At 41.6% G+C, this 57,671-nt stretch carries 45 protein-coding genes (2 of these 45 running past the window's edge); 24 read left to right on the forward strand and 21 right to left on the reverse strand.

Annotated features, from left to right (window positions below):
• A protein-coding gene (locus tag LZG71_RS22810) for a DNA-3-methyladenine glycosylase (protein ID WP_233824318.1) crosses the window boundary here: on the reverse strand, positions 1-357 show its 5' portion. Its footprint begins 582 nt before the window's first position; the window shows 357 of its 939 coding nt (coding positions 1-357); its start codon is at positions 355-357; its stop codon lies off the left edge, out of view.
• A gap of 382 nt (positions 358-739) precedes the next feature.
• On the opposite strand from LZG71_RS22810, the gene LZG71_RS22815 reads away from it, so the two are divergent.
• The 16 genes from LZG71_RS22815 (at position 740) to LZG71_RS22890 (ending at position 16,818) form a co-directional block, all read left to right on the forward strand.
• Positions 740-1,354, forward strand: a complete 615-nt coding sequence (locus LZG71_RS22815) for a TetR/AcrR family transcriptional regulator (protein WP_233824320.1) — start codon at positions 740-742, stop codon at positions 1,352-1,354.
• 119 nt (positions 1,355-1,473) lie between these two features.
• On the forward strand, positions 1,474-2,679 hold the full coding sequence (gene spt, locus LZG71_RS22820; protein WP_233824321.1) for a serine palmitoyltransferase: 1,206 nt from the start codon (positions 1,474-1,476) through the stop codon (positions 2,677-2,679).
• Positions 2,676-3,800: a hypothetical protein gene (locus LZG71_RS22825; protein WP_233824323.1), complete on the forward strand. Its 1,125-nt coding sequence runs from the start codon at positions 2,676-2,678 to the stop codon at positions 3,798-3,800. Before spt ends, LZG71_RS22825 begins: the two co-directional genes overlap by 4 nt.
• Positions 3,797-4,822 carry an NAD(P)-dependent oxidoreductase gene (locus tag LZG71_RS22830; RefSeq protein ID WP_233824324.1) on the forward strand — a complete coding sequence of 342 codons (1,026 nt, stop codon included), beginning with the start codon at positions 3,797-3,799 and terminating at the stop codon, positions 4,820-4,822. The genes LZG71_RS22825 and LZG71_RS22830 overlap by 4 nt, the downstream gene beginning before the upstream one ends.
• A gap of 104 nt (positions 4,823-4,926) precedes the next feature.
• The gene (locus LZG71_RS22835) at positions 4,927-7,485 is read left to right on the forward strand and encodes a DUF5686 and carboxypeptidase-like regulatory domain-containing protein (RefSeq protein ID WP_233824326.1); all 2,559 of its coding nucleotides are present in this window, start codon (positions 4,927-4,929) and stop codon (positions 7,483-7,485) included.
• A gap of 125 nt (positions 7,486-7,610) precedes the next feature.
• Entirely contained in the window at positions 7,611-8,342 is a 732-nt protein-coding gene (locus LZG71_RS22840; RefSeq protein ID WP_233824327.1) for a sugar phosphate nucleotidyltransferase, read from the forward strand.
• A gap of 96 nt (positions 8,343-8,438) precedes the next feature.
• A complete protein-coding gene (locus LZG71_RS22845) occupies positions 8,439-9,308 on the forward strand; it encodes a hypothetical protein (protein WP_233824328.1) in 870 nt (289 codons plus the stop codon).
• A gap of 113 nt (positions 9,309-9,421) precedes the next feature.
• Positions 9,422-10,396, forward strand: a complete 975-nt coding sequence (locus LZG71_RS22850; protein WP_233824329.1) for a CDP-alcohol phosphatidyltransferase family protein — start codon at positions 9,422-9,424, stop codon at positions 10,394-10,396.
• Entirely contained in the window at positions 10,377-11,429 is a 1,053-nt protein-coding gene (locus LZG71_RS22855; protein WP_233824330.1) for a lysylphosphatidylglycerol synthase transmembrane domain-containing protein, read from the forward strand. Before LZG71_RS22850 ends, LZG71_RS22855 begins: the two co-directional genes overlap by 20 nt.
• A gap of 6 nt (positions 11,430-11,435) precedes the next feature.
• Positions 11,436-12,152, forward strand: coding sequence for an HAD family hydrolase (locus tag LZG71_RS22860; RefSeq protein ID WP_233824331.1), 717 nt, complete (start codon positions 11,436-11,438; stop codon positions 12,150-12,152).
• A gap of 46 nt (positions 12,153-12,198) precedes the next feature.
• On the forward strand, positions 12,199-13,110 hold the full coding sequence (locus LZG71_RS22865) for a PfkB family carbohydrate kinase (protein WP_233824333.1): 912 nt from the start codon (positions 12,199-12,201) through the stop codon (positions 13,108-13,110).
• A gap of 13 nt (positions 13,111-13,123) precedes the next feature.
• On the forward strand, positions 13,124-13,702 hold the full coding sequence (locus LZG71_RS22870; RefSeq protein WP_233824334.1) for a DUF4833 domain-containing protein: 579 nt from the start codon (positions 13,124-13,126) through the stop codon (positions 13,700-13,702).
• A gap of 1 nt (position 13,703) precedes the next feature.
• Positions 13,704-14,315, forward strand: a complete 612-nt coding sequence (locus LZG71_RS22875) for a sterol desaturase family protein (protein WP_233824336.1) — start codon at positions 13,704-13,706, stop codon at positions 14,313-14,315.
• Positions 14,316-14,763: 448 nt separating this feature from the next.
• Complete coding sequence (gene cmoA, locus LZG71_RS22880) at positions 14,764-15,519, forward strand: carboxy-S-adenosyl-L-methionine synthase CmoA (protein WP_233824338.1); 756 nt, start codon at positions 14,764-14,766, stop codon at positions 15,517-15,519.
• A complete protein-coding gene (locus LZG71_RS22885; protein ID WP_233824340.1) occupies positions 15,516-16,235 on the forward strand; it encodes an isoprenylcysteine carboxylmethyltransferase family protein in 720 nt (239 codons plus the stop codon). Before cmoA ends, LZG71_RS22885 begins: the two co-directional genes overlap by 4 nt.
• 196 nt (positions 16,236-16,431) lie before the next feature.
• Positions 16,432-16,818: a hypothetical protein gene (locus tag LZG71_RS22890; protein ID WP_233824342.1), complete on the forward strand. Its 387-nt coding sequence runs from the start codon at positions 16,432-16,434 to the stop codon at positions 16,816-16,818.
• A 58-nt stretch (positions 16,819-16,876) separates the two neighbouring features.
• Here LZG71_RS22890 and LZG71_RS22895 read toward each other — a convergent pair whose 3' ends face one another.
• The 4 genes from LZG71_RS22895 to LZG71_RS22910 all read right to left on the reverse strand — a co-directional run bounded on the left by LZG71_RS22895 (position 16,877) and on the right by LZG71_RS22910 (position 21,032).
• Complete coding sequence (locus LZG71_RS22895; RefSeq protein WP_233824344.1) at positions 16,877-17,998, reverse strand: DNA alkylation repair protein; 1,122 nt, start codon at positions 17,996-17,998, stop codon at positions 16,877-16,879.
• 277 nt (positions 17,999-18,275) lie between these two features.
• Positions 18,276-18,698 carry a VOC family protein gene (locus LZG71_RS22900; protein ID WP_233824346.1) on the reverse strand — a complete coding sequence of 141 codons (423 nt, stop codon included), beginning with the start codon at positions 18,696-18,698 and terminating at the stop codon, positions 18,276-18,278.
• A 262-nt stretch (positions 18,699-18,960) separates the two neighbouring features.
• The gene (locus LZG71_RS22905) at positions 18,961-19,500 is read right to left on the reverse strand and encodes a pyridoxamine 5'-phosphate oxidase family protein (protein WP_233824348.1); all 540 of its coding nucleotides are present in this window, start codon (positions 19,498-19,500) and stop codon (positions 18,961-18,963) included.
• A gap of 173 nt (positions 19,501-19,673) precedes the next feature.
• On the reverse strand, positions 19,674-21,032 hold the full coding sequence (locus LZG71_RS22910) for a hypothetical protein (RefSeq protein ID WP_233824350.1): 1,359 nt from the start codon (positions 21,030-21,032) through the stop codon (positions 19,674-19,676).
• Between the two features lie 532 nt (positions 21,033-21,564).
• Here LZG71_RS22910 and LZG71_RS22915 point away from each other — a divergent pair.
• From LZG71_RS22915 to LZG71_RS22930, 4 genes are all read left to right on the forward strand, one after another.
• Positions 21,565-22,146, forward strand: coding sequence for an RNA polymerase sigma factor (locus tag LZG71_RS22915; protein ID WP_233824352.1), 582 nt, complete (start codon positions 21,565-21,567; stop codon positions 22,144-22,146).
• Between the two features lie 140 nt (positions 22,147-22,286).
• A complete protein-coding gene (locus LZG71_RS22920) occupies positions 22,287-23,486 on the forward strand; it encodes a FecR family protein (RefSeq protein WP_233824353.1) in 1,200 nt (399 codons plus the stop codon).
• Positions 23,487-23,681: 195 nt separating this feature from the next.
• On the forward strand, positions 23,682-27,209 hold the full coding sequence (locus tag LZG71_RS22925; RefSeq protein ID WP_233824354.1) for a SusC/RagA family TonB-linked outer membrane protein: 3,528 nt from the start codon (positions 23,682-23,684) through the stop codon (positions 27,207-27,209).
• Positions 27,210-27,243: 34 nt separating this feature from the next.
• The gene (locus LZG71_RS22930; RefSeq protein ID WP_233824355.1) at positions 27,244-29,082 is read left to right on the forward strand and encodes a RagB/SusD family nutrient uptake outer membrane protein; all 1,839 of its coding nucleotides are present in this window, start codon (positions 27,244-27,246) and stop codon (positions 29,080-29,082) included.
• Between the two features lie 278 nt (positions 29,083-29,360).
• Here the strand turns inward: LZG71_RS22930 and LZG71_RS22935 are convergent, their stop codons facing one another.
• Positions 29,361-32,663, reverse strand: a complete 3,303-nt coding sequence (locus LZG71_RS22935) for an ExeM/NucH family extracellular endonuclease (protein WP_233824356.1) — start codon at positions 32,661-32,663, stop codon at positions 29,361-29,363.
• A 786-nt stretch (positions 32,664-33,449) separates the two neighbouring features.
• On the reverse strand, positions 33,450-34,808 hold the full coding sequence (locus tag LZG71_RS22940) for an acyl-CoA dehydrogenase family protein (RefSeq protein WP_233824357.1): 1,359 nt from the start codon (positions 34,806-34,808) through the stop codon (positions 33,450-33,452).
• Between the two features lie 804 nt (positions 34,809-35,612).
• Between LZG71_RS22940 and LZG71_RS22945 the strand changes: the two genes are divergently transcribed.
• Together LZG71_RS22945 and LZG71_RS22950 are read left to right on the forward strand one after the other, a co-directional pair.
• A complete protein-coding gene (locus tag LZG71_RS22945; RefSeq protein ID WP_409013654.1) occupies positions 35,613-37,052 on the forward strand; it encodes a sulfatase in 1,440 nt (479 codons plus the stop codon).
• Positions 37,053-37,104: 52 nt separating this feature from the next.
• Positions 37,105-38,049, forward strand: coding sequence for a DUF6454 family protein (locus LZG71_RS22950; protein ID WP_255713156.1), 945 nt, complete (start codon positions 37,105-37,107; stop codon positions 38,047-38,049).
• 411 nt (positions 38,050-38,460) lie between these two features.
• On the opposite strand, the gene LZG71_RS22955 is transcribed toward LZG71_RS22950, so the two are convergent.
• The 14 genes from LZG71_RS22955 to LZG71_RS23020 all read right to left on the reverse strand — a co-directional run bounded on the left by LZG71_RS22955 (position 38,461) and on the right by LZG71_RS23020 (position 54,293).
• Positions 38,461-40,863 (reverse strand): serine hydrolase, encoded by a 2,403-nt coding sequence (locus LZG71_RS22955; protein WP_233824359.1) that lies wholly within the window; start codon positions 40,861-40,863, stop codon positions 38,461-38,463.
• 101 nt (positions 40,864-40,964) lie between these two features.
• The gene (locus LZG71_RS22960; RefSeq protein ID WP_233824360.1) at positions 40,965-41,990 is read right to left on the reverse strand and encodes an AraC family transcriptional regulator; all 1,026 of its coding nucleotides are present in this window, start codon (positions 41,988-41,990) and stop codon (positions 40,965-40,967) included.
• Positions 41,991-42,450: 460 nt separating this feature from the next.
• Positions 42,451-42,792, reverse strand: a complete 342-nt coding sequence (locus LZG71_RS22965; protein ID WP_233824361.1) for a hypothetical protein — start codon at positions 42,790-42,792, stop codon at positions 42,451-42,453.
• A gap of 164 nt (positions 42,793-42,956) precedes the next feature.
• A complete protein-coding gene (locus LZG71_RS22970; RefSeq protein WP_233824362.1) occupies positions 42,957-45,236 on the reverse strand; it encodes a TonB-dependent receptor in 2,280 nt (759 codons plus the stop codon).
• A 221-nt stretch (positions 45,237-45,457) separates the two neighbouring features.
• Positions 45,458-46,045 carry a Crp/Fnr family transcriptional regulator gene (locus LZG71_RS22975; RefSeq protein WP_233824363.1) on the reverse strand — a complete coding sequence of 196 codons (588 nt, stop codon included), beginning with the start codon at positions 46,043-46,045 and terminating at the stop codon, positions 45,458-45,460.
• 108 nt (positions 46,046-46,153) lie between these two features.
• Positions 46,154-47,170: a hypothetical protein gene (locus LZG71_RS22980; RefSeq protein WP_233824364.1), complete on the reverse strand. Its 1,017-nt coding sequence runs from the start codon at positions 47,168-47,170 to the stop codon at positions 46,154-46,156.
• Between the two features lie 157 nt (positions 47,171-47,327).
• Positions 47,328-47,771: a DinB family protein gene (locus LZG71_RS22985; protein WP_233824365.1), complete on the reverse strand. Its 444-nt coding sequence runs from the start codon at positions 47,769-47,771 to the stop codon at positions 47,328-47,330.
• 10 nt (positions 47,772-47,781) lie between these two features.
• Positions 47,782-48,102, reverse strand: coding sequence for a helix-turn-helix transcriptional regulator (locus LZG71_RS22990; RefSeq protein ID WP_233824366.1), 321 nt, complete (start codon positions 48,100-48,102; stop codon positions 47,782-47,784).
• Positions 48,083-48,532 (reverse strand): SRPBCC domain-containing protein, encoded by a 450-nt coding sequence (locus tag LZG71_RS22995; RefSeq protein ID WP_233824367.1) that lies wholly within the window; start codon positions 48,530-48,532, stop codon positions 48,083-48,085. The genes LZG71_RS22990 and LZG71_RS22995 overlap by 20 nt, the downstream gene beginning before the upstream one ends.
• Before the next feature lie 302 nt (positions 48,533-48,834).
• A complete protein-coding gene (locus LZG71_RS23000) occupies positions 48,835-49,479 on the reverse strand; it encodes a DNA alkylation repair protein (protein ID WP_233824368.1) in 645 nt (214 codons plus the stop codon).
• An 88-nt stretch (positions 49,480-49,567) separates the two neighbouring features.
• On the reverse strand, positions 49,568-50,128 hold the full coding sequence (locus LZG71_RS23005; RefSeq protein WP_233824369.1) for a hypothetical protein: 561 nt from the start codon (positions 50,126-50,128) through the stop codon (positions 49,568-49,570).
• Between the two features lie 119 nt (positions 50,129-50,247).
• On the reverse strand, positions 50,248-51,186 hold the full coding sequence (locus tag LZG71_RS23010) for a S9 family peptidase (protein ID WP_233824371.1): 939 nt from the start codon (positions 51,184-51,186) through the stop codon (positions 50,248-50,250).
• Positions 51,187-51,445: 259 nt separating this feature from the next.
• Positions 51,446-53,542: an ATP-binding protein gene (locus LZG71_RS23015; protein ID WP_233824372.1), complete on the reverse strand. Its 2,097-nt coding sequence runs from the start codon at positions 53,540-53,542 to the stop codon at positions 51,446-51,448.
• A 31-nt stretch (positions 53,543-53,573) separates the two neighbouring features.
• Positions 53,574-54,293, reverse strand: a complete 720-nt coding sequence (locus LZG71_RS23020; protein WP_233824374.1) for a LytTR family DNA-binding domain-containing protein — start codon at positions 54,291-54,293, stop codon at positions 53,574-53,576.
• 262 nt (positions 54,294-54,555) lie between these two features.
• Between LZG71_RS23020 and LZG71_RS23025 the strand changes: the two genes are divergently transcribed.
• Both LZG71_RS23025 and LZG71_RS23030 read left to right on the forward strand, forming a co-directional pair.
• Positions 54,556-56,247 (forward strand): hypothetical protein, encoded by a 1,692-nt coding sequence (locus tag LZG71_RS23025; protein WP_233824376.1) that lies wholly within the window; start codon positions 54,556-54,558, stop codon positions 56,245-56,247.
• Positions 56,231-57,671 carry the 5' portion of a hypothetical protein gene (locus LZG71_RS23030; RefSeq protein ID WP_233824378.1) on the forward strand. It continues 6,536 nt past the right edge of the window, so the window shows 1,441 of its 7,977 coding nt (coding positions 1-1,441); its start codon is at positions 56,231-56,233; its stop codon lies beyond the right edge, outside the window. The genes LZG71_RS23025 and LZG71_RS23030 overlap by 17 nt, the downstream gene beginning before the upstream one ends.

Consider the following 57,671-nt stretch of genomic DNA (forward strand, 5'->3'; position numbering starts at 1 on the left):
TCCTATCAGTCTCAAACCGGCATAACGGCTGGTCATGTAAGATAGTTTTGGTTCGTTTTGAAGCAGTTCGTAAAACGGTTTCAGGTCATGTGTTGGTTCAAGCCAATCCTTCACGAATTGTATAATGCCATGCTCTGCCAGTGCGTCAATTGCTCCGCTCAGTATTTTTATCTGTAACAGATGTCCTTCATGTCTGATCTCAAAAAGGAATGGCTCGTTGCTAATGAGGAGTGCTTTTCGGATGAAGTCGGTGCCTGTTACATGCATACAGTCATCAAAATTTCTGTTTAAAAACCAGAGACACTCATCAAAACTGAAATCATCTGCGGTGGAAATACTAAGTACAGGTCTGTTCATTATATAAAATTCTAGGTTTTTCTTGTGTTATCCAACCCGTATCTTGCTATAACACCAAACCTCCCGCACCAGTTGGATTATATGAATTTCCGCGCAATGCAAGCTTTCGGGCAGGGAGAAGCTACCTGTTTGAAAATCAGCGCAGGAGGGATGGAAATATCAGATTTGGTTTTTTGATTATTTCTCAGGGAATATTTTTTATGCACATTTTAGAAAAATAATATACCTTTTGGGAATTATTATTTTGTTAAGAATGTAACTATTTTGATATGAAATCATTTTAAATTAAGATTTTAAATGTTTGTTTAAAATTTGTGTTTGATTTCGTTGGAGAATCCAGATTCGTATGCGACCTTTGCAATGAACAACAACAGTTAGAATTGTGAAGTGTATCAACTTATCCAGTGAAGAAAAATTAAAGGAGGCGGCGAAATCTGTCTTTTTGAGAAAAGGTTTTGCGGGAACCACGGCAAGGGATATTGCAGATGCGGCGGGAATGAATATAGCATTGACAAACTATTATTTCCGCAGTAAGGAGAAGCTTTTTGTTGAAATTTTCAAAGATTTATTTTCTTTGTATTGTACCAATACGGTTAAGATACTTGAAAAGCCGATAGGTCTTAAAGAGAAGATCATTGAGATCATTGAAGAGGATTACAGAATGATGAAGGAGGAGCCAACGCTGGTGCTGTTTATAATGACAGAAATTCACCGGGATTGCGAGAATCTTTTACCAGAATTGTCAAAGTATAAGGAGTTGTTGAAAGGGATGTTTATCGATCAGATAGCTGAGGAGGTTCGGAAGGGGAGTATGAGAGATATTGAAGTTGAGCACCTTATGCCGATTATAATAGGAAGTTTGCAGTTCGTTTTTGTGGGCAAAAACATGCACATGAAGATGTATAGTATGAGCGAAGGGCAGTTTGACAATTATACCGAAACGCATAAAAATCATGTGATAGGTATGGTGACTAATTACCTTTTTCAAAGTGCCTGATGGCGAAAGAATTAACCGAGAGGAAATAGTTTGATAAAAATATAAGTCAGGAACGAATATTTTAGGAATTTAGAGAGCCGCAAAACAGTTTTCTAAACTTTAAGACACCAGTAAATAATATGAGAAGTAGACTACATAAAAGAGTCGCAGATTTCAAAGATGCGGCACAAGCGAGAGCAACAGGCGCTTATCCATATTTTCGGCCGATTGAATCGGCTCAGGATACCGAGGTGATTATTGGAGGTAAGCCCGTATTGATGTTTGGATCCAACTCTTATCTTGGATTAACTACTCACCCTTATATTATAGAATCGGCACAGAAGGCGGTCGAAAAATACGGTAGCGGATGTGCGGGTTCAAGGTTCCTGAACGGAACACTGGATATTCATGAACAATTGGAAAACAGGCTTGCCAAATTTACCGGTAAAGAGTCGGCAGTTTTGTTCAGCACTGGTTATCAGGCCAATCTTGGAGCTATTTCTTGTCTGACAGGCAGAAACGATTACCTTATATTAGACGAAAGAGATCACGCATCGATTATTGACGGTAGTCGTTTGTCGTTTTCGAAGGTGATCAAATATGCACACAACGACATGGGGGATCTTCGCAAGAAGCTCAACCTGCTTCCGGAAGATGCTGTGAAACTGATCGTAACGGACGGTATATTTAGTATGGAAGGCGATATTGTGAAACTTCCTGAGCTTAACGAAGTGGCCATTGAATTTGGTGCTTCGGTTCTGGTTGACGACGCACATGGCCTGGGTGTTATCGGAAAGTCGGGTGCGGGAACAGCTTCTCATTTCGGTCTTACGGATTCCGTAGATCTTATCATGGGAACTTTCAGCAAGTCTTTTGCTTCACTTGGAGGTTTTATCGCAAGTGATTATGCAACGATTGATTACATCAAACACCGTGCAAGAGCACTTATTTTCAGCGCAAGTATGACGCCCGCAAGCGTGGGAAGTACATTGGCTGCTTTGGAAATTATAGAAACGGAGCCATATCACATGGAACGCCTCTGGGCGAATACGCGCTATGCCAAAGAGTTACTTTTGGTAAATGGTTTTGACCTCGGTGCTACCGAAAGTCCGATCTTGCCGATTTACATACGTAACAATGAGAAGACTTTCATGATGACCAAACTTTTGCTTGAAGACGGAGTTTTTGTAAACCCGGTTGTATCGCCTGCGGTGCCAGCTGATGAAACACTGATCAGGTTCTCATTAATGGCAACGCATACATTTAGCCAGATTGAAGAAGCAGTTGATAAAATGGCCCGTATTTACCGTGAACTATTCCCGGAAGCTATAACCGCCAGACTATGATCCGCATTGAGGCCATATCACCGAAAGGTAAGGAACTGGGCCGGTTTATTGATTTTCCTCATGACCTGTATGCAAATGACGGGAATTACGTTCCCGAGCTTTTTATAGCACAAAAGGACATGCTTACGCCAGGAAAGCACCCGTTTTACGAGCATTCCAAAGCTCAGCTTTTTCTGACGTATAATGGGGATCGGGTTACCGGACGCATTGCTGCGATATGGAATCGGAATCACAATGAGTTTACAAATAGAAAGGACGGTTTTTTCGGTTTTTTTGATTGTATCGATGACCAACCCACAGCTGATCTGTTGATTAAAACAGCATGCGACTGGGTTAAGGAACAAGGTGCAGATACGGTTGTAGGACCGGTTAATTTGTCGACCAATGATACCTGCGGGCTTTTGGTTGACGGATTTGACAGGCCACCTATGGCGATGATGCCATACAATGCGCCCTACTACGAGAAGCTTTTGTTGGCGAATAAGCTGGTCAAAAAAACAGACCTTTTGGCTTATGAAATCAACGTGAGTGATTCTAACGACCGTTCGGTGAGGTTGTTGGAGGTTTTGCAAAACAGACTGAAACGGAGTGGAATCACAATCCGTCAGGTCAACATGAAGGATTTTAAGAACGAAGTGAGAAAAATTCGCGAGGTATATAATGCCGCCTGGGATAAGAACCTGGGGTTTGTTCCGGCAACCGACAGCGAGTTTGAGTATCTTGGTAAAGATCTTAAAATGATTGTGGATCCTAAATTTTGCCTTGTTGCAGAAAAGGATGGTGAGGTGATTGGCTGGACGTTGGGAGTACCCGACATCAACCAGATTCAGATTAAAATAAAAAGAGGACGTTTGCTGCCAACCGGGATTTTTAAGCTTCTTTTCGGAAAGAAGAACATCACGAGAATTAGGGTGCTTACACTTGGAGTGATGGAAGAATACCGGAAACTGGGGATAGAAGCCTGTCTTTACGGAAGTATTATCCAAAATACTTACGGTACCAAAGTTACTGGTGGAGAATGTTCGTGGATGCTTGAAGATAACTACCTCATGAACCACGCAATTGAACAGATCAACGGGAAACTATACAAACGTTACAGGTTGTACGAGAAGGCGTTATGAGTGAAAGAGTACTGATAACAGGAGCGAGTGGTTTCATTGGTTATCATTTGGTACAAGCAGCTTTGCAGCAGGGATTTGAGGTGCACGCAGCTGTGAGGCCGTCGAGTGAAACAAGCGAACTGAAACAGCTGGGAATTGAGGCAGAGGTTAATAAAAGAGGTAAATTACTTTTTGTTTTTCCTGATTTCACATCCGCCGAAACGCTGCTTCCGCTCATGGATAAAGGGGCATATAGCTATGTGATCCACGCTGCGGGAGTGACAAGAGCCAAAAGTACAGAAGCTTATAATGAGGTGAATGCGAATTACACACTTCGCCTTGCACAAGCTTCACTGGCATGCGGCTTACCTTTGAAACGATTTGTTTTTTTGAGTAGTCTGGCAGCTGTGGGATCAGAGGGATATCATGCAACGTCACCGATTAGCGAAGATACAGTTCCAAAGCCGCTGACATCGTATGGTAAAAGCAAAATGTTGGCAGAAAGCTACCTGGTTGATTTAAAGGATCTTCCGCTTACGACAATCCGACCAACGGCGGTTTACGGACCAAGAGAAAAGGATATTCTCATTTTGTTTCAAACGTTGAATAAAGGCCTGGATCTTTACATAGGACGAAAGCCGCAGTGGCTGAGTTTTGTTCATGTGACGGATCTGGTGGCAGCAACACTGGCTGCGTTTAAAGAGGACAGCAAGCTTCATACAGCTTATAATATATCAGATGGCAACAAGTACGACAGATACAAACTTGCCGATTTGTTCAGAAAATTTAGTAAAAAAAGCCCTAACAGGCTCCATGTGCCACTTGGCGTCATCAAACTAATAGCTGCAATGCTGGAAGCGGTGTCGGTGTTCTCGAAGAATGCTCCGGTGCTGAATCAAGAAAAAATAGCCGAATTGACGGCTGAGAACTGGTATTGCTCCATTGATAAAGCGCAGAAGAATCTTGGATACGAGCCGAAATTTGGTCTGGAAGACGGATTGAAACAAACGCTGACCTGGTACAAAGAAAATAAGTGGTTGTAATAGCCGGGTAAACGCCGGATAAAAAGTGAAACGGAAGGACAGCGGTTGTTGTCCAGACGGGAAGTGCATTGAAAAATAAAATCAGAATTTATTAAGCTTACACTATGTTGAAGCCAGCATACATAAAGTTTGTGCTTTTAATCGGTATCCTGCTTGCGGGTTATACTGAGAGCCGGGCACAAGCTACGACAGTAAAAGGAACAATAACGGATGAAAAAACGGGGGAAACACTTCCTTACGTCAACATCGTTATTCCCGGGACTACTATGGGTACCACCTCCGATGTGGATGGAAAGTATTCGATGACATTGACCGCGCCTAACTTCAAAATCAAATTCACTTATGTAGGTTACTTAAGTGTTGAAAAAACGATACCTCAGGGAACCAGCCAGACCATCAACATCAAGATGAGCGTGGATGCTTCTATGTTGAAGGAAATTACGGTAAAAGGGAAAGCCAAATATCGTAACAAGGACAATCCGGCTGTACAGCTTATTCGCCAGGTAATTGCCAACAAGGATAAGAACCAGATGGCGAGCTACGATTTTGTTGAGTACGAGCAGTACGAAAAAATGTCTTTCGCTCTGAGTAATCTGTCCGACAAGTTTAAGGATAGAAAGGTTTTCCGCAACTACCAGTTCTTGTTTAATGATCAGGATTCGGCAGCCATTGGTGGTAAAAACATGTTGCCCGCTTACATGGAAGAGAAACTGTCACAGGTTTATTTCCGCAAAAGCCCTTACACTAAAAAACAATGGATTAAAGGAAATCGCCGTGCCGAATTTGATAGCAAATTTGTAGACAACGATGGTTTGAGTGCCTACTTTAACAGACTTTATGAAGATATAGATATTTACAAAAACGATGTATCAATTGCGACGAACCTGTTGCTGAGCCCTATTGCAAACACTTCACCAACATTCTATAAATTTTTCATCCGGGATACTGTAAAAACACAGGAGCCATGGTTAATCGAGCTTGGTTTTGTGCCCCGTAATAAAACAGATATGCTTTTCGAGGGCAAACTGTTTATTACCCTTGATGGAAACTATGCAGTTCAAAATGCTTTCCTGACGGTGAACAAGGATATCAATCTCAACTTTATGAGAGACCTTGAAGCACGTCTCGAATTCGAGAAAAGCAATGATGGTCGTTACCATTTGAGTAAAACGACACTGGGAATGGAATTTGCCCTGGGAGAAAAGGGAGCAGGCTTGTATGGACAGCGTACGGTCAATTTTAAAAATTACGAGATCAATCAGGAGCGGGCGGATAGCCTGTACAGAGGACCCGGCCAACAGGCAATATATAATCCTTTGGAAAGAAAAGGCGAGAATTACTGGGCACAGGTAAGGCACCTTCCACTCGACAGAGCTGAAAAGGACATTTACAGGAATGTAGATACCTTGCAAACCATCCCGTCTTTCCGTCGTACGATGGACATCACCACTCTTTTTCTGGCTGGCTATAAGTCGTTCGGTATTGTAGAGGTTGGTCCGGTAAATACATTTTACAGTTTTAACCCGGTTGAAGGTTTCCGCCTCCGTTTTGGTGGCAGAACCACCACGGAATTAAGCAAAAGAGTTTTCTTTGAAACTTATGCAGCTTACGGCTTCAAGGATCAGAAATGGAAATACTTTTTGAGTGGAACCTATTCACTCAACAACAAGTCGGTGTATCATTTTCCGCTGCATTACATTAAAGCAAGTTATCAGCACGACACTAAAATTCCAGGTCAGGATCTGCAATTTGTCCAGGAAGATAACTTTTTGTTATCCTTCAAACGCGGAGAAAATAACAGATGGCTTTACAATGACATTTACAAAGTTGAATATGTAAGAGAATTCCAGAGCAGATTTTCTTATAAGTTAGGCTTTACGAAATGGAGCCAGTCACCTGCCGGGATATTGACGTATCAGGAAGTGAAACCAGAAGGCGAGTTATATGACATCACCCGACTAAGAAATACGGAAGTTAATGTGGAGCTTCGTTATGCACCGGGAGAGCAGTTTTACCAGGGCAAGTTGTATCGTACGCCTATTATCAACAAGTTTCCAATCTTCACACTTCGCTACAATGCAGGTTTAAAAGGAGTTTTGGAAGGGCAGAATAACTACCACAATCTGACAGGAAACATTGCAAAACGTGTTTATTTGTCTCAACTAGGATTTGTTGACCTCACCGCGGAAGGTGGATACATCTTTGGGAAAAACATTCCTTTCCCTTTACTGACAATCCATCGTGCCAACCAGACATATGCTTATCAGCTAAATTCATATAACCTGATGAACTTCCTGGAATTTGTGAGTGATCATTACGCAAGTATAGATGTTCAGTATTACATGAATGGATTTTTGTTTAACAAAGTACCTTTGCTGAAAAAATTGAAACTTCGCGAGGTATTTAGTTTCAAAGCGGTGATGGGTGGATTGCGTGATGAAAACAATCCTGCTAGCGGTGCATCGGTTTACAAGTTTCCGGTGGACGAACAGGGGCGACCGATCAGCTATACACTTGCGAAAGAGCCTTATATGGAAGGAAGTATAGGCGTGGCAAACATTTTTAAACTGCTTCGTGTGGATCTTGTGAAACGTTTCAACTACCTCGATCATCCGAATGTTTCGGAATGGGGTATCAGAGCAAGGTTCAGGCTTGATTTTTAAAGAGAATAAGAGCCAGGCGGTAAAGAGTAAAAAGTAAAAAGTGAATGGGCAAATTAGCCTGAAAGGCATGCATCTCTTAACCCAGGGCAACGCCCTGAGGAATAATGAGAATAATCTGAGAAAAGATGAACTACGCAATAATAGCAGCAGGAGAAGGATCAAGATTGGCACAGGAAGGTTTTCCGTTGCCAAAGCCAATGGTGAGTTTGCATGGAGAAATGTTGATTGATCGTCTGATCAGCGTTTTTGCCAGAAATAATGCAGAAAACATTTTCATTATTATCAATGAAGAATCGGCTCAGTTGGAAGAACATCTTAAAACACTGGATCCTTCGTTGCCGATACATATTACCAGGAAATCGACTCCAAGTTCCCTACACAGCTTTTACGAACTTCTGAAAAATGCGGATGGTGTGAATTCAGTTTGTCTCACAACGACAGATACCGTTTTCAAAGAAGCCGAGTTCAAAGCATACATCTCAGAATTTGAATCAAATAAAGACATTGATGGACTAATGGCCGTTACCACCTTTATTGATGATGAGAGTCCGTTGTTTGTAGACGTGGACGCCAATAAAAATATCACCGCTTTCGCTGATAAAAATGATAATAAAACGCCATTCATTTCAGGAGGAATCTATTGTCTTCGCGGAAAAGCGCTGAATGTTGTGAACGAGGCCGTAGAAAGTGGAACGAACAGAATGCGCAATTTTCAGCGGCAATTGCTGACCAGCGGCGTGAGCTTAAAAGCTCATCCATTCTCAAAAATCGTGGATGTAGACCACATGGCAGACATTGAAACTGCTGAGCATTTCTTATTAGAAAACAATGATACGGCTGTTGTAGCAGGTATTTAAACAATAAATGGCTGAGATAAACCAGCCAAAATGAATTCTGACACCGATTAAAAAGCCCAAAGTCAATGCAATGGCAAAAGCCCCGGGCGCTCAATTATGAATAGTAAAGAAATACTTGCAGTACATAGAAACAGGAAATTTTCACCAAACCACATTGGGAATGATGATGCCATATTTTCATTAACAGCGCAGGAGCTGGAAAAACTTGGAGGTAAAGTTCAGCTGATAAGTGAAGACGATTTTTTGGCAATGGAAAACGTCTCTCACAAGTTGATTTTTACAATGGCGCGCCAAAAGGAGGTTGTTAAAAAATTACAGGATCTTGAAGAAAGCGGCGTAGTGGTGGTGAATTCCGGATTTGGAATTGAAAATTGTTTCCGAACCAATATGACTAATGGCCTTGTTAGCAACGGCATTCCCTATCCTAAGAGTTTTGTTGTACCTACAAGTTATACCGGCGATGAGGTATTTGAGAATTTGCCCGGTAAGGGTTTTTGGATAAAAAGAGGTGATTTTCATGCGATCCATAAGGAAGACGTGACATTTACCTACACAAAAAAAGAGGCCAAAGAAATACTGCGGGAATATGCTTTGCGTGAAATTCCGGATGCGGTTATTTCTGAGCACCTCATGGGAGATTTGGTGAAATTTTACGGCGTGTACGGAACGGAATTCTTTTTCTGGTTTTATCCTTATGACAACAATCACCATAAGTATTCGGAGTATGAAAGTATAAACGGGAAATCCTTGTATCATACCTTTGATGAAAATAAGCTGCAAAACATTGCCGGAGAATCGGCGAGGGTGCTGGGGATAGATATTTATGGTGGTGACGCCATTGTAGGAGCAGATGGGAGCTTTCACATTATCGATCTGAACGACTGGCCGAGTTTCGCACCTTGTCGCGACGAGGCAGCGGAATTCATTGCAAAACGAATTTTTCAAAAGTTTTCACAAGAGTCGTAGGACAAATGATCCTTAACTAATATTTAAACTCAACTAACTGAAAGCCGATTCGAAGTACTGTTTACAAAAAACTGTTAACCGGGGCTTTTTAATATTAAACCAAAACTATCCTGATGGATAACCTTATTAAAGAAAATACTGCAAAACCTTTACAACCAGATCAGGTTTCGGCCTTTGAAAGTTCGCTGAAATCCAACGATACCGAAGAGAAAATCGATATCTGGTTCTATCGCCCGATTGGTTACCAGATCGCACTTTTTTGTGCCAAAATTGGCATGACACCCAATACGGTAACCATCATCAGTATCTTTTTTGGTGTCGCAGCGGGGATTCTTTTTTACAGTCAGGATCTATGGGTGAACGTGATCGGGATGCTTTCGCTGGTATTCGCTAATTCGCTTGACAGCGCCGATGGGCAGCTTGCAAGATTGACCAATAACAAAAGCCGTTTAGGACGCATCCTGGATGGAGCTGCCGGAGATTTCTGGTTTATTTCCATACACATTGCCATCTGTTTGCGAAGCATGAACGAAGGCTGGACAGCATTGATCTGGATTCCGGGTGTGCTCGCCGGTGCTTCCCACGTCGTGCAGTCTGCGATGGCCGATTATTACAGAAATGTGCATTTGTTCTTTATCAAGGGCACATCCGGCAGCGAGCTGGATAACAGCCGTGACTTACAGCGGGAATACAACCAGCTTACTTGGAAGAACGATTTTGGGATGAAACTGGTAGCTCGTTTTTACCTGAATTATACCAAACAGCAGGAGTTCTTTTCACCCAAATTGCAGAAGCTGCTTGGCCTGGTTCGTGAAAAATACAGAAATGGTTTACCTCAGAACCTGATCACCGATTTCAGAGCGCAGAACAGGCCATTGATGAAATATACCAACATTGTACAGTTCAATACCAGAGTACTGTTTTTGTTCCTTTGGTTATTTCTGGATCAGGCGTGGGTTTATTTTTTCTTTGACATTTTTATACTGAATCCGATTCTGATCTACATGTGTGTGAATCAGGAGAAAGTGAGCGGATATTTTTACAAAAAGATTTCTACTGGTACCGAATATGGGGTCAAAAATATATAAGGCGGTATTTCTGCTGATCGGAATTCTCACGCTGGGCTATATGGTATATGGCATCGGGTTGGATTCTATTTGGCTGAATATTCAAAAGACTGGTATCTGGTTTATCCCTGTTATCGGCAGTTGGCTCGTCATCTATATTCTGAATGCCTATGCGTTTAAAGCCATTATTCAGGAACCAGCTTTGCCCAGGAGCAACATGCTGTTTTGGGATGTATTGAGGCTGACCATAACCGGTTATGCGATCAACTACATCACGCCGTTTGTCGCGCTGGGAGGAGAACCTTACCGGATTATGGAGTTGAAACCCAAGCTGGGAATCAATAAGGCAACTTCCTCCGTGTTGTTGTATAGCCTGATGCACATGTTTTCGCACGTGTTGTTCTGGCTCGTATCGATCCTGCTTATTTTAGCTTTCATTCCTGTAAACAACATGATACTCGCCGGCTGTGCTTTCATGCTGGTAACGAGTTTGTTATTGGGATATTGGTTTATACGGGTTTATAAAAAAGGATTCACGGTCAGTACAGTTAATCTTTTAACGAAGCTTCCATTTGTAGGGAAAAAGGCACAGGCATTTGCGACTGAAAAAGCGGATTCGCTTCTCGAAATCGACGACCAGATACGAATATTGTACGCCGACAGGAAACCAAGATTTTACCTTTCCCTTTGGCTGGAATTTGCGGCAAGAGTCGTTGGTTGTGCTGAGATTTATTTCACAGCAATTGCAATTGGTCTGGACATGTCGGTAACGGAAGCACTGGTAGTAAGTTCTGGTTCGTCACTTTTTGCCAACCTGATTTTCTTTTTCCCGATGCAGCTGGGTACACGAGAAGGTGGTTTGGCAATGGCGCTCAGGAGCGTTGGGCTGCCGGCGGCAAGTGGTATTTTTATAGGTGTTGTGATGCGTATCAGGGAAATTGTTTGGATCCTGATTGGTCTGGCATTAATGAACAAAAAAGGAGCTTCCAATGAAAGTGATTTGCAGGAAGTGGAATCCGAATTAACATATGTGCATTCTATTGCGAACAAATAAAAAACGATGATAAAGGGAGTACTGATAGATTACGGCGGGACGATAGATACGAACGGTTTGCACTGGGGTTCTGTTTTGTGGGAGGCTTATCAAAAGCATAATACCGGTGTTGACAAAGAAAGTTTCTCCAAAGCGTACTCCTTTGGAGAAAGGTCATTGGCCATCAATCCGATCATAAAACCGGAACACTCGTTTTACGATACACTGATTTTAAAAGTGGAGCAGCAGTTTTTGTTTTTGAAAGAAAATGGGATTGAGCTCGCACCGGAACTTGTTGAGGCCATAGCAACGGAGTGTAACGCATTTGCCCTGGAAACAATAGGGAAAGCAAAACCAGTTCTTGCGCAACTCGCGGCGAATTATCCTCTTATTCTCGTTTCCAACTTTTATGGAAATATCAATAAGGTTTTGGAAGTATTTGAAATCGACAGTTATTTCCAGGAGATCGTTGAATCTGCGGTTGTGAAAATCCGCAAACCGGATCCTGGTATTTATAAACTTGGGGTTGATGCGCTGGGTTTGCGGCCTGAAGAATGTGTGGTAATCGGCGATTCGTTTGTGAAAGATATGGTCCCGGCCAAACAGGTTGGTTGTAAGGCAATCTGGATCAATGTAGCGGGCTGGGAGGAATCCACTGCAGCAGCAACATCCGAATGGAAAGCCGACGCAGAAATCACGGATTTCAGTGAGGTGTTGGTAAAAATTAAAGAAATGAATCAGTAATCTGTTTGGCGATCATGATTACGCCTGACTTATAATTATAGAAATTATGTATGATATCTGCACCATAGGGCATATTACTTTGGATAAAGTGGTAACGACCCAATCCGTTAAGTTCATGCCGGGTGGCACATCATTTTATTTTTCCAAAGCAATTCAGGATTTCGATTTGCGCTACGCGCTGGTAACCGCACTGGGCAATGAGGAGGCTTATATCGTGGACGGACTCCGGGAAGCAAACATTGAAGTGCGCTCCCTGCCAAGCGAATTTACCGTGTATTTTGAAAACATTTACAGCCACAATCAGGATCACCGTGAGCAGAATGTTTTGCACACTGCGGCTTCTTTCGATGTTGCTCAAATGCCGGATGTTAATGCCAAAATCTTCCACCTGGGGCCGTTATTATCGGATGATATTACGGTCGAATTAGTAAAACACCTTGCCTCAAAAGGAGAGGTTTCTCTTGATATTCAAGGTTTCCTGCGTTATGTGAAGGATAAGAAGGTTTACTACCGCGACTGGGCAGACAAAGAGGAAGCGCTTCCATACATTACTTATCTGAAAGCGAACGAGTTTGAAATGGAAGCCGTAACAGGCACTTCCAATGTTGAAGCTGGTGCAAGATACCTGGCAGAAATGGGTGTGAGGGAAGTGATTATTACACTTGGAAGCCGTGGTTCGGTGATTTATACCAATGGTGTTTTTCATCATATTCCAGCCTATCAGCCTGCTGATATTGTTGATGCAACTGGTTGTGGTGACACATATATGGCAGGATATCTGCTTCAAAAAGTGAAAGGAGAATCAATACAACGTGCAGGGGAGTTTGGTGCCGCCATGGCTACGCTGAAAATTGCGTCATCCGGGCCGTTTTCAAGAACTCCGCAAGAAGTAGAAAATGTGATTAAGCAGGGGGCCTACACTCCTCAGGTGGAGCAGGTGGCCGAGGTTGAAAAGTAAGAGTTTTTTTGTCATGAAGTACGTCATCAGCATATTTTTATTCATTGCCATACCCTTTATTGTTTCTTTTAAGGGTGTTGAAAACAGAGAGTCTATCAGCACAAGGAATTTGGCTGATCCGGATACTTTTCCGGTCCCTGGGCGCGAAGTGCCAGGATTGCTATTCTACATTCAGCGCGATCCCAATACCAACACGATTGTGTACGAGCTCAATAAGGATGGACAGGGGCGTGTTCGGGAAAAAGATCCTGTCAGCACTTTCTGGATACGTTATCCCGAAGGTGGGGGACGTAAAGATTTAAATTACCTTCAGCGTAAATTTGCTTACGGAATCAATTCAAAATCAATGGGTAACGGAGATTTTGAACTTAGGTCTGTGGCTTATTCCAAATTACCGTTGTATTTGCGACGTGATCAAAAGAACCAGTATCATGTCTATGCAGATATAGGAAGCAGAAAGTGTATCCTGAGCAGAGTTTTTATCCGAATCGACGGAGGGACTTTCTGGTCTCCAAATGTGCTCTACATCGAACTTAAGGGTGTGGAGATAGCAACCGGAAAAATAATTACACAACGAATAAAACCATCGTGACATGGCTAAAAATTATGTCTCAAACTCGAGGGAGTCATCAAGAATGTTCAAAAGTGACCTTCTTGAACCATTATCCAAAGTACACTTCAGTGTTCCACTCTATATTTTTGTTCCGGTTATAGGATACTTTTCCTGGAAAGCAATTTCACCCGGTCAAATGCCTCTGATTTCTTTCGTTGCCTATTATTCGGGCGGGCTGTTTATCTGGTCTTTTACAGAGTATGTCATGCATCGTTTCGTATTCCATTTTACGCCACGTGGTAAAATTATGGAACGGATTCATTTCATATTTCACGGTGTTCATCATGATTATCCGAATGATGCCAAACGACTCGTAATGCCCCCGTCGGTAAGTATTCCATTGGCTACGGGATTCTATTTTTTGTTCACGTTGTTCCTTGGAGAATTTACCGTCGCAGCATTTTTTTCTGGTTTTATCACAGGATATTTGTTTTATGACATGATGCATTATGCTTTACATCATGCCAATTTCAAAAACGAATTCTGGAAGACACTTAAAAAGCATCACATGACGCATCACTATTCCGAGAGTAATAAGGGTTACGGTGTAAGCTCCAATTTCTGGGATAAGGTATTCGGTTCGGATTATTAGTTACAGAATATTTTAATTCTAAACGGCTGTCTTTCAAAGGATAGTCGTTTTTTTGTTTAAAGGGCAGGTGGAAAAAACGGGCATTATCTACCTGATTATGTCAGGTGCAACCCGTAAGGATTAATAGTCGCTCCGCTCACTTTCTCTTGCTTATGTCTTTAAGATCAAATACTTAAATTGTTGTATTTGCTATAAAAATAGTCATAATAGGTTGTGTAAGGTTCAGTTTGTTAGTGAAAATTGCGAAAATTTGAGCACAGGCAAAATTTTCGTTTTACCCCATTTCTCAAACATTCTAAGGTTTTTTTAATATATTTCCTGCGGTTATCATAAGATAGTTGCTACGACTATCGTTGGAATTTGACGTTTATGTCAGTGAATCAACTTGGCGTGACGGTGTTTTTCAGGATAATTTATTACAAACCTAACTTTAATAAGCTTAACAATTATGATTACGGAGGAAGCGGAACAAGGAGGAAGGGATTTGGTTTTTAACGAAGAAATTACAAAGGTTTCCGACTTTAAATTCGGGACAAAGGTGGTTACCGTATTCGACGACATGGTGAGCCGATCGGTGCCGTTTTATAATGAAACACAACGCATGCTCGCCGAAATTGCCGCCGATCATGCCAAAGAAGGAACATTTGTGTATGACCTGGGTTGCTCCACCGGCACCACAATGATCGAGGTCGATAAACTGATACCATCCGACATACGATTTATTGGCATTGATGAATCACCGGAGATGCTCGCCAAATGTGACAAAAAGTTAAAGGAAGCTGGGTTTGTGAGACCTTACGACCTGGTCACCGGTGACCTGCATGAACAATTGCCTATTGAAAACGCCTCGGTTGTGATACTTTGTCTCACCATGCAGTTCGTCAGACCCCTGTATCGGGAGCGTCTTTTGCGTAACATTTATGCCGGACTCAATCCTGGTGGTGTACTACTGTTGGTTGAAAAGGTTTTAGCAGAGAGCACCGTTTTTAACCGTGACTTTATCAAATATTACTACAATTATAAGCGTCGCAACCATTATAGCGAGATGGAGATTTCGCAGAAACGCGAAGCACTGGAAAATGTGCTGATTCCTTACAAGTTATCGGAAAATTTGCTTCTACTCAAAGAAGCAGGTTTTGCCGACTGTGAGACGTTTTTCAAATGGTACAATTTTTCAGGAATGATAGCTTATAAAAAATCATGATTTCAATTGGTAATTTCTTTTTCAGGTTTAGAAACACACTCTTCATTTTTCTGTATTTGTTGCTTTTTGTGCCTTCTCCTATGCTTTTCTCTCCTGACTATTTTGGCGAAAAGTATTTTCTTCTTCCTATCATTCTCGGTCTTTTCGTAACGTTTTCCGGTGAAATAATCCGTGGAATTACCATTGGTCTTGCCTACATCATTCGCGGTGGTCGCGACAAGAAGGTATATGCAGAAAAGCTGGTAACCGAAGGAATTTTTAATCATTGCCGTAATCCCCTGTACGTCGGAAATATTCTGATGCTTTTAGGGGTTGGTATCCTGTCCAACTCTTTATTCTACGTCGGTATTGTGATGCCTCTGTTTTTGTTTATCTATCAGGCGATAGTACTGGCAGAGGAGAATTTTCTGCGAAATAAGTTTGGAGCGGATTTTGATGCTTATTGCAGCAGAGTGAACAGATGGCTGATTCAACTCAGAGGAATTGGCAAAACCATGGGTCAGATGCAGTTCAATCATAAGCGATGGTTGTTGAAAGAATACAATACGTTGTGGGTGTGGCTGGTAGGGATTGTGGCCATTCTATTGTTCAAATATCCACAGCTTACCTCTGGCGATAACGCCCGAAACTTGATTTTCGGCATCGCTGTGGCGCTTCTTGGCATGATTTATTTATATGTTCGTTATCTGAAAAAATCGGGAAAGATGACCGATTGATATCCTGCCGCCGAACCGCTAAATAAATTGAATAGAACATAACATTTTTTTTATATAAATTTTCAAACAATTTTATTTTCTGCTGTTACCTCCGGCATAATCTTTTGTATTAATGCGTGCGACCAGGTTTGTGAGAAAACTTATGCAGTCTGGTCCTTTACATTGATTATCAGGGATCTTAAATTATAAAGACAGCATGATTCACGAAAAACTATTCAATCTTACAACAGATAGGGAAGCAAAAGTTATTGTTAAAGGAAATGTTATAAACGGCGGTCAGGTAATAATCGATTTCGAGTTTCTGATCAAAGATAAAAATGACCGTTATTTCCATCCGCCAATCGGAATCAATCATCCTCAATACTGGAAACTGAAAAGATTCTCACACGCGAAAGGTTTATTACTGCAAATGAAGTACAGCGGACTTTCCAAAAAGCAGGTGAATGCCTCGCTCCGGGAATTCAAACAACTTGCAGGCATGAATTATGTATTTAGCGATGCTTTTGGAGTGGAAGAAAACACAAAGGGCTTGAAGGGAATTCGGAGCAATGGCGTAACGCGCCGGGCTGTGGCAGCCGTATAAGCCGGAGCTCTTATAAATTATCTCCTTTAATAATCACTCGTGATTTTTAAGGGAGATTTTATTTTAGTAAATCTTTCGACTCATTAAGAATGAAATCTCCGGCGGTTTTTTCTTCTCCGTTAACGATGAGTGATAAACGGTGTGCTCCTGCGTAAAATTTACGTGTAGTAATGAGCCGGAAACTTTGCCTTCTTGCAATCGACACAATTTCATTTCCCCCCAAAACCCGCTCACTTATTTTGAAAACTTTTTTGGAAAGCTGACCATTGGCTTTCACATAATAGATTGCATATTCCAGCCGGACAGCTTGGTTTACCGTTAGTTGATTCTGTACCCGGAATGAGAATTCAAGATTTTCGCCGATGTTAACTGCGGGAGTGTCAATCTGGAAATCTGTTACGGCAATGGAATGGCTCGTCAGACCGTAATGATTCAGGATGCCGGCATGTCCATGTTTGAGCAGGGTACGCGAACCGTGCCTGACGATGGCGTCGGTTTCCTTACTAACTCCCGACCAGCGCGATGCTATTTCCAGTACAATTTCAGGGTGATCTTTGGCTATGTCGTTCAGACTATTGGCGACACTGCGTCTTACCGACTCTGAAACGTCTGTTTTCAAATTTTCCAGAATAGGAATTATTGAAGTCGGATCTTTTTTTAGTGCCGGTACAGCCATTGCCCAGGGCAACTTTGGTCTGGAACCTTCACTTGCAAGCCTCCTAACCCTGGCGCTTGAATGCAGCGACCAGCTCTTCATCTGGCTGATCATTTTCTCGCCATATTTTATCAAAAATGGCCGTACAGCGAATTCACAACTTACAAACTGTGTGGTGAATTCGAGTGCAGTCACAGCGTTTTCATAATCATCTATTCCGTAAGTTTCAATGTAGTCAGGCAGAAACATGAATTCGAGCGCATCCGAACGAAAGTGATCAGCCAACAACTGATCTATCATTTTTTGAAGAATTGGAACAGTCTTGCTAAACTCAGCAGGTAAAAACCGATGCAAAGCGAGTGCCGTATGCTTCATCCGCTGTTTCAATTCCATTGACTTGAAATTGTCTGTGAAAATATCCGCAATGAATTTGGCTTTATCGAATGATGGAATGCTTGTTGAAAAGCTGTCGGCAAGTTTATCGTAGAAAAGAGGGGAGTAGATATCCTTTAAAAGCGAACTCATTTTGTTGAATTTCGGTGTGTTTATCAGGCAAAAATAGCAATTTGTGTTGTGAAAGGAATCCAGGCAAAGGGCATAGCAAAAAAGTTAGTACGTAGCTGGCCAAAGCTCGGTGATCTTCGACGGTGTATAAAGTATAGTTTTAATATAATCGATGATACCGGGAACTTAACCGTTTGGTAAAGTCCGCTGATCCATTTTCGATCCGTTATATTTTAGCCATAAAATAACAATGAGCGTGAGTTTCGCTCATTGTTATTGCACGGTGCACAATGCTATGTCATTTTGCGTCGAAGTCGACCATCCATTCAATTCCGAATTTGTCTCTGAACATGCCAAAATAAGTTCCCCATGGACTGTCGCTCATTGGTACTTCGATACTTCCGCCTGCCGAAAGCCCGCTGAATATTTTGTCGGCCTCTTCGCGACTTTCAGCACTGACAGCTATTTTGGATCGGTTTTCGTTCTCATCTACTCGTCCCATTCTCTCAGGGATATCATTGCCCATCAGCATGTTGCTGCCTATTGGCAGGGCAATATGCATGATTTTGTTAGCGTCATTTTCTGATACCGGATGTTCCGGCGTCGCAATATCTTCCAGGCGTATGATCCTGGCAAATTCTCCTCCAAATACGGACTTGTAAAAGGTGAACGCCTCTTGGGCATTGCCGTTGAAGTTAATGTGTGGGTTTATGAGTGCCATGGTTTCTAAATCGGGTTAGTTGTAGCTTTGTTACAGGTTATGGTTCAATGGTTTGTCAAATTGTAAATTTGGCGCACAGGTACAATTCTAACTATTAGATGACAATATTCCTAAATGCTGTTTTAAGATTTTAGAACTTAAAGGTTGACTGAGACTTACATGGTAAAAATATTCCTCAGATACGTCAAACTTTGTCGCTAAAAACAATTATAGCTTCGGACATCAATCCGAAGCTATATACTTGCAATAGGCTAATAACTTTTTATTCTGTAACCAGTTTGCCTTCGATGGAATCATCCAAAGTTTGACCCGTCATAGCACCGAACAGGGTTTTGGCAAAAGCGATTGCGTTGCCGTGTTTGTTATCCCAGTAATATCCCTCTTTGGTTTCCACCTTAACCACGGTGATCCTGGGGTCATTAACGCCTTCTGTGAACCATGCTTTCAGAATGGGATCCCACAGATCTTCAATAATGGCTTTTTCTTTGGAAATGGTTGCTGTTCCATAAATGCTCAGAAAGTCGGAATACTTCGATCCCTGGAATAACAGGTGGACATATGGATCAGCACCGATCTCCGCATTTTTATGGCTGTCATCTGAGCTTAGAAACCAGAATGTACCATCGTCTGTCACTTTCTGAATGGACATCGGGCGTGTATTCAGCGGTTTGCCGGTCGTGATGCCGGTGCAAAAAAAGCAGGTATTGGCAGCGGAAGCCAACTCCTTAATTTTTTCGCCCGCTTCCTGGCTAAAAAGGTCCTTGTGATTTTCTTCGGGCTGCTGTTGGTTAATACTATCCATGTTGATTTTTGGTTGAAGTTCTAACCTCCTTCAACAAAGATCGTTCCAGAGCTTCTATCGAAAATGTGGTGATGATTCTGTGGTTTTAATACGGTTGCTGATGTTTACAATGATTTTACCAGTAAACGGTTGGAGGCCGGAACCATCGGGATCGTCACCACAATGAATCTTTTCTATAATTCTGCCGCGTACCAAAATGGGATGGTAGCAATTGTCGTGGGTTTTGCCGGGTTTTTTGGTTGAATGCTAATCTTTAAGGTGTTCCGCCCCGTGATAAGATTATTTGGCATCAGTACCGTCTGCCAGCCATGTTGTGTTGGTTTATCGTGAAGCGTAAATAATAATCCAGGATTCTGATACAATGAATCGTTGACCCGAACTTGTATGAGGCTATTTATTTGTTGACTGCTCCAATCTGCATATTCGCGTCGGCGCTCAGCAATTGGCTTGGTCTCGTTCCAGACGGGTTCCTTGCTAATTTCAGTTAAAAGGGTATCCAGTGCTTTTGGATATGCGATGTATAAGCGAATAAACGGCTCGCGAACAATATCCGATTGTATGGTCGCCGTTCTTACATACTGCCCTTCCGGGCGTTGGTTGTCGTAAGAATTGGCGTCCACAAATACGCTGTCAACACGGGCGGAAAACAAATGCCGGCCATTGAAAACAAGAAATCGCTGATTTTGACGGGACATGTCGATCAACAAATTCACCGTCATGATCAAGACAAAACCAACAAGCATAAATGCCATGTTCCTGACAAGCTTTTTCGACGGTATATGGCTATAAAATGTATTGACGATAAAGCCGGAAGGCCGGGCAGTGCCCCAATATAAAAACTGAAGTATTGTGGAGAATTTATAATTTAAACGAGCTCCGGTTGGCGTGGCTCTTACAGCCGGCAAACTAAGGATGATCGATGCCAGAAGGTAAATACCTGCCAGAGCATAACATAGCAGTTTTACAAAAGGCATGTAATCATCAGGAATCAAGGGGCGGATGTAGGTATAAACGATGATGGCAACAAGGTACCCCATCGCAATAAGAATAAAGAAAAAAGTGAAGAGGAATGCCACAGCAAACACAATGTTGCAGCGGCGGTCGAGCCGGATAATGTAATTTTGGAGCGAGCCAAACTTACCGGACATCTGCTCCTGCGCATACTTTGATGTAAATGGAATACGGTCGTAATGTATTCCTGTCGGGTATACGCTCAGCAGGCCAACCAGTCCAACCCAGAAAGCACGCATTACAAAATTTGTAAGAAATGCTGCAAATAGTATGTAGCAGATCGCTTTCATCATGCTGAACACCAGCGAAGGAAAGACGCCTATTATACCTGTGGTGTGACTCAGTATGTTAAACCGCAAATAGTCAAACGCAACATCCAGCAAGTCCGGCAATTGCAGAACAGCGAACAATGCGGCCCCGGAAATAACCAGTTCGAGGTTCCAGCTTTGAGAGGTAAGGTCACGTAGCTTTTCTTCCTGCTGAGGATGCAGATGTTCTTTTTGTAAAGGTTCTTCGGTCACTGTAAAGAAAAAGTTAAAAACGAAAGGTACAAAAAGACCTAAAATATTGGATAGGTAGTAGGGAAAATTCTACGAAGGACACGATATGATGTTAGAACAAGGTGTCGGCTTACTTTTTGATAAATCCCCAGGTATCTAATTCAAGATTGACGACTATACCTTCGGTATGAAGTAATGGTGTCAAAGGAAATTGGCGTCTTTAAGACCAGGCAGGAAATTACCTGTTTTTGTAAAACAATGTAAAAGGCCACATCATTGCCGACACAAGAGCCCTGTTCCAGTTTGGTTTGCTTTTGCCCGCTTCTTTTGAGCAGTACCAGGCAAAAATAAGGATCGATATAAAAATTGCTAAGGCCATATCTTCGGGGTTCGCATATCAATATTGATTTGAAGATAGGCAATTTTCTAACTGTAAGTTGTTTAAATACACGAACGGTAGCTATAACCGTATGTATATAAAATAAAATTGATTCCTTTATGTAGTACTTTGTCTGTATAAATTTATCTTTATCCTCGAATATTATGTTTGGCTATGCAGCTTTATAATACTTTTAGCGACAATGAACTGTTCAATCTGATTCAGACTGGCGATCAGGCAGCTTTCGGTGCACTGTACCGCAGGCATTGGCAGAGCATGTTCAATAATGCATATAAGAGGCTCAAAAACAGGGATATTTCTCAGGATGTTGTTCAAAATATTTTTACAGATATATGGGAAAGGCGAGAAGCTGTGGTAATCGAAAATGTTCCGGCATATCTGCATACCGCGGTTCGTTTCCAGGTAATTAGGCAATCGGTAGCTGCCCCGGATCATTCGGCTATGACAGATCTGTTTGAAACAGATATTGTATCAGCAGGACGCACGGATGATACCTTAATTGGAAACGAAGTAAAAGAGCTGCTCAGGTTATGGATTGATGCGCTGCCTGAGAAACGACGCGAAATTTTTATCCTGCATTACTTCAATGGCAAGTCAACGGAGGAGATTGCCGGGCATTTGCAAATAAGTCAAAAGACAGTTCAAAACCAGTTGCATACCGCTACAACGGCCATTAAATCTCACTTCGATAAAATTCTTCTGGCAGAGGTAATATCTTCATTTTTAGGTCTTTAAGTCAATTATTTTCTTTAATTGTAAAAAAGGATGATTTTTTTAATCTTCCCATGGGAGATTGCATTCATTTTGGTACATCTATAAGAGATACTTTACTTTATCTACGACGCCCCCGATTTTTGAATCATGATTTTGTGACTATGAAAGAGAATTCTGCTAAGAAAGATTTGCTCCGAATGCTGAACCGTTATGCAGATGGAATCGCGTCTCCTGCTGAAAAGAAGTTTGTCGAAAAGTATTACGACCGCTTTGACAAAGAGTCCGACATCCTGGATCAATATACCGTTGGCGAAAAAGCCGATCTGGAAAATGAAATGGAAGCTTTCCTTACAGCAAGAATCCGGGCAAAGGAAGAAAATATCATAAAACCATTCTGGTCCAAAAGTGTCTTCCGTTTGCTTGCAGCGGCTTCTGTCTTGTTTGTGCTGGGAATTTTAGTTTATAAATCGGAACGGTTTTTTGCAAAAAATGAACATCAGATCGCGATAGCTCCCACGGATGTTGCTCCTGGCTCGGACAGGGCGATTCTGACCTTGTCGAACGGAACATCCATCACACTTGATAACAAAAGTGAAGGATATCTGGCAACGGAGGGAAAGGTTTCCATTCGGTCCAATGGGCATGGAGAGCTCCGATATACCTCGTCAGGAATTGAAACTGATAAAAACGAAGCGGGCGTAAACCGGATTTCGACACCGGTAGGAGGGCAGTACCGGGTTGTGTTGCCCGACGGCAGTAAGGTGTGGCTGAATGCAATGTCATCTTTAAGCTATCCCACATTTTTTGAAGGGACCCAGCGAAAAGTGAGGGTGACAGGTGAATGCTATTTTGAGATTGCCAGGGATACCAAACATCCATTTGTGGTGGAAATAGATAGTAAGCAAGAAGTGGTAGTGACGGGCACTCACTTCAATGTAAACGCTTATCCAAACGAATCAAACATCCGAACCACGTTACTCGAAGGCGGTGTGGAGGTTTACAGAATCGGGGATTCTTCCCGGGATGTTGTAAAACTCAAACCTGGCATGCAATCCTTTGTCGGAGCAAATAACATGCTAAAAACCCGGGAAGTGAATGCGGAAGAAATGGTGGCCTGGAAAAACGGCTTGTTCTATTTTGATAATGCCGATGTGCCTGCGGTAATGCGGCAGGTTGAAAGGTGGTACAATGTGGAAGTAGCGTACAAAAAGGAAATTGAAAGTAAAGCCTTTTCAGGGAAAATTCACCGGACAGCAAATCTTTCCCAAATCGTTGAAATATTACGTTTTAGCGGAGTAAATGTGCAGGTGGAGCCGACAGATAAAAAGGATGTTAATGCACGAATTGTGCTGAATCCCTGATTTAAAATTAAGAATGACTCATAACTAAATCCTTAAAAAATCATGATCAGAAATCTACGCAGCCCCTGACGCCAGCTACTCCTGAAATGAAAAACCGCAGATATGTTGCAACCATATCTACGGTACAATTCAGGCTAAAACCGGCAGTGCCGGAATCAATTTTCACATCTTGTTAACCCAAACATCGTAAATGTAATGAATTTTATTACGAATGGAAATGCTATGCCCGCCGGGCTGGCCTATTTCGAAGATGCATCTCAAATTGGCACGAGGCAGAGGTATGACTCGCAGGCATTAAAGCGAAAGATTGTTATGCAACTGAAACTGATCACTTTTTTACTCACTGTGTTTCTGATCCAGGTAAAGGCGGCCGGTTTTGCCCAGCCAATTACACTTAGGGAGAAGAATGCTTCGATTGAAAAAATACTGCAAACCATAGAGAGACAGAGTGGTTACGTATTTTTTTACAACAATAATGATGTCCGTGACCTGAAAACAAGTATCGTGCTCAGGAATGCTTCTATTGAACAAACTCTGAAAGAAACATTCAAAGGTTTGCCTCTTGCTTTCAAAGTGGTGGACAACACCGTTGTAATCCGAAAAACGGAGACGCCCGTAAAATCCACCCCGCTGAACAAGCGGAACCAACTTGCTCCGAAAGCCGAGATTGAAGTAAAGGGACAAGTATTGGATGAAAAAGGAGAGGGTTTGCCAGGTGTAAGTATTCGGGTCAAAGGAAGTAACGACGGGACTACCAGCGATGTCGAAGGGGATTTTTCAATAAAGGTTGCTGATGACGGTACTTCGGTACTTATGTTTTCCTTTATTGGCTATGCTCCCCAGGAAGTGCCGGTTACCAATCAGACAGCTCTTAAAATAGTGTTGCAGGTTGACAATAAGGCACTGGATGAGGTGGTTGTAGTCGGTTACGGCACGCAGAAAAAAGCCAACGTTGTCAGTTCCATCAGTACGGTGAATGGCAATCAGATCACTTTCCCCACCCGAAACCTGACAAATAACCTGGCTGGACAAATGGCAGGCCTGATGAGTATACAACGGACGGGAGAACCAGGGCGTGATGACGCCGAATTCTGGATCCGGGGCGTAAGTACTTTTGCAGGTGGAACTGCTCCGCTTGTGCTGGTAGACGGCGTCCCGCGCTCTTTTAGCAATATTGAGCCGGATGAGATCGAAACTTTTTCGGTTTTGAAAGATGCTGCTGCAACGGCAGTATATGGAGCGGAAGGTGCTAACGGTGTTATTCTGGTGACTACCAAACGCGGAGGAATAAGTAAGCCGCAAATCACTTTCCGAACAGAGCACAGCTTTTCTACACCGACCAGATTACCTGAATTTGTGGAGTCGTGGCAATATCTGGAACTGACCAATGAAGCCTTAACCAATGACGGCTTGAGTCCCATGTTTTCACAGGAACTCATTGCTAAATATAAGAGCGGGGAAGACCGCGACCTTTATCCAAATGCGAACTGGCTGGATGAAATGCTTACCAAAGTGAATCGCAACCAGCGTTATACGCTCAATTTCAGAGGTGGTACGGAAAAGGCCCGTTACTTTGTATCAGGTGCATATTTCGCAGAAGACGGGGTTTTTAAAAATGATCCTCTGAACAGATATGAAACCAACATTGGGCTGAAAAGGTACAACCTGAGAAGTAATATTGACATGGATATTACGCCGACAACCTTGTTAAATGTCGACATCAGCGGGCAATATCTGAATAGGAACTGGGCAGGTGTAGATGCGCCGAATATATTCAGTATGATGCTGAATACCCCATCGTATATTTTTCCGGCGGTGTACAGCGACGGTACCCTTGCAACCTATCCGGCTGAAAACGATGATAACAACAGAAATCCTTACAACCAACTCTTCAACTCGGGATATAAAAAGGAATGGAACGCATTGCTTCAGACTGGTGTAGGATTGACTCAAAAGCTGGATTTCATTACACCGGGTCTGCATGCAAATGCAAAAATCAGCTTTGATTATGACGGAACATTTTCTTCCACGAGGAGCTTCAATCCGAATCGTTATTATGCAACCGGGAGAGATGAAAACGGAAACCTGGTATTCAATCAGTCCGTTTCGGGAAATCCTGATATGGGCGAACCGGCAGAGGGAAACAGCGCGATTAAGAAGATCTACATGGAGGGTTCTCTTAATTACAAGAAGGTAATAGGAAATCATACATTTAGCGGTATGCTGCTTTACATGCAGAAGGAAATGCAGTATCACGACCAGGCACTTGCGTTCCGCAAGCAGGGAATTGTCGGCAGAGCCACCTATGGATTTTCGGACAGGTATTTTATAGAGGGGAACTTCGGATATACCGGAAGTGAGACTTTTGCCAAAAATCACCGCTTCGGCTTCTTTCCCGCGGTCGGGTTAGGTTACCTCATTTCAAATGAACCCTTTTTCCCGGATGCATTAAAGCGAAGTATCTCGTCATTGAAGCTGAGGGTGTCTGTGGGGCGCACCGGAAATGATAATACCACAAACAACTATACGCAAACAACAGCCCGGTTTTTATACAGACCTACATTCAGAACAGACGGATATAATTTTAATCAGGGAATTACTTCCGGAGGAGGATCCAACGGTTTGGGAACAGGGATAAACGACTTGCAGTTTGAAAACCCAAACATACACTGGGAGATCGAAAACAAAGGTAATGTCGGGATGGATCTGAGTTTGTTTGGCAATCAGATTGAGCTCGTAGTTGACTATTTCAGATCAAATCGTTCAGGCATTTTGCTGCAACGCAGAACGATCCCCGGAACGGCAGGTTTCTGGGCGGCGCCCTGGGATAACTATGGTGCAGTGAGAAACCAGGGAGTGGATGGCAGCCTGAACGGGAGGCACGCCTGGGGTAAATTCAAAGTTGGAATGAGGGGAACGTTCAGTTTCTCACGTAATAAAATACTTGAATATGATGAATTGCCACAGCCACACCCATGGATGAATCTTACGGGAACGAGGGTGAACGAAAATACGCTTTTTATTGCCGAGCGCCTTTACACCAACGACGATTTCCATATTTCACAGAATACGAACGGTACCTATTCTTATCAGTTAAAAGAAGGATTGCCAACTGTTGCACTGCAAAATAATCTGGGACCGGGCGATATCAAGTTCACAGACCTGAACGAGGATGGGGTTATAGACGCATTTGACAGAAAGCGTGTGCACGGGCATCCTTATAAGCCTGAAATCAGTTACGGATTTGGAGCCAATGTGGAATACAATGGTTTTTATGTGAGTGCATTTTTTCAGGGAACTGGCAACACTTCGGTTTTGCTTGGCAATGGAAATAGTACATTCTTTCCATTCAACTGGGGATACGACAAGTCTAACTACCGGACTTTTATGCTCGACAGGTGGTCGCCAGACAACCCGAGCCAGGATGTGGTTATGCCTCGCTTGCATCAGCGTTATGAGCGTAACGTGAATAAGGAACCAAGTACGTGGTGGCTGCGGAACGGTAGTTTCCTGAGATTCAAAAATCTGGAAATAGGTTATAACCTCCCGAAATCATTCGTAACCAAATTTAAAGCGCAGAACATGCGGGTGTACATGATGGGTTATAATCTAACTGTTTGGGATAAAATAAAATATTGGGATCCTGAAACAGGAAACAACAATGCAGGAATGAGTTATCCGCTTCCGCGTACACTATCTCTTGGTCTGGACATCAGCTTCTGAAAAATGAGTTTTCAAACAGAAAAAATCTTTAATAATGAAAATATATAAAAACCTGGTACTGTCCATCTGTCTGTTTTTTGGTTCCTGTACCAATTTTCTGGACGTGTCCGACGAGCTTGCAGGAGGGCTTACATCAATAAACGATGTGTTTAATAATGTGGCCTATACCAAACGGTGGTACTCTCAAATATTTGATGGTGTCCCCGACTATTCTTCGATTCACAACCTCAACTATGCCTCAGGTACCCAAAACCCATGGACTTCCATGGCCGACGAAGTATTTACGGAAACAGCAGGAGGCGCTCAGAATGCGGGTATTTATTCAGAATGGAACTCCGCCAGCAACAATTTCCACCGCTGGGCTGCGCTGTTCAACCTCATCAGGCAGGCGAACATTTTCATAGAAAATGCCAAACCGATTTCCAGTGCCGGAGTAAACGCTCAGATACTCACAAAGGCCGATATTGACCGCTACATTGCCGATGCCAGATTCATGAGGGCATTTTATTACTATCTGCTTCTCGAAATGTATGGTCCGGTGCCCATTGTCGAAAAATCGCTGAACCTGACCGACGAGCTGGATTATGAACGCAGGCCGATTGATGAGGTCGTAAATTTTATAGACCGCGAATTGCTTCTGGCCATGGAGGGAATGCATCAGGGGAATTACCATTCCAATGAGAACTTCCGGGCTGTTCCAACGAAAGGTACGGCCCTGGCATTGCGGGCAAAACTTTGGGTATATGCAGCCAGTCCATTGTTTAATGGTGGTTTTGAAGAAGGGTTTCAATTGAAGACTTCGGAAGGAACGCCGCTGTTCCCTGCCAGAGACGCTAACAAATGGAAAAAGGCGGCAGAGGCCTGTAAGGATTTTATCACCTTTGCCGAAGCGGGCAATTATGATCTGTACAAAGCCTACACGAATGGTGTGCTCGATCCTGAGCGTTCTGTGTACGAATTATTTCAGGAATATAATTCAGAAGTGATTTGGGCAACCGCCAAAAACAGCTGGGGAGGAATGGATGGCAGTAGCTTCGATCGGCGTGCGACACCTACAAGCGAGCAGAACGGACAGGGAGATATTGCTGTGGTACAGGAGCTTGTTGATGACTTTTACATGAAAGACGGACTGCCTATTAAAGATAAAGCCCATTTGAAAAAATCACCTCTGTATAAGGAAGAGGGCTATTCGCCTTTCAACGGTTCCGATGTAAACAACATGTATATCAACCGTGAACCGCGCTTTTACAACACAGTATTTTTCTCCGGTCGTAAATGGCACATCACCAATAATACAGTAACATTCCATCTGGGAGGAAATGCAGACAGAACGAAAGCCTATTATCCAATGTCCGGTTTTATGCTTTACAAAAGGTTCAACAGGACCGTTCACAAAAGGGTACCGGGCGTGACTTCCCGTTTCAGACCATCTTATATATTCCGCCTGGCGGAGTTTTACCTAATTTATGCAGAAGCTCTCAATGAAGCAGAGCCGGGAAGTGCCGACATACTTAAATATGTAAACTTGGTGAGAACGAGAGCAGGATTGCCAGATTTGGAAGTGCTTAATCCAGCCATAAAAGGAAATCAGGAGTTACAGCGAAAAGCGATTCAGCTTGAAAGCAGGATAGAACTCGCAACGGAAGGACAGCGATACTTCGATGTGAAACGCTGGATGCTTGCCGAAAATGAACCCGGAGAGGGAGGGCTGGGAGGAGATTTTCATGGTAAGTTTTCAGCAGGAAATGCAGCTGCTTTTGACCAGCGGGTCAAATTCCAGACACGAATCTGGAAACGTAAAAACTACCTTTTTCCTGTGCCGCTGGTAGCACTCCAAAAAAGCACGAAACTTGTACAAAATCCTGGCTGGTAGTGGTGGAAAATTCTGGATTATAGAAACTTCACGCTCCGGAAGGAGAACCAGAAAGAGCCCCGAATGTGCATTTCGGGGTTTTCTGCCATCGTTTGTGTTTTTTCGCCATCGTTTGTGTCCCCACAAACGATCATAGGACACGCAACAGATGTTTGTGAAGACACAAACATCGGCGCCAAAAAGATATTTGTGAGGACACAAACATTGGCAATGAAAAAAGCGCAACGCCTCACATGAAGACGTTGCGCTTTACCACAAAAAGATATTGAAATTTTAACCTACTGCTTCAAAAACCGAACCACGTTCGATCCGTTGCCGTCTCCAATCCGGATCATATAAATTCCGGTTTTAATAACCGGAATAACTTTGTTTATGCGCTTTCCTATTTCAGAAATATTTCCGCTTCCTTCAAATAACTTCACGCCATTCTGATTGACGATTTCATAACGAAGCAGTGCGTTTTCCTGTAAAGTGTGGTCGAATTTCAGATTGAGATGATCTGAAACCGGGTTGGGATAGACTGAAAACTGGTTTAAAACAGAGCCGTCAAATTTGATGGATACGATCCTTGAATTTGTAAATGTACCATCCAGATCAGTCTGTCTCAGACGATAATAGGATGTCCCGCTCAATGGATTGCTGTCGGTCAGGCTGTAATTTTTAACAGCAAAACTATCGCCTGCGCCGTCTACGACACCAATTTCTTCAAACTGAATTGCATCCGCAGACCTTTCTACTGTGAAGTGACTGTTGTTGGTTTCCGATGTCGTAGACCAGCTGATTTTGACTTGATTATCAAGTTGCTGCGCCTTAAACGAAAGAAGCCGAACGGGAAGTGATCCCGAAAAATCCACACCGATAATGACCGGATCATGATCCGATGAGCGGAATGGACTAGTTGCGTCAGTAAAAGCAGTATTGGCGTATTGCAAAACAAGTGGCTCATTGGAGTTGATGTTCCATTTTTTTACACTTACGAGATTGCTCATTGTCGAAGAAACCACTGCGTGATCCAAAGAACCCAGCGCTCCGCCGAACAGGTAAGAATGTTCGGTAGCGGCACTTGGCACGATCAGGCCATTTGCTCTGAAAATGTCCATTGGATCTTCTTCGTAGTAAGCATTGTAGTCTCCCACGCTAACGATGCGGTCAGTACCGCCAGCTTCGTTTGAAATGGTTTGGATAAAATTAGCAAGGTCGGTTGCCTGCTTCTTACGCTGACCGTTGAAGTTACCTTGCCCATCGTTTTGATCCGCATCAATTCCACTTCCGGTACCGCTTTTGGATTTGAAATGATTTACAATGAAAACAAACTTTTCATTTTTAGCTTTTGCATTAAAACCCTGTACCAAAGATGGTCTTTGAAGTGGTTCAACATTTGCGAATCTTGCGTCATCAACAGGCGTCAACACAGTTGATTTGTAAATGATAGCACATCTGATCAAGTCAGTATTGTTATCCTGAATGGTTGCTCCATCGTTGATAATGGAATAAGTGCCTGTACCCATTTTTGCATTCAGCCCATTCACAAGATCCTGAATTGCAGAATTTGCACCGATACCGTCGTTTTCGATCTCAATAAGTCCAACTGCGTCTGCATTTATCTGTGCGATGGCCTCAATGATTTTGCTTCTTTGAATGGCGAAAGCATCGGCTGTCAATGCTCCTCTTGATGTAGGAAAACCTCCGCCAAGACCATCACCGTTGAAATAATTCAGAACGTTAAAACTTGCAAGCTTAACATCCAAAGTAGGAAACGTTGGAGCAGCCGGACGAGTAACTGTGAACGACGCAGGAGCATCTGCTCCCGGCAATGGCTGAATGCGGTATTTGTTAAAAGCGTATCCCAATATTCCTTTTACACCTGATGTGGTGCTGTTGACACGGACCGTTTTCAAAACAGGATCAATGTATGGAAGTATAGTTGGTGCAACACCCGATCCATCGTCCAAAACAATGACTTTATCTGCATTTGCAGTTGCGTAGGCGTTTACTGCCGCTACATTGGATGTTCCTGTACTTGAAGTTCCTGTTGCCGGGTTATCATTTGGATCGACAATTTGTGTTGGGTTGAAAATACTTCCGTCCATGGAGAGTGTCAATTCTCCAAATGAAGCAAGTGAGCTGTTATCGGCAACCGTGAGCTCGCCCGTGATGCTTACACGCATTGCTTCATATTTTTCGGCAGTTGAGTTTGTATAAGCTGCCTTGTCAATCAAAGTAAATGACGGAAGCGGGTTGGACGCAGAAACAACGGATATGTTCGGATTAATAATCACAGCCTGATTAAAGGACGGAGTGGTGCTATTTTCCTGCGCTGTCCCTGTAACACGTACGAGGTCGCCAATTGAAACAGTCGGATTGTTTTGAACCACAAAAATTCCCTCAGAAGTATTCACATCTGAATCCCAGTCGGCATCTTCCTCCTGAATGTAAAAACCTGCCGGGCTTAGCGTATTGTAAACTCCCGTTACAACAGCTTCAACTGTGTATGTACCTGCAATTGCCGCATTCCCCGTGCCCTGAATGGTACTGATTAAAGTTGGCGTTCCCGGAGAAGGCGTTGTAGAAAAGGTCCAGTCTGCCGGGTTCAATAAACCAGCAAAGTCGTTGCCTGCGGGGGTGTCTTCCACCAGACCGGCATCAAGCGTTACAGTGTAAGTTTTGCTGTGTTCAAAAGTTAAGCCAGTGATGGTTAGTGTATTATTGCTTATTGTGACACCATTGGAAAGAACATCAATGGTCTGGAGGGTATTATCTGTAGTATTGGTGACATTGATATTTCCAACCAGTTTGGAAATGTTCTCTGAAAAGGTGACAACGAGGTCAGTATTGGGTTGTACGTTTATTGCGCCATTTAATGGGCTCAGCGCTGAAACTGTAGGTGGTGTTTCGTCGGGTCCAGTTGGTACATCTTCGGCTATAGTAACATCGTCCAATGCTATTCTGTCACGAGAGCCAGTGGTCCCTGCTGATTCCCAATATACCCACCGGAGTTGTACCACACTTTGGTTTTCTAAAGCCGCTGGTAAAATCAAACTAAAAGAAGAATTGTCTCCTGCGGATTTTCCAGTCGTAGTGAAAACGTGAGAAGCATCACCCAAATCTGTAAAGTTACCTGCGGTTCCTATTCTATACTGAAGAGCAAGACTGTTGTCCCGGCTATCTTGAAGATAAATGGCTCGTGCTGTCCATTCGACTTTGATATTGGACTTGCCCGTCGTGTTAATTGCAAGCACTACCGCTCCTGCCTTTTGAGCATTTGAAGCAAGCATGGCTATTCCATTATCGCTGCCAAGCCACCCTCCGGAATTTGTATTGTTGGTGCTATATCCTAAATCAAGTATGGCTGGTGCCAAGGTTCTTGTAACAGGGATTGCGCCGGTTGTCCCTGCGCTACTATTTCCAAAACTGTGCACAGCAATTCCGGCAGGTAAAGTGGATGCCGATATGGTGCTAAAGGAGAATGGTAAGTCTTGTCCAGCAGGATTTGTTTGAGCTTTGAGCAAATTCGCCCAGCCCGTAAGTAATACCAGGAAGAGACAGAGATGCAACTTTTGACTTTGTAGGATTTTTTTCATAAACCTGTTTTAGAGTACAAAATGTTATTAATTGGTAAAGTTATAAATGGTCGTTCTCTAGTATGTTAAGCCAGTATGAACATTCTGATTGATTCATCCGCTCGTGTCTTCGGAAACGATCCGGGTTTTGGCAGCAAGTAAATAGATGTTTGTGGGGACACAAACATTGGCAGTCAGCACGGGCCATCGTTTGTGTCCCCACAAACGATCCAAAGAGGTGCCAGTCTGATTTCTTTAAATCCGGGCTGACTTTACATGATATTGTGTGTGCAGAACCTGCAACAACAGGTGTGATCCGGGCGTATCATACCTATCTGAAATGCCTTGGATCAACAAGTTAAAACCATAAAAGTGATGCTCGATCTATTTCTTTTTATGTTCATATTAATACTTTATGAGGTACAAAGACAATCGGGGAAAAGGTGAAGTGAGGGCAGTTGTAAACAGGAGTTTATTAGAGAAGCGACGCCGGGAAAGCTAAAAATTCTTATTGAAACGCCGGCGTTAGTTTGGCGAATAGCGATGGGTAATTTTATTTAAGACAGATTACGCCGGGAAGCGAAAACCAGAAAGAGGGTGGGCAAACTTCAGGAGGTACACGAATTGATAGTTGTAATTCGCAGTCGCCTTGAAGATTTTCTGACGGAGAAGACTCCGTTACACAATCCGCTATCAGACCATCGTTTGCGCGCTTACAAACGATGGTTGAATTTGTTCCGAGAGAATGTTTGTGGAGACTAAAACACCCGTAATGTAAAAAAGGTGAATTGAAGCAAAAATCATGTATTACACAAAAGCACTTTCTCCTGTAATTGCTCTGCCCACAATGAGCGAGTTGATTTCCTTGGTTCCTTCGTAAGAATAAATTGCCTCGGCGTCTGCTACAAATCGGGCGATGTCGTATTCCAGCAATATCCCATTTCCACCAAAAAGTTCACGGGCATGATCGACGATGGAGCGCATTCTCAAAGTACAAAATACTTTCGCCAGCGATGCATGTTCGTCGGTGATATCGCCTTCGTCCTGTAATTGTGAAAGTCTGTGAACCATCGTTTGCATGGCAGTGAGGTCACCCAGCATGGTCACGAGCAAATCCTGGACAAGCTGAAAACTGGCAATGGGACGGCCAAATTGTCGTCGCTCCATGGTGTATTTTAAGGCAAGTTCATAGGCGCCGCGTCCGCAGCCAACTGCCTGCCAGGCGACACCCGCGCGGGTCATGCGTAATACATTGGCCGTGTCCTTGAACGAATTGGCGTTTTGTAATCGGTCCGATTCCGGCACTTTGCAGTTCGTGAGTGTAATGATCGCATTCTGAACAGTTCGCAGGGCCATCTTGTCCTCCATTTTTTCAGCTTTAAAACCCGGATTATCTTTCCGAACAATGAAGCCTTTCACCTGATTGTCCTCTGGATTTCGTGCCCAGATGATGGTAATGTCCGAAAATGTGGCGTTACCGATCCATTTTTTCTGTCCGTTCAGCACCCATTCGTCGCCTACTTTTACGCAAGTGGTGGTAAGGCCACCCGCTGCTGCGGAACCTACTTCCGGTTCTGTGAGACCAAATGCACCGATGATCTCCATTCTTTGCATGATCGGTAACCAGTATTGCTTTTGTTCCTCCGAACCGCACAAATATATCGAGCCCATCGCCAGACCGCTATGCACGCCAAAAAACGTTGAGATCGACGAGTCAATCCGGGCCATTTCCATGGCTATGAATCCTTCCAATAGCGACGAACGTCCCGCACATCCGTAACCCTTATATGTAAGTCCGCAAATATCCAGTTTCGCCATAAGCGGAATGATGTGCATCGGAAAATGTGCCTTATTCCAATACTCGTTCGCAATCGGTTTTATTTCGGTTTCCATGAAATTCCTCACTTTTAGCTGCACTGCACGATCTTCTTCAGTGAGCGTTTTGGTCAGTTCATAAAAATCTCCGTTTACCGCTGGCGGAAGGCGTTTGCTTCCTGATCCTGACTGCATGAGTTTAAGCATCTTGGCAAGATCTTCCTCATTCATTTTGGAAACGGCTCCCATCAATTTGTTGAGGTCCACCTTTTTGGAAAGTTTTGCTACCGCAGCAATATCTATGTTTTTAAGTAATGATCGTAACTGAGAGAATGATTCAAAAATGCCCATTTGTTTATCATTTTTAGTATAAAACAATCTGTTGCTTTTGATAAAAGACCCGGTGAAGAGAAATCTCTTGCTTTTGGGAATAAATCTTGGAGGAGAACAGCGAAGATGTTTTGAAAACCCTTTTGATTTCTCTTGTTTCTTTTGATGTAAACAATTGAACCACAAAAGCAACAAAGTTGACAAAAGCCCTCCAGTGGGATCTTCTGTAACTTTTGGTAAGATATATCTGCTTAAATAAACTATGCAAGCAACAAAAGTTTACAAAACCCTTTTAATTTCAATTGTTTCTCTTGTGGTAAACAATTGAACCACAAAAGCAACAAAGTTGACAAAAGCCCTCCAGTGGGATCTTCTGTAACTTTTGGTAAGATATATCTGCTTAAATAAACTATGCAAGCAACAAAAGTTTACAAAACCCTTTTAATTTCTATTGTTTCTCTTGTGGTAAACAGTTGAAACACAAAAGCAACAAAGTTGGCAAAAGCCTTCCAGTGGTATCTTCTGTAACTTTTGGTAAGATGTATCTGCTTAAATGAACTATGCAAGGAACAAAAGTTCACAAAGTCCTTTTGATTTCTCTTGTTTCTTTTGTTGTAAATATTTGAACCGCAAAAGAAGCAAAGTTGACTAAGGCCTTTCCTGTGATTTCTCTTGTAACTTTTGTGTTAAATATCCAAGCATTTCCAATCGAGATAGTTTACATTAAAATATCTTCCTGAATGGTGATTTATTGACCATATCTTGCTTTGTTTACGGTTTAGCACCTTGTATGTTTTAATACCCCAGCAAAACTTCATTTTCATTATGTTCCGAATCGTTGCCGCAGTTGGTTTACCTCTATTGTTTTGTTTATTGATGGCCTTTCAGCCAAAAACGAAAGCGGAGAAGAAACCTAATATTGTACTTTTCTTTATTGATGATCTGGGTTACGGCGATTTGTCCGTGAATGGTGCCCTGGGATACAAAACCCCACATCTGGATAAAATGGCTGCCGAAGGAACCCGTTTTACCAACTTTATGGCAGCGCAGGCGGTATGCAGTGCCTCGCGTGCGGCTTTGCTCACAGGCTGTTATCCGAATAGAGTGGGGATGTCCGGAGCACTTTCTCCTTATATCGGAGTTGGGCTCAATCCTGAGGAGGAAACGATTGCCGAACTGGTGAAAAAGCAGGGATACGCTACCGGTATATTTGGTAAATGGCATTTGGGGAGTGAAGTTGAATTTTTACCGTTACAACAGGGTTTCGACGAATATTACGGTGTACCGTACTCGCATGACATGTGGCCCCTGCATCCCAACCAGAAAAATGCGCAATACCCGTCCTTGTTCTGGTCAGATGGGAATGAGAAGGGAAAAGAAATAAAGGACCTGGAAGATGTAAGTGAATTGACACCGGCGATCACTTCAAAAGCCGTCTCATTCATCAGGAAAAATAAAAGCAAACCTTTTTTCTTGTACGTTCCCCACCCATTGCCTCACGTTCCGTTATCCGCTTCTGCAAAGTTCAAAGGAAAAAGTGGGGGTGGTATGCTGGGTGATGTGCTTATGGAAATGGACTGGTCCGTAGGAGAGATTTTAAAGGAGCTGAAAAGTCAGGGAATAGACGACAATACACTGGTGATTTTTACCAGCGACAATGGTCCCTGGCTCAATTATGGAAATCATGCCGGTTCGTCCGGCGGTTTCCGGGAAGGCAAGGGAACTTCATTCGAAGGCGGACAGCGTGTGCCGTGTATCATGCGCTGGCCAGGCAAAGTTCCGGCTGGTCGGGTTTGTAATAAATTGCTATCTACTTTGGATGTGCTGCCCACCATTGCCCAAATAACGGGTGCCGCTTTGCCCAAAGCAAAAATAGATGGGATCGACTTTACTGACCTGTTGAAAGGAAATGAAGATGTAAATCCCCGCACAGAGTTTCTGTATTACTATCGGAAAAACAACCTGGAAGCTGTCCGGAAACACGATTGGAAGTTGGTATTCGCTCACCCGGGGCGCACTTATGAAGGTGTGTTGCCCGGGCAAGATGGCAAACCCGGCCCGACGACGGAAAATAATATGTTCCCAAAAGCACTATACAACCTTACCCGCGACCCATCCGAACGTTACAATGTGATGGAGCAAAATCCGGATATTGTAGCTGAACTGGAAAAAATAGCAGAGGCTGCAAGGGTTGATCTGGGTGACGACCTGACTAACAATGCGGGCAAGAATAGAAGGGCAATAGGTGTAATCAAAAAGAAATGAAATTTACAATACGGGCTCTCATTTTCAACATTAATTCCATGTCACAATTTCAATGAGATCGTTTTCAATTGCATTGTTATTGGTGTTTACCCAATTGTTCGGCTCATGCCTCTGTCTTGCACAAAAAAGTAAAAGCGAGCTTGCTACGAAACTGATGAAACTCACAGCTAGCAGTGAATGGACTCAAACTGACACCGTTTCGTTACGTTTTGATGCGCATCATACGCAAGGAATTGTCAAAATTGGGGCGCATTTTTTCATGACTTCCGTTGAAGTATCTGAATGGCCTAAAAAATATGATACTCCACGAGGAAACCTGGATCGTGATGCGGGAAAAGGAATTGGTCATGTGATGAAATTTGACCGCAAGGGCAATCTGCTTCATGATCTCGTAATAGGAGAGGGCGATGTGTACCATCCCGGTGGTATCGATTTCGACGGCAGATATATCTGGATTCCAGTCACTGAATATCGACCCAATAGCTTTTCCATTATTTACCGGTTAGATCCTCAATCCATGGAAGTGAAGGAGGTTTTGCGCTACCCGGAATCTATTGGAGCCATTGTGCACAATACCGACAATCATACGCTTGTAGGAGCAAATTGGGGGGCGAGGAAGTTCTATTCCTGGCAAGTGAATACACTAGGTCAGATTACAAATGGCAACGAAACGCCTGTAAAACTGGGAGTCGAAAATCCTTCTTTTTATGTCGATTTTCAGGATTGCAAATACCTGGGCAATAACCTCATGCTCGGTTCTGGTTTACAGTCTTTCAAAACGGAAACTGGTACTTTCAAGCTTGGTGGATTGGAAATTTTGGATCTATCCGACTACCGGCCACGACGACAGATTCCTGTGAAACTCTGGTCTGCAACAGGTGCATCCATGCTCAATAATCCTTGTGCAATTGAATCAACGAAGGAAGGTATACGTGCCTATTTTGTTCCCGATGACGACGATAAGGCGGTGCTGTATGTGTATGACGTGGTTATGTAAAATTGTGGCGGTGATAATCCTTACTACAGATGCACGGATTATCGCGAATGATTTGGAAAAGAAGCCCATGTTCACACCTATTTCAAACATGGGATAGCTGCTATTGCTGTATTTTAACGAATCGCCCCTTTGGAACGAAGTCATAGTACCTATCACGTTATTCATTCTGCCTCGCAGCGGATCGCCAACCTATACGTCCCGTGGGGAGGTCTCGTTGGTAGCCTTGCAGGTTAAGTCGTCAAAGAGCGTTCCATAGGAACGGATTGTGAGAAGTATGACAATTTTTAATTATCACAATTTATCTTTGGAAAATACGATAGTGATTGGTAATGAGATATTTGTAAAAAAATGCTATTTTCTGCTTGCACTGATTTGAAAATCGGTGCAAGCAGAAAATAGCAATATAGCTTGCTATATTTTTGTGAAATGCAAATTCTTAATCCGGTCAGAACTGATGTAAAATCCGGTGATTGCCTGATTCTTATCCCGAATAAACCGAACCCCTCCCAAATTTCTGGCGCTACTCAAAAACAGGTCAGACTGAATGGGATTGAACCGGATGACGGGTTGATTTTTATTGCTTGTCAGTAAACCAGTTTTATCCTTAGCAACTGTATAAACGACGTTCAGATCCTTGCAATAATACGTACCCGGAAATTTGTCCAGATCAGTTTCTGAGTATGTTTGCGGGGTGTATTTTTCAAATACATACTCGTCGCTTTCTCCGGATGTGTAAATCAGCTTGATAAGATTATTATGTTCCTTGCGAAATTTGACCATCATGACATCGTCTCCGTCTGCCATGATTTGAAAGGTATTTTCTGCAACAGGTACTAGTGTATTTTCATATGTATTGCCAGATACCTGATAGCGCAACGTGTCATTTTTTACATACATTGTAAGCCGGGACATTCTTTCATTATCCCAATAGTATCCGGAATAAGTTTCCAGTTTCTGCTTACTTAGTTTGATGGTTTTTACTTTACTGAAATCAATACTGGCAGGCTGAGGAAATACATTCCCAAGCGCTTCAATAGCCATATTCATAGCAAGTCCGCCATTGTATCTATTGTTATTTCCAAGCACAAATGAAATAACATTTTGATCCGGGAAAATAAAAATATTACTCGCGTAACCACCTTCTAATCCATACGTCCAGATTTTGGGAACACCGCGTTCTGCGTGTAAGTATTGTTGTCCATGCAATAGTCTCCCGGCGGTAGGATTAAATATGGTTTTCCCATCATTTAATGTAACAGGGGAATTCAATTTTTCAATCAGTTTTTTACTACCCACCCTGGCGTTTTCAAAATTGAGATACCATCGACTCAAATCCGCCGCCGAAGTATAAAGATTGGTAGTTCCCACAATCGAATGATTGATGAAGTTATTTTTAAGTCCATCGCTATTGTTTTGATACGAAACAGCTACATTGGGTATAATCATTTCATTATCGTCAGAAAACAAAGTATTTGTCATTCCCAAAGGTTGGAAAATATTTTCCTGCGAAAATATAGCAAACGTCTTTCCCGTAACTTGTTTAATTACTTCTGTTAATAAAATAAGTCCCGATGAAGTCTGCGAAAATTGTGTACCAGGTATATAATCCAGTTCCTTTTGTTTGAGTATTAAATCTACTGCATCTTTTTGTGTAAAAACATCTTTATCACGCCAACCTGAAATTTCTTTCAATGCGATAAAATCATGTAAACCACTCGATTGACTTAACAAATGTTTGATAGTAATTTTATGATCGAAGTCAGGCATTTGCGGAATATATTTTCGCACATCATCTGACAAAGACAATTTTCCCTGTTCTTCCAATAGTAAAATGGCAAAGGCTGTGAATTGCTTGCTCATAGTCCCGATTTGAAATTTTGTATCAGTGTCTATGGGTATTTCACGGGTTAAATCTGCACTTCCGAAACCTTTCATATATCTGATCTGACCATCTTTTAAAAGCGCTGCTGCCACACCTGATTTAGCCGAAGTATTATTCCATTCAGAGAATACTTTATCGAAATAATTGGCAGATTTCTCTTGTACAGGAAGTTTATTATTCTCTATAATCCTGATAATTTCAGAAGCCATTTTTGATGCCGAACTTGGATCCTGGCCTGTTACAAACCGACCATCCACAACATAAAAACCTTTTCCCAATTCATCAGCATACACAAAATCACCGTCATTATTTTTAATAGCCTGGTCGATACTAAAAGGAAATGTCTTATAATATTCTTCCTCCTTGTTTTCAAATTTGTCCGCAAACCCGGTTATTTTTTTGCCGGTATAAAGCGATTTCCCGCTTTCATCTTTTAAATAAGCCAGCCCTGCCGTACCGTGACAAATAGCAGAAACCACGCCATTGTTATTGAAGATCTGTCTGGCAATGTTTTGAATTGTTTTATTTTCCGGCACACCAAACATCGCCGCACCGCCGCCTCCATAAAAGATGGCGGCATAATTTTCAGGTACAACCGCAGCAGGCGTTATTGTATGTTTGAGTTTATTCATAAAAAAACCGTCGTACAGATATTTTTTATGAATGCTGTCGGAAGCATTGATGTAGCCCACCGGAACCGCACCGCCGTCCGGACTAACAAAATCCACTGTATATCCTGATTTAGTGAATACATCGTATGGAATGGCAATCTCACCAAAGTGGTTGGCGGCTTGTATTTTTGAAGTTCCATAGAAGTCCTGATTGGAAACGACAAACAAAATTTTGGTCTGGGCAACAGCCGCGGTGTAGAACAGACAGAAGCAAGTGGCCAGGGAAAGTGCCAACATGGTCCTCGAAATTACTTTACACATATTTGCATGTTTTGGTTTTAAAATATATGCAAAAGTGCCTCAGAAATATCGGTTAGAGGTTTTGAGCGACGGTTCAGGAGTCCGGAATTATAAAACCGCACTCATTTTGTAAGGATCTTCTGGTACTCGCTTGGAGTTTTGCCTGTGAATTTTTTGAAGGTAGTGAAGAAAGTCGATTTGGAGTTAAAACCGCTGTCATAACCTATGCTTTCGACTGTTAAATTATTTTCTGTTGTCAATAACGTTTTTGCTCTTTCTACCCGGTGCTCGTTAATAAGATTGGAGAAGGATTTACCCATTACCACATTCAGATATTGAGATAACAAATGCCTCGTTACATTCATCTCCTTCGCAGCTTCATCAAGCGTGATATTTGGATTTAAATATAGTTCCTTCTTAAAAATGATTGATATCCTCTCATCAATCAGGTTTAGGGTATCCGTGTCAATGTCCTTGTTTTTATATTTCTCTTTTTCCTGAAAAAAGCTGGTTTCTTTGCTGTTCTTAAAAATTAATAGTAAAATCATCAGATACAGCACAAACGTAAACGACAAGCCACCAACAATGTATGAGGTGTAAGACGATGTATAATAAGCCAGCCAGATAATGAATGTCCCGAAGTATATACTTAGATACCAAATGTCTATTTTTTTAATATCTTCTTTGGTTCTAAATTTAATAATTATAGGAAGAATGTATTTAAAAGATAGAAGAATATATGTAATCCATTGAAAATAAATTGCACTCACAAACCATTTGCTCCATTCGGGTCGGTGGTCAACATAAGGATAAAATATGCCTGCAATACTAATGCCCGCAATATAGGGTATGATATGGATCTGCCAATTTGTTTTGCTATTCTCTGAATTAGACTTTAAATATAGATATAAGAAAGGTCCGATTAGCACGCATGCGGAAAGCCCTATCTGAATAAAAATGTTTGCCAGATCCGGATTAAAGTAAAAGAATACTGATTTAATTACCCGGATGCTTAAAACAAAGAATAGCAGAGATAGGAAATAATTTGAAAATACTTTTTTCTGAGCCATATAGGCAAAATACCCTGAGATCAGCAAACCATTAAAGGAACCAAGAGCACTGAAGAAAAAGATATATTGGTCTGACATATTGTTTTTACTGCCTGTTATTGACTTATATTTTTATGTGTGTCTTTGGTTAAAGAGAAATATTGTGGTACTGATAACCGGTCAGATGCCAATGATAAATGACAATAAATCTATTCCGTAATAAGGTATGTTATCTTTAAAAAATTCTATTTTAATTTTCTGAAATTGGCTTTTCAGTTCACTAATTTTATTTGAGTCTGTTGAAAAGCCTATACAATGCGTATTTGCCCATTTGTTCGACCCAATTTAATTATAATAATAATCAACAATTTAAACTTTTTATTGTAAATATTTTAAATTATTTTTTTGTCCATGTTCTGTATAATACCAAGGTTCGTCGGATTTGTCAATTCTGAAATCTTGATAAATGCTATTTCAGTTTATTAAGTATCTATTGAAATTGAAACAGTTTTATTTCATCCAACTTTCAAGTTAAATTTCTGTTTTTGGTAAATAGTTGCTATCCATTTGTTAGTTTTTTATACATAAATGGTCGCAATTCAATTTCTTTTTTTAGTTTTTCAAACTCGCTGTCAAAATACATTTTAAAGAAGTGTTTTACATCTTCCCAATTGTCAAGTTTAGTTTGTATTTGTTCATCTTGATTTTCTCCATAAACAAAAAACAAGTCACAGTTTTTGTGAACTTCAAGAACAAATTCATTTTCCATATGTCCAACCCAAAAAGCTCCGTGCTCTTCATCCATTTTTATAGTCTCTTCAATAGCGGTTTTTATGTCGTCAAATGTTGCGTTCTCAACTGAGTCGCCCCAACCTTTTTCTATCCAAATATTTGTTGTCATACGTGTCGATCTAAAATTGCGACTAGCGGTTGGGTATTGGCGAGGTTGGGGATTAAAAGCACTTACGTTCAATACAGCACAAATGTACAAAAAAGGGCTGACGATGATTATAGCACGTCAGCCCCCATTGCGGCAATACCTTGTTAGCGGTTCGTTGTTTTCAGCTAAAAGGTAAATCGTATAAACGGAACGGGGAAAAATCCTTGTTGATAATTGTTTGTAATCTGAAATGTTCGGGAATTCCATTCCTGCCTGAATATATTTTCATTGTTCGTTACATTCTGTAAATCCAACGAAATTTCTAAAGACGATTTTTTGTAATCTCTGCGATAAGACAATTTAATATCCGTTCGGAAGTAATTGCCCTGATGAATGGAAAAAGCCTCACTCTCTACATATTGCACTTCTCCGTCTGCTGTGGAAGCCGCTATGTCTATCGGGGATAAATAGCGACCACCAACGGTAGAAAGTTTTAAGGAAACCCCAATAATGCTTTTTTTACCTACTGACCATTCCTTGCCTGCGAGCGCATTGACCACATACCCCATATTAAAAGCAGTATTGCGTAAAATTCTGTCACTACCCTTATATTTCGAGTCGAATAAGGAAGTGGTAAGTAAGTAATATAACCCCTTGCTGAATCTCCGTTCCAATGTTATTTCCAGTCCATAGTTTCTTCCAGTTCCCTCGTTCACAAGGCTATCCCTGAGCGTAGGAGTAGATTCCGCCCCGAGGTTAATAGTAGAAAAAGAGGAAGGTTTGCTTTCTACCGGAAGGTCATACAGAGATTGGTAGTAAACTTCTGTTTTCAGGCGTGTGTTGGCACTCAACCGCCAGTCGTGTGATAAAACAAAATGGTTGCTTCGCAGAAAGCCTAAAGATTCGTTGGTATATTGAAGTCCGCCCGCTGTTTTTGTAACTGTAGCATAAGTAAGCAAATTGTCCATTTGACTGTGCATTCCAAAGCCAAAAACCAAAGTATGATTGTTATTTACCCGGGCTGAAATACCAATTCTTGGTTCGATGCTTTGGCTTTTCGAAATATCCAGCCTTTGATAATGTAATCCAGGTATGAAAGTAAATGTCTCATTAAACCTGTACTTCCATTGTACATACGCTTGTGTAAGCATGATGTTGCTATTTCGGTTTACTAATATTGCATCTGCCGTACCTCCGTGTATTCTTTTGTTGAGTAATGAGTAATCTATATAATCGTTATACAATCCGCCAACGATGCTATGTTTTGCATTGAATTTGTGATTCACGGAAAGTACGGCTGAATATTTTCGGGTAACAAATTTCCAGTGCCAGTCAGGTGTGGCAATATCAGGGTCAATGGTACTTATCGAATCTCTGTCAAAAAGTTCATTGGTGCTGCTGTAACCCAAAGTAAACTTGGCGGTTGTATTTTTTCCTAAGCGATAATCTAAGCTTGCTCCCGTGATATTGGTGGTATAATCTGCATAACGATTAGAGTAGTCGTTACCGTAAGCCTGTCCGTCCGGGTCATAATCTTTGCCTAACGAAGTCCAGTCGCTTCTTCCCCATATACCAAACAGGCTTACACTTGCACGTTCTCCAATAGGTGTATTTACTTTGTAGTTAATATCGGCATAGATAGGAACACCTCCGCCTGTACCAAATTCAAGCCCCAATTGTTGGAAAACAGCCAATGTAGAATAGCGGGCATTGACAATGTATGTAGCCTTGTTTTTTTGTCCTATCGGACCTTCTGCTCCTGCTTCAAAACCGTTGAACCCCACTTGCGTAACAAATTCGTGGGTTTCATCATTTCCGTTGCGAAGCCTGATGTCGAATGCACCTGCCAAAGCATTTCCGTATTGGGCAGGAAAAGCTCCCGCAATAAAGTCGGATTTGTCTATATTGTTATTATTCAGCATACTCACAGAACCTCCCATACTGTTCAATGCCCCAAAATGATTAGGATTAGGAATGTTAAGTCCTTCTAATTGCCACAGCATAGAATTTGGGGAATTGCCACGAATAATGATATCATTCCGTGTGTCGTTGGTGGAAATTACACCTGCAAAATTGGCTGTCATACGGGCAGGGTCGCCTATCGAACCGGCATAGCGTTTGGTTTCGTCCATATTGAATGTTTTGGTACTCACAACCGCCATTTCATTGTTTGGCAATCGTGAATTCGCTGTTATCACTACGGCATCCAGTGTTGAAATACTTTCGTTCATCATAACATTATTAAGCATTACCCCTTTGCCCGCAGTTACCAAAATATCGTTAACGAATACAGGTTCATATCCGATAATGGTAATAATAAAAGACTGACGACCCAATGGAACAGAAGTGAGCCTGAAATTTCCGACAGAATCACTAACCGTCCCAATTTGCCGGTCTGACTGCAATAAAATTACAGCTCCGGCAACAGGTGTCCGTGATGCCTCATCAATGATGTTTCCTTTCACAGTTTGCGTTTGTGCAAAAGATCTATTTGTAGCTAAAAAACACGCAAAAAGAAAAATAATTCTTTGAGTGAGCCAATAGTTTGAGCTTGCTGTTGTATTTGCTGAATAAGTTGCCATATACTTGATAAAAGGATGTTTCGGCAAACTTAGTCAGCGTAATTTTCAATCTCGTTGATTTGGGTTAAGAACGGAAATTGGTCATCTGAAAAAAAATTTCGTTCTCAAATTTTTACCAACCGTTTTCTTATTCTGCTTAAAGCCTCCGGTGTAATCCCAAGGTAAGAAGCCACATAATACTGTGGTACACGTTGCAATACCTGTGGTTTTGTTTTAATTAAATTGAGATAGCGTTCTTCGGGTGTTTGTGCAAGTAAGGAAGTATTTCGCTGAACAAGCCTTAAAAATTGAGTTTCAGCCATTATTCTGCCGATTCTCTCAAAATCGGGATAGGTATTGTATATTTTTTGCAAGTTGTTGTAATGCAGATTGAGCAAGGTGGTGTCTTCCACTGCCTCTATTCCGTAAACCGCAGGTTTTCTCGTCAAAAAACTTTCGTAATCCCCGGTAAATTCGTGCTCAAAGAAAAAATTATAAACCTTTTTTCTGCCGTCTAAATGATTATATACCATTACCGCTCCTGATTCTATAAAAGAAACAACATTATTTGTTTTTCCCTCTAAACTAATAGTTTCTCCCTTTTTGTATGACTTGAACCGAAGAATGTTGCAAAATGCCTCTAGCGTTTCCTTTTGCAAATTTGGCTGGATTTGCAACAAAGAATGTATGATGTTTTGATGTTCTGTATCCATAGGGTAATTATAACGGAAAATACAAAAAAAAATATCGGGAGTAATAAATTATCCGTTTCAAAAGAGTTGTTTGTTGTTAAGTCGAAAGGTTTGTGCTGTGTTCGTTGTTTATCTGTCGAGCCCATCTTTGTAACCTGATTTTAAAATTCTTTCCTTAATTTCTTTGTCAATTTTTGTCTTGGCAGTATAAAACGCAAGAATGTCAAGTGACTTTGGAAATTGTTGTTTAATGAACTCGTCAAAATTTATGTCTGTTTTAGAAATTCTCAATTGATTAAGTCCACTTAATTTTTCAAGACCTGTTAATGATTTAAAAGTCTTGCAGTTGATTAACTTAAAGTCTGTCAAGGTCGAAATATCTTTGTCGAAGTGAAGCTCGGTCAATTGTATTTGGTCTTCAATTAACAGATTTTTCAGTTTCTTGAAGTTTGAAATATTTTTGAAACTATTAAATGCTCTAACCCTAATTATTTCAAGAGTTTCAATTTCGTTTTCTTCAATTTCATCTAAGTTTTCTCGTCCGCCCAAAACAAAGTGAAGTGATTTAAGTCTTTTGAGTTTGTTTACGAAGTTCAATTTCACCTTGGAAATTGAATTTAAACCAAAATATTCCAATTCTGTCAGCTTACCAACAACGTCAATGTTCTTCGTATGTCCACTTATGATTAAGAAGTTCAAATCTGTGTAGTTTTCTAAATATTGAAGATCAAGTGCTTTTGTTCTTGCCTCACCGATTATTAACTCTTTGAGGTTTTTAAGATTGTTAGCTTGAAATATTTCTGTCTCTTTGAGTTCAAACACACCCAAACTTAAACGTCTTAAATTTTTCAAATCGGTCAAAACTTCCAAATTGTCAGCTTTCAATAAACAATCAAGCCAAAGAGCTTTAATGTTAGGTAGTTTTAAAAGTGTCTTGCAGTCGAACGAACCTTGATAATGCCCATAAAAACGAACGCTGAAATTGTCGTCATACTCGAAACAAAGTTGGTTTAGTTCAGCAAGTATTTTGCCGGAATATAATTTGTCAGAGAATTGAACAATAACAAGTTTTCCGTCCTTTAAATCTTTGTCGATTAAAAGTCGGTCAATTTTCTCTGGATTATTTATTCTGTTCTGTGGTTTCATACAATGACGCCTAACGGTTTGCAGCTTGGCGAAGTGGCGGAAATCGAAGCACAAATGTTCAGTTTTGTACAAAAGTTCAATTGAAGCACTGAACTTGAATTTAGCACTTCGGCCGCCATATTTCCAAACCGATGGTACCGGTTCGTTGTTTTTCTTACTATTTTTTTCCTCTCAAAATTGTGGATGATATTTGTCCACAATGGTGAGAATTGTGAAATAGCAAAATTGAAAACAGTTTTATTCTTGATATTTTTCCAAACCAAGTTGTATCTATTTCTTTAAGCCATTCTTTATCTGCTGTATTGACAACTAATTCCTTTAAAGTGTTGTAACCATTTTCAAAATACGCACGGCTTGTTTCAAGGTCATATTGAATTCCTGTGTCTTTTTGCCCCATTGTTGTTCCTTCTACGTCGGTTTCGTAGCCTAAAAATTTACCTATTAAATTCATCGTTTCGCCAATATGCCTGTAAATAAATCCAACTGATGCAGTTTGTTCTGTTAAGCGAAAGTTCATATTTTCTGCATTAATGTTTTTGCAGAAATGAAAACAGTCCATTTGGTTCTGTTCTAATATTTGTAATAAAATTTCTTTTTGCATTTTATATATTTTAATTTTTTTTACGTTTTAAAACAGTGTCCAAATTTTTCAATTTGATATTCCAAAAATTGTCAAAGTGATTTATCCAATTACGAAGTTCAATAAAACCGTCTTGGTTTAAAGTACAAAAGCGTTCTCTGCCAATACCTTTGATGCTAATAAAGCCTGCCGTTTGTAAAATGCTGATGTGTTTGGAAACTGCTGGTCGGCTCATTTCAAAATTTTCGGCTAACGTGTTTATGTTGTAACTGTCTTTGGTAAGTAAGTGCAATATTTGTCTGCGACTTGGGTCAGCTATTACCTGAAAAGCGTCAAGAGTGGGTGTTGCCATTATTGTTCTCTTTTAAGTGGTTAAGCATTTTTTGAATATTTTTAAGCCAACCATCTGTCATACCTCCTAGGATAGCGTAGTTTTCATCTTTAAAACCTGAGTGCTTCAAGTTCAGTATTGTTCCGTTGCCTTGTTCTTCAAGTGTCCACTCCACAATAGTGTCAAGCGTTGTAATTCCACCACTTGGCCCACCTTTCCAACTGTAAGTAAGTTTTTTAAGTGGGACGATTTCAAGAACTTTACAAAAAAAAATACCACTTAATCCAAGGCTTGGAATGGGGTTTGTCCGAAATTCAAATTCGTACCCTACAATTGCTTTGAAGTTGTTGGGCATAAGCCACAAAGCAATTAATTCTGATTGTGTGAGATATTCCCAAACTTCGCTTGGTGATTGCTCATAAATCCATTGATGTTTAATTTCTGTTTTCATATTTAAGTAACTTTGAAGTTACGAATATAAGCGTAACTTTTGAGTTACGCAATTTTTATTTAGTTATTTTTTGGAGTTGAAATGTCTGAAGGATTTTCTCTATTGTGAGGTTCTTTACAATGACTGCTAACATTTGTATATACGCAACGGTTGCGTAAATATCGCATTTGTTGGTATGTTGACTTTACAATGATATTTAAATTTTCCAAGAAATCTATTGGGCTTTTCCTGGCATTCTTGTTAGTCGCAACTATAAGGTGTCTATTTTTTCGATCATGATATACTATGACCAAAGGACTTAATTATTTTTCAAGCTTTTCCACCTGAATCGCTATAAATTTCGGTAAGTAACTAGGTGTGCAATTTTTAGCAACTATTTCATCGCTGTAAAGACCTGTGCGTTCTCCAAGACTGATGCATCTGGTTCGGAATTCTTCCTGAAAAATTCCTATTTGAGCTGCTGTGAAATTCATGGCCCACTGGACTTCCGAAGCTTCTTCTTCAATTCGATTTTCAATTTTCAACAGCAGTTCCTCCGTATTTGGCGGCGGTGTTTGTCCCGTCCAGCGCAAACGAGCTTGATAATACCAAAATGTTCTTCTCAGAAGAACAGATGGATTATTTTCCCAACTTTCAATTAACGCAATAGTCTTTTTGTCTTTGGTGAGCTGGTTTGCAAATAGCCAGTCCATGAGTTGCAACCGCTCATCCTCCTTGTGTTGTTCCATATCCTTGACAAAATGATCAATCACATCTTGTGAAAGCAGCTTTTTGTCCATAATGAGGATAGCCAACTGTCGGGCGAAAAATTGTTCACTGGACCAAAGTTCCAGTGCCAGTTCATGATCCCTTTTAATGGCTTTGGCAATGGTTCGCATGTCGCCAAGTTTAGTATTCTTGTCGGTGATTTGTTTCAGTATGTTATCTGCTTTTGTTGAGAGTTTCATTTCAATAAAGTTATTTGTCTATCGGTCGTCTGTCTTTACGGTTGGTTGTAACGCCTGTTACCAGCCAGGCTTTCTGTCCGTTGTTCTTTCATCTTAGTTTTATTCCTTGTGTTTCAAGTTTGTCTGCTCCTGATAAAACTCCCAAACTTCCTATTTTTCTTATTGCAAGTTTATTATGGATTTGATATTTTAATTTTCTCGAAGTTGCTTGAATTTCTGCCCAGTCCCAAGAACTAACCTGTCCATTTACATTATTGGTATCTTCCCATTGTAATGCTCCCTTTTCGTTAAAATGTCCGATGTGAGAATGTTTAAGTTCGTTATTTTTCAGTCCTCCGAAATATAATTGAATAAGTCCCCAACCTTCTGTCGCATAACGAAACGTATGTCCATTGCAACGTTTTGGGTCAAGATCAACTTTTCTGAAAATGGGTTTGCCTTTATGTCTTGGTGTCCAGAGTTGAAATGTCGTTCCGAGTTCTTCTATTTCAAGGTCAAACTTCGAGGATATTTCGTCACTTGTTTTGTATTGGCAAATCTTCTGTCCGTATTGTGAACCTAAGTCGTAAACGTGTAAGTCAGTGTCCTTGAAAATGAAGTCAAGAAGTTCCAATTTGTCTGCCTTGTCTGCGAAAAAATCGTAGTTCATTTTTTAATGTTGTCTGTCGTTTAGCCTTGCTGACAACGGTTTACGACTTGGTGATGTGGCGGAAATCAAAGTGCAAATGTTCAGTTTTGCACAAAAGTTCAATCGAAGAACTGAACACTTCAGCCGCCATGTTGCCAAACCGATGTTGTAGACAGTGTTTTTTTTGATTTTTTAGACTTCTTATTGTTTAACGTTTTCTGTTTTATCCACTGAATTGAAATATCAAAAGGCGCTGTATCACTGTCAAATGGGGTATTGTGTCCTAATGTTGAAAATAAAGTATATTCAAAAGGTTTACCTTGAACTTTAAATGTGTTTAATTGCTCTATACACAACTTTACAGGAATTTGTATGTCCTTCTCTCCAAAAAGCCAAAGTCCAGGAATTGAAAGAGTATTCAAAGATTTTTTTGGGTCAGTCGCCACGAATTGATACTTGTCGGGGTCATTTTTAGTATGTTCACGAGCATCTGCATCTGTATGATTTTCCCAAAATTTATTATTTCCATTCGTGTAAAACTGAAATCGAAGTTGTTCTAAAGTTGTTATCGTAGGACAACTAAATAAAACCATAAATTCTATTTTTGGATTTTTGCTTGCAGTAATTGGAATTATCCATCCTGCTTGACTGAACCCAACTAATCCAATTTGTGCTTTTCTATCTTTCAAATAGGTTCGCAATGTTTTTACTGCCTCATTTGCGTCGCTAGATAATAAATTAAGATTTGTAGTGTCAATATTATTCGTGCCAACAGATGGTCCAACATACACACCACCAGATTCTCCAACTCCACGTTTGTCATATGTCAATACAGCAATACCTTCTTTTGCAAGACGTTTTGCGAAATCTATTTCTCTTTTTACCGGGTCAGAACCGTGAACAATTACAACTGCTGCAAATGGATTTTTAGGTTTTACAATTGAACCTGCAAGAGTGATACCTTGACTTTCAAACTTTATATCTTGAATGGTAAAGTCGGTAGATTGAGAAAAGACTATTTTTGGTAAAAGTATTAATGATAACCAAATTAGTAAGTTAGAAAAAAGATTATTGTTCATTTTGGCTTATTAAGGAAATTTGTTTTGAGTGGTGGTTTTTAGCATTGCCTACAACCAATGCAATTTACGTAAGTTATCTACGCTGGTGCAAGATTTTAGATTTGTAAATAATAATCGAAATGGATGAGAGATAAGTCTGTAATTCCCTATTTATTAGGGTGTTGTCGTCTTTGTTATTTTTAACATGAATTTCTTAACAATACAAGATGCGCAATTTGTTGTGCTCTTCTATTTTTTCGCAGGTTGCAGGAGGTAACTCTTAACGTTCCCCAAAAACAATTAAAGCCCGCGTCAAATTCTCACCCGGATTTTCAAACGCAATTTTCAACCCCGTTTTCTCAGACAATTCATCTATCAGCCTGAGTCCCAATCCTGATAAACCCTGGCCGTTATTTTTTTGTGAAATAATGTTCCTGTACGCTTCCTGGGTGAAGGGAGGTCCGGAATTTTCTATCCAAAGCGTTTGCCTGTCAGGTTCTGACGTAAATCCGAGTGTTATTAGTCCGCCTTCTTCGGATGCTTTCACGGCATTTTGCAGGAGATTACGTACGATTGTTTGCAGGTAGGAGGGATCCGTTTGAATGATGCTTTTTTCCGGAATAAAGTTGTTGGTGCGGATATTCCTGGCGTCCATATTGAGCTTCAAAAGGGCAATGCATTGGTTGGTCAGCTGGAACAGTTCTGTGGGCTGAATATCCGTTGTGAACTGGTTCATCTGCGTTTTGGACCAAAGCAGCAGGTCTTCCATGGTTTCGAGCAGTGTACCCGTTGCGGTCTGTATCTTTTCACTCAGCTCAGAGCGCTGTGTCTCATTCAGTAATTTCGGGTTCAGCTGCTGTAATTTTAGAAATTGATACACCTGGCTAATCGGCGACCGCAGATCGTGGCTGATGATACTGAACAGCTTTGCCTTGGTCTGGTTGGCTTCGTTCAGGGCAAACACTACCTTTTCGAGTTCCTTGTTTTTGGTGTCAAGGCTGTCCGCGGCTTTTCTTTTGTTTCTGTAAATCACAACGAGTAACAGCACCACCAACCCGAGCAAACCGGCCGCTCCTGCAAGCCAAAGCTTTTGTTTTTTGTTAAAATCCAGCTCAGTTTGCTGGTCGTTAATTTGAACCTGTTTGGATTTGTTCTGGAAAACGGCCTCCATTTCGGCAATGTTCAGCGCTATTTTTTCCTGGTTCAATGAGTCTGCGACGGCTATATATTGTTTGTAAGTAGCAGCAGCCTGTTTCGTTTCACCCAATGTTATTTCTATTTCCGTCAGCGATTTGAGCAGCTCTGCATATTGCTCCTTATTAAACTGAGCGGATGCTTTCGCGGAGTTACGGTAATAGCTCACAGCTTTTTCCGGTTGGCCTATTTCCTTGTAATAGTCGCCATAAGCCAGGTTGACAGAGGTAGTCATGATGGGTTTGTTGTCAATCAATGCCTGTTTATTGGCTTTGTCGATATAGGATTTTGCCTGCGGATAATTTTTGTGTTTGATTTCCATCTCAGACATTTTAAGGTTGGACGATACGAGCTCGGACCATTTTCCGGGGATCTTTTTGGCAGTTTCAAACAACTTATTGTAATATTTAAGTGCCTCGGCACGGTTATCCAGAAGGACATAACTACGGACATACTTGCCATAAACGGCAATGTGAACAACTGAGGATTGGCCCAGGTAAGGTTCAGTCATTTTCAGGTATTCAAGTGCCTTTTCAGGTTGTTTCAGGTACAGGTATATCTCTGAAACCATCATCAGCTTCAAGCCATAATCCAGTTTAGTCTTGTGAGTAGTAGAGGTATCAACACTGGCTTTTTGAAGCTCAGCACTTTTAAGAAAGTGCCCCAACGCAATACTGAAATACATTTTTTGCTGTTGATTGTACATGCCTAAATTGTAATAAATGTCGCTCAGATTTGGTAGCGATGGGTTGGCGTCAGCAATTTGTTTCAGTTTTCGGGCGGCTTCATCTGCTTTATCGGTTTGTCCCAGATAAAAATATACAGAGACCAAATGGCCTAATGGTTTGGTGCTTTTTTCCAGCAGTTTGGCTTTCTCAGCCTCCCGATAAGCCTTCTCAAATTCGTCTTTTGTTTTTTCGAAGTTCTGCTGATAGTAATAGCCACTTCCTGCCGCCATGTGAAATGCAAACCTGTATTCGTGCTCGTCTTCTTTTGATAAGGCCAAACCCTCGTTTGCCTTTTTGACTAATTCTTCAAAACTCCCGGGATTACCGGAGAAGGCGGCCTGAATGCTTTCACATTCCTTTTTTATTTTTTCGAGCTGTTGCTGGTGGGTGTTGCTTTGTGCCGAGCAGATTTTGAAAAATAGTAGAAAAGTGATAAGTAAAATATTAAATTTCATGTAGGGAGAGTTTATGATGAGAGAGTAAATTTTAAATCTGCAATCGGGAAACAACCTGCCGATACGTTTTGCCAACTGGTATTCGTGCATTGCTGCATACCACTTCCGATTGGCTGAGTTCGGTAATGTGATGAAGAGCAACAGCATAACTGCGGTGTACCCTCATAAAGCGGTCTGCCGGAAGCCGTTCCATAAAAAATGACATCGTGGAAAGCGTCACATAGTTTCTTTTCTCGGTCACTATTTTGGTATAATCCTGCATGGCTTCCAGGTAAATAATGTCATTTTGAGAAATTCTGACCTGCGTATAGCCTTCCTTAATCGTGAGCAGATCATTTTCAAAAAGCACTTCATAGGCAATGGATTTCTGCCTCATTTCCCAGTACTGCTTTATGCGTTGAGCTGTTTGCGCAAAACGATCGGCAGTGAGTGGTTTTAATACATAATCCAAAACAGACAGGTCAATGCCGTCTAGTGCGAACTCGGGATAGGAGGTAATAAATACGGCCATGGGCACATCTGCTCTTATTTTCCGAAGCAGTTCAATACCATTCACAGAGCTCATTTCAATATCAAGAAACATGAGGTCGGGTTTAATGTATTGCTGAGCTTCGTAGGCTTCTAGCGGGTTGGAATAGGTACCGCAGTTTTCCAGAAAATCGAAATCTCTGGCTAATTCGGAAACGGCTAACAGGTCAAGCAGGTTATCATCAACCGCCATAAATCGTACTTTATTCGAAATGTCACTCATGTAACCGATTCTTTATTAAAAGTTGTTTCAAGATAAAAAAAATATTCATCGATTACTCTATTCCACGATACGGGATTTGAATATTAAGTAGAAAAAATAGAAACTCTGACCGTTAAATAAGTATGTTTTCCGTTCGCCGATTAAGATACTTCCTTTGTCGATTATAGCACTTTAATATTGCCTTTCTTATCTAATTTCAACATCATCATCACCAAGTGGTTTGTTTTCTTTTGCAACACCGCCCGGGTATTCAGATAAGGATATGAGAAGAACGATCTACCAATGTCTTTTAATGGTTTTTGGGCTGGCATCTGTCCATGCGCAAGAACAGAAACCGAACCAACGGCTGTTCTCCGTTTCGGGCGGGCTCAATGCCTACGCAGGGTTTTATACGTCAAATGGTATTGCAGCACGTAATCAGTCTTCCCCGTTTGGCTTGAGTGGTGCAGTTACCGTGAACCTTCCGGGTGGGTTGAGCCTGCCGTTTTCTGCGGTTTTAGGAAATCAGGGCAGCAGTTTTCGCCAGCCATTTAATCAGTTTGGGGTGAGCCCTACTTATAAATGGGCAACTGTTCATGCAGGTTACAGAAACGTTTCTTTTTCTCCGTTCACACTTTCAGGACACACGTTTCTGGGTGGAGGTGTAGAACTTAATCCGGGTAAACTTCGTGTGGGAGCGGTTTATGGTCGGTTCAATAAAGCGGCGTCGTCCACCATCGCTGACCCCAATCTCATTCCTTCGTTTAAGCGCACAGGTTATGCGGTGAAACTGGGCTATGGGAAAGCCAATAATTACATAGACCTGGTGATGTTGCGTGCGCAGGATGACACCACTTCCATGGCAGGAATTCCTGTTACGCCGGAGCAAAACATTACTCCCGCCGAGAATTTGGTGGTGGGAATTACCTCACGGCTCATGCTGCTCAAACATTTCCTTGTGGAAGTAGATGCCGCGGCAAGTTCTTACACCCGCGACATGCAGGCGACTGAGGTGAGTGCCGAAGGTAAAAATCCACTGACAAAAATATTTGGCAAACTCATTACACCAAGGCTGTCAACCCAGCTTACGCAGGCGACACAAGCCGCGCTGGGTTATCAGGCAAAATGGGGTTCGGTGAAATTGCAATACAAACGCATCGACCCGAATTTTCAAACCATGGGCGCATATTATTTCCAGAGCGACATTGAGAGTTATGCCGTTGCAACGTCTCTGAACCTTTTAAAAGGTAAGGCAAGAATTTCCGGAAGTTATGGTCGTCAGTTTGACAATCTGGCCAATAATAAAAATGCAGGAACGGGACGTTCCATTGGCTCGCTGATGATGTCTATCAATCCTGATCCGACTTTTGGATTTGATATTTCTCTTTCCAACTATGGTTTAAGTCAAAAAGCTGGAATTCGTCCGTTGATCGACACGTTGCGGATTGCTCAGAACAACCTTTCGGCGACAGTCAATACACGCTACTCCATTCTTGATACGGATTTGTCACACGTATTCACTTTGACAGCAACACATCAGCAGCTTTCGGATCTGAATGAAAGAACGGCTGCACAGACAGAAAACAACAACCAAAATTTAAACCTGGGTTATTTTTTACAGCATAACCGAAGCGGTTTAGGAGCCAATTTGATGCTGTCGTATACACAGTCAGGTTTGCCGACTGCCATACCGACCGAAGGAAATGATAAAGTCAAATTTTATGGACCGACCCTGGGAATGAATTATTCTTTTTTTAAGAAGAAAATGACCACATCGGCTAATGCTTCCTATCTCGGAAACAAGCAGCTGGGTGTAACAGGAAAAGTGATGACGGTATCAGCAAACGCTGGATATCAGATTGCCAAAAAGCAGACATTAAATCTATCGCTCGGTTACCTGAACTCGAACACGGGAATACAGGCAGAAAAATTCAACGAACTAAGAGGAAATATCGGATATGGAATTTCATTCTAAAATATACAAAATCAGCTGCGTGGCAGGTCGGTCATTCTTTGGCGCACTGCTTTTGCTGTGGCTAATGAGTTTTGGTGCTTTCGGGCAGGAAAATCTCATCAGAATCACCACCAATGTGTTGCCTCCATATAGTCCTTATATTCAGGATTATCCGGGAACTGGAAACCGTGTGCAGGTTTTTGTTTCCAATTTATCGGGCAAGGATTTGTCAGTGCGGTTAATTGGAAAACTGGAAGGTGACAATGGGGTTGTTATCCGGACTTCGCCAAACTACCGGCCATTGCAGCCGCTCCAATTGCGGGCTACGGATGTGAACCGGTTGGTTACCCGTTCGGAATTGGAAGGGCTGTTCGATCTGAATCAGATTGAAGTGCAGGGAATGAACAAAAATGAGTTGTATAAAGGTCTGCCGCTACCGGAAGGAAATTACCAGCTATGTGTTCAGGCATTTGACAACGCCACCATTCGTCCGCTTTCTGCGGAATTTCCGATGGGTTGCAGCGGTCTTATTCCGGTACGTATCGTGGAGCCGCCAATCCTGATCTCTCCGTTTGAAAATGAAGAAGTATTAACTAAAATCCCGCAAACACAAATGTTTACCTGGTCGGCGCCGGTAGGTATTATGCCCAACCAGGTAGAATACACCTTACGCATTGTGGAATTGCCAGCTGCGGATGTCAATCCCAATGTATTTATTGATGCCGTTGTATTGCCAAGAAGCGGTCTGGAAGTAAAAAATCTGCGAACCAGCAGTTTTCTGTACGGTCCGTCGCACCCGGCATTACAGGTTGGTAAAAAATACGCTTGGCGCGTACAAGCGCATTCGACCGCTGTAAAGCTCAATTTGATGAACGATGGAAAAAGTCCGGTTGGGGTGTTTACGTATGGACAGCAGGCGCCTGTTGGAGTCGAATTTGACTACATCTCTATTGTACAACCCACAGAAAAAAAGGGTGCTATGGTGGAAGTGGGTTCCAATAATCCGCTTATCATTTCCTGGAAACTGGATCAGGAATTTGAAAAGATACTACGGAAAGCATACGAAGCACCTGCGGGAAAGTCGCTGCTGGAACAGTTTGGGGAGCTTAGTTACAATGTACGGATTAGTAGCAAAGAAAAAGGTGAAGAGCCCATTGTGGTGATGGAACGCCAGGTGCGGACAGATCAGCTTTGGCTTAATAAATCAGAATTGCCTGACAATATGCAGATAGGTAAGAACTATCAGGTGCAGGTTGAGTTGAAAGGGGTAACCGAAGTGAAAAGAAAACGTACAGAACTGGTTGATGAGCCATTCATTTCCAATCCACAATCCTTTTTATTGGTTGCAAAAGACAAAGGCGATGAAAAAGACAGCCTGACTATCAGAGGAATTCTTGCGTACAGGTTTCCTGGCGAAACAGGTGCTGCACACGTATTGCCCAATA

The sequence above is a fragment of the Dyadobacter sp. CY312 genome (genome assembly GCF_021390535.1).
Classification (GTDB): domain Bacteria; phylum Bacteroidota; class Bacteroidia; order Cytophagales; family Spirosomataceae; genus Dyadobacter.

Bases quoted from the DNA above. Each gene is read 5' to 3' on its own strand.
- LZG71_RS22905 (WP_233824348.1), bottom strand. From the start codon at position 19,500: ATGGATAGTATTAACCAACAGCAGCCCGAAGAAAATCACAAGGACCTT.
- LZG71_RS23010 (WP_233824371.1), bottom strand. From the start codon at position 51,186: ATGAACAATAATCTTTTTTCTAACTTACTAATTTGGTTATCATTAATA.
- LZG71_RS22920 (WP_233824353.1), top strand. From the start codon at position 22,287: ATGAAAGAGAATTCTGCTAAGAAAGATTTGCTCCGAATGCTGAACCGT.
- LZG71_RS22950 (WP_255713156.1), top strand. From the start codon at position 37,105: ATGAGATCGTTTTCAATTGCATTGTTATTGGTGTTTACCCAATTGTTC.
- LZG71_RS22875 (WP_233824336.1), top strand. From the start codon at position 13,704: ATGGCTAAAAATTATGTCTCAAACTCGAGGGAGTCATCAAGAATGTTC.
- LZG71_RS22960 (WP_233824360.1), bottom strand. From the start codon at position 41,990: ATGTCAGACCAATATATCTTTTTCTTCAGTGCTCTTGGTTCCTTTAAT.
- spt (WP_233824321.1), top strand. From the start codon at position 1,474: ATGAGAAGTAGACTACATAAAAGAGTCGCAGATTTCAAAGATGCGGCA.
- cmoA (WP_233824338.1), top strand. From the start codon at position 14,764: ATGATTACGGAGGAAGCGGAACAAGGAGGAAGGGATTTGGTTTTTAAC.
- LZG71_RS22890 (WP_233824342.1), top strand. From the start codon at position 16,432: ATGATTCACGAAAAACTATTCAATCTTACAACAGATAGGGAAGCAAAA.
- LZG71_RS23025 (WP_233824376.1), top strand. From the start codon at position 54,556: ATGAGAAGAACGATCTACCAATGTCTTTTAATGGTTTTTGGGCTGGCA.
- LZG71_RS22865 (WP_233824333.1), top strand. From the start codon at position 12,199: ATGTATGATATCTGCACCATAGGGCATATTACTTTGGATAAAGTGGTA.
- LZG71_RS22995 (WP_233824367.1), bottom strand. From the start codon at position 48,532: ATGAAAACAGAAATTAAACATCAATGGATTTATGAGCAATCACCAAGC.
- LZG71_RS23005 (WP_233824369.1), bottom strand. From the start codon at position 50,128: ATGAACTACGATTTTTTCGCAGACAAGGCAGACAAATTGGAACTTCTT.
- LZG71_RS22825 (WP_233824323.1), top strand. From the start codon at position 2,676: ATGATCCGCATTGAGGCCATATCACCGAAAGGTAAGGAACTGGGCCGG.
- LZG71_RS22835 (WP_233824326.1), top strand. From the start codon at position 4,927: ATGTTGAAGCCAGCATACATAAAGTTTGTGCTTTTAATCGGTATCCTG.
- LZG71_RS22840 (WP_233824327.1), top strand. From the start codon at position 7,611: ATGAACTACGCAATAATAGCAGCAGGAGAAGGATCAAGATTGGCACAG.
- LZG71_RS22845 (WP_233824328.1), top strand. From the start codon at position 8,439: ATGAATAGTAAAGAAATACTTGCAGTACATAGAAACAGGAAATTTTCA.
- LZG71_RS22980 (WP_233824364.1), bottom strand. From the start codon at position 47,170: ATGAAACCACAGAACAGAATAAATAATCCAGAGAAAATTGACCGACTT.
- LZG71_RS22940 (WP_233824357.1), bottom strand. From the start codon at position 34,808: ATGGGCATTTTTGAATCATTCTCTCAGTTACGATCATTACTTAAAAAC.
- LZG71_RS22900 (WP_233824346.1), bottom strand. From the start codon at position 18,698: ATGGCACTCATAAACCCACACATTAACTTCAACGGCAATGCCCAAGAG.
- LZG71_RS22930 (WP_233824355.1), top strand. From the start codon at position 27,244: ATGAAAATATATAAAAACCTGGTACTGTCCATCTGTCTGTTTTTTGGT.
- LZG71_RS22935 (WP_233824356.1), bottom strand. From the start codon at position 32,663: ATGAAAAAAATCCTACAAAGTCAAAAGTTGCATCTCTGTCTCTTCCTG.
- LZG71_RS22895 (WP_233824344.1), bottom strand. From the start codon at position 17,998: ATGAGTTCGCTTTTAAAGGATATCTACTCCCCTCTTTTCTACGATAAA.
- LZG71_RS22965 (WP_233824361.1), bottom strand. From the start codon at position 42,792: ATGACAACAAATATTTGGATAGAAAAAGGTTGGGGCGACTCAGTTGAG.
- LZG71_RS22870 (WP_233824334.1), top strand. From the start codon at position 13,124: ATGAAGTACGTCATCAGCATATTTTTATTCATTGCCATACCCTTTATT.
- LZG71_RS23020 (WP_233824374.1), bottom strand. From the start codon at position 54,293: ATGAGTGACATTTCGAATAAAGTACGATTTATGGCGGTTGATGATAAC.
- LZG71_RS22860 (WP_233824331.1), top strand. From the start codon at position 11,436: ATGATAAAGGGAGTACTGATAGATTACGGCGGGACGATAGATACGAAC.
- LZG71_RS22855 (WP_233824330.1), top strand. From the start codon at position 10,377: ATGGGGTCAAAAATATATAAGGCGGTATTTCTGCTGATCGGAATTCTC.
- LZG71_RS22975 (WP_233824363.1), bottom strand. From the start codon at position 46,045: ATGGATACAGAACATCAAAACATCATACATTCTTTGTTGCAAATCCAG.
- LZG71_RS22990 (WP_233824366.1), bottom strand. From the start codon at position 48,102: ATGGCAACACCCACTCTTGACGCTTTTCAGGTAATAGCTGACCCAAGT.
- LZG71_RS22985 (WP_233824365.1), bottom strand. From the start codon at position 47,771: ATGCAAAAAGAAATTTTATTACAAATATTAGAACAGAACCAAATGGAC.
- LZG71_RS22915 (WP_233824352.1), top strand. From the start codon at position 21,565: ATGCAGCTTTATAATACTTTTAGCGACAATGAACTGTTCAATCTGATT.
- LZG71_RS22925 (WP_233824354.1), top strand. From the start codon at position 23,682: ATGAATTTTATTACGAATGGAAATGCTATGCCCGCCGGGCTGGCCTAT.
- LZG71_RS23015 (WP_233824372.1), bottom strand. From the start codon at position 53,542: ATGAAATTTAATATTTTACTTATCACTTTTCTACTATTTTTCAAAATC.
- LZG71_RS22850 (WP_233824329.1), top strand. From the start codon at position 9,422: ATGGATAACCTTATTAAAGAAAATACTGCAAAACCTTTACAACCAGAT.
- LZG71_RS22955 (WP_233824359.1), bottom strand. From the start codon at position 40,863: ATGTGTAAAGTAATTTCGAGGACCATGTTGGCACTTTCCCTGGCCACT.
- LZG71_RS23000 (WP_233824368.1), bottom strand. From the start codon at position 49,479: ATGAAACTCTCAACAAAAGCAGATAACATACTGAAACAAATCACCGAC.
- LZG71_RS22885 (WP_233824340.1), top strand. From the start codon at position 15,516: ATGATTTCAATTGGTAATTTCTTTTTCAGGTTTAGAAACACACTCTTC.
- LZG71_RS22830 (WP_233824324.1), top strand. From the start codon at position 3,797: ATGAGTGAAAGAGTACTGATAACAGGAGCGAGTGGTTTCATTGGTTAT.
- LZG71_RS22945 (WP_409013654.1), top strand. From the start codon at position 35,613: ATGTTCCGAATCGTTGCCGCAGTTGGTTTACCTCTATTGTTTTGTTTA.